Origin of the sequence: uncultured Veillonella sp. (assembly GCF_934190855.1) — a bacterium.
Classification (GTDB): domain Bacteria; phylum Bacillota; class Negativicutes; order Veillonellales; family Veillonellaceae; genus Veillonella.
The window spans coordinates 1-42,112 of sequence record NZ_CAKPTN010000002.1 but is presented as its reverse complement, the minus strand read 5'-3'; the positions used below and the strand labels follow the sequence as shown (position 1 = coordinate 42,112).

The following is a 42,112-nucleotide window of genomic DNA, read 5'->3' as shown; positions in this document are numbered from 1 at the left end:
ATACAAAGTAAATGAAAGGATTCACCGTGAATAAAAGTAGTTCCAAAGGCGTTATTATCGCCCTCATCATCGCTGTTGTAGGTGCATTAGCTGCTGCATGGTATTTCTTATGGTATGTACCACATAGCCCAGCCTATACATTAAAAATCATTCATCAAGCTGTTCAAGAGAAAAATGCAGATGAAGTTTTGCGTCATGTAGATGTAAAATCCATCGTAAAAAACATTGTAGACCGTGAAGGCAATAAATATATTGATACGTCTAATCCATTTGGCAAGGCCGCCGTAGCTGCTACAAAAACATTTGGCCCTGCCCTCATCGAAGATGTAATGAGAAAATATATTGAAGATCCAGATAGTTTTAAATCTGAACCTTCTGCCGACAATAACCAAACAGCAAACCAAAACGATGATAATAAATCTATGGTAGACCGCCTCGTAGAAGGCCGCCTCTTTAAAGAGCACGATGTAGAGATTAAAAATCTCAAAACAGATGACAACGGCGAAACTGCAACGGTTACAGCAACCATCCAAAACAATAAAAAGAATATGACGAAAGATATAAAGATTTTGATGCGTCATTTAGGTGACGGCACATGGGTTATTTACGATATTCCAGATATCGAAGACTTATATACAATCACTCGTAAGTAGGTAACTAAATAACTAAATAACTAAGCAACCAACTCATAAGTTAGTAGCTAACTAGTTAAGAAAGCTATCATCTATGTATTTAAACTAAACCACAAAAGGACAGCATATACAACTGTATACGCTGTCCTTTGTATTTAGAATATGAAACACATTTTCCCAATAACGCACATTAACGATCAAAATCTACTATCGCTAAGGTAACTGTTACTTGTGAGATGAGTCGCTCCGCATCGTCCATCATATCAAAGCGCCACACATGGGATGTTTTGCCTTTTACAAGTAAGGTACCGTTAGCTGTTAAGGCCCCTTCACATCGTACAGGGCGCAAGTGGTTAGCTGTAACGGATTGACCTACCCCAAATTTCTTCGGTCCGATGAGTTCGTTACTCATCATGCCTGAAATAATTTCAGCAAAGGCTAAGGTTGCACCACCGTTTAGATAGCCTTGAGGCTGTTTGTGGAATTCTCCTAAGTTCATTTTTGCAATGCATGTAGTATCGCTCGTCATACGAGGTTGTTCAATTTGTAAGGATTCTATTAAATTCATAGTGTTCGTTTCTCCACACAATACGCTTCTAATCTATCATCAAAGACGGTTACACCTAGGCCATCTCCATCAGGAACGTGCATAACACCATCCTTAAAGGTTAAATCTGGATAGATGAGATCGCGTTCAAAATATCTATTAGAATCAGATAGGTCCCCTGCCATATAGGAATCACCTAGTGCAGCTAGTTGAGCGTGCAACATTTTAGAAATGCCCGACTCTACCATACTGCCAATCCAATAGGGAATATGACATTCTCTACAAAGATTAATAGCTGCCTTAGTAGGTACGAGACCACCCATACGCCCTACCTTTATGTTGAGTACATCGATTAAGCCGTGCTCGATAGCATAGGATAAGTCGTCATAGCCTAAGATAGACTCATCTAAACAGATAGGCGTTTCAATATGCCAATCATCGTTATTAAGGCGTTCCCACTTCCACTCCTTATAGGATTGGAGCGTCGTTATAGCAAAAGGCTCTTCAATACAAGCCAGCTTCAAATCGTTAAACTGACGGACCTTATGGATATCATCATAAGAATAGCTTTGATTTGCATCGGCCGCCAAGACTAAATCGGGGTAATACTTACGTATTAAGGATACTCGTTCATAGCCGTCTGTAGGATTCACCTTTAACTTGATGCGCTTACAACCATTCGCCACATGAGTTTCTACGGCATCCAACAATTGTTCCATCGGTACATCCCCGATAACAACGCCGCTTTCAATGGTATCTTGTAAAGTCTGCCCTATAATATAGGAAACGGAATTTACACCTAATCGCTCGCAATGAAGGTTAATCAATGCATTTTCTAAGGCGGCAATGGTCATAGGCATATGATCTCGATTGAGCCAAAACTGTAACTGACGCACATAGGTCATGAGCGCTTTAGGCCGCATCAAGCGGAGATTGAAAATATAGTCATCTACTAATTTTTGCCAACATGTATCTACAGTTTCTGCTGTATAAAAGGGCTCCGTGAAAGCCACGCATTCCCCATAACCTACATAACCTTGTTGGTCTTCGATGCGAATGACGATAGTTTCTCGTTCTTTTACTTCACCTTTAGCGGTTTTAAAATTGAACTTTAATGGCAATTGTAGGCGATATGTAGTTATACTTTTAAAGTTTAAAATATCATTCATAGGCGCCTCAATCTTCTAAACGCAGTTCATTACGCACGATTTTACCTGTGCCATTACGAGGCAATTCAGGCAGTATCTTCAGGTATTTAGGAACTTTATATTTTGCCAAGGATTTGGTCATAAACGACAGAATATCATCTGCAGTCATACTTTCACCATCGTGAAAGGCCACAAAGAGAGCCGGCACTTGTCCCCATTTATCATCAGGCACAGGTACAACGGCACATTCCTTAACAGATGGCAATGTATAGACTAGATCCTCTAATTCCTTAGGATAAATATTTTCACCACCGGAAATGATAAGGTCCTTGCGACGGTTCAAAATATATACAAATCCCTCTTCATCGACGTAACCGATATCGTCTGTATTAAGATCGCCATCGATAGGTTTCTTGTTAATGTAACCAGTCATAACCATAGGACCTGTTAAGTGAATCTCACCTACCCCATCTGTATCAGGATTATCAATGCGAACCTGCATATCAGGTAACGGTCTGCCTACGGAATCTCGTTTATGTGGATGCTCCAATACTGAGAAGGTCACGCTTTGACTAAAGGTTTCCGTCATGCCATAGGTCTTGTAAATAGGCAAGGATTTCTTTTCACAAGCATCGATGAGCGCCATGGGAATGAACTCACCACCGAGCAAGATAACACGCAATTTATGATGTGTAATAGTGGGCTCTAATTGAGTCAAAATAGTAGGTACTAAAGACATCATATTGATTTTCTCAGACTCTATGAGTTTGAGAACTTGAGCTTCATCATATTTAGGCAATATAGTAACAGCCGTACCGTTATAAAGCGAGCGCATCAAGATAGATAAACCACTAACATGGAATAGTGGCAATACCACGAGCCAATTATCCTCTTCAGTTTTACCCAACACCTTTTGTGATGCTTGTACATGGGCCCGAATCTGTCCCCACCGAAGAGGAACAGACTTAAACTGCCCCGTAGTGGCACTGGTATTCATAATGGCCGCAATGTCACTATCTTTGAAGGTCCAATCAAAAGTATCCTCTGGCGCTAAATCAGATAGAATACTTTCTAGCGAGTCAAAAACAATGGCATAAATGGAATTAGGTAATTGATCTCGTCGCTCAATGCTATGCAATACGGTAGTAACATCTAACTGAGCTAGTTGGTTTTCTATTTCGTTAGGCTTAAGATGTATGTTTAGTAGTAGTACCTCTTTATGCACGAGCATGGCTGCCAATACATAAATCGCCATCGTCACAGAATTATCCGATAAGATTGCTACACGAGAGACATCTGACCGCTCTAAATTACGAGCTACATGGACTACGCTACGGTATATATCGTTATAGGTATATTGATTTATGCATATGCGATTAGGATAGTGCTCTGCACCATAACGTAACCAGTCCATCATCTCACCTCGTATCTAAACCTAATAACTAATCACTAACTACTAATTACCAATAAATAACAACAAAAAATAATCGATATATCATAAATATAGAGATATTACAAGAAAGGCGCCTCCTATAGAGGCGCCCTTGTGATTTTAGATTAGTTAGTCCTCAACCTAGGACTAGTAACTCTCCCTATTAAGGGAATTTAGGGAATTGTTTGAAGTTCGGTTTACGTTTTTCTTTGAACGCATCACGACCTTCTTTTGCTTCATCGATTGTGTAGTACATCAATGTAGCGTCGCCTGCGAATTGTTGTAAGCCTGCAAGACCATCAGTGTCGGCGTTGAAGGCACCTTTCAACATGCGCAATGCCATTGGGGACAATTCAAGGATTTCGTTACACCATTGAACTGTTTCTTCTTCCAATTTGTCGAATGGTACAACCGTATTAACCATGCCCATTTCATACGCTTGAGCAGCAGTGTATTGACGGCACAAGAACCATACTTCACGAGCGCGTTTGTGACCGATCATGCGAGCCAAGTAACCTGCACCGTAACCAGCATCGAAAGAACCTACGCGAGGACCAGTTTGACCGAATTTAGCATTTTCAGAAGCGATAGTAAGGTCACATACTATGTGCAATACATGACCACCACCGATAGCATAACCATTAACCATAGCGATAACAGGTTTAGGAATAACACGGATCAAACGTTGTAAATCAAGAACGTTCAAACGAGGTACATTATCTTCGCCTACATAGCCACCATGGCCGCGTACGCTTTGGTCCCCACCAGAGCAGAATGCTTCTTTATCTTCACCTTGACCGTGGTTTGCACCAGTCAATACAATTACGCCTACTTCGTTATCTTCACGAGCTACTGTGAAAGCATCGATTAACTCCATAACTGTTTTAGGACGGAACGCGTTGCGCACCTCTGGACGGTTAATAGTAATTTTTGCAATGCCATTATATGTTTCGTAAATTACATCTTCATAATTACGATCCAATACTTTCCAATCAAATTTGCTCATGGACTTAACCTTTCTTCTGTAAAAAATCTAACACCGCTTGTTCAAATATTTGCGGTTTTTCTATATGCACATTATGCCCCGCCCCTTCGACGATGACATGCTTAAAGTTTGGCAACTTGCCAAATACATCTCTTCCTATTGTAGTATATTTTGTATCTAATGCGCCACTCACATATAAGCCTTCAACAGAGAATTTTTCTAATTTATCTCCTACATAAGGCATGACACCCTGTCCCGAGCCACGCAATGTACAGGCTAAGGCGTACGTACTATTATTGGAACGACGTAGATAGATTAATTCCTCTACGCCCTCTGAAAGTTGTTTTTGACTTTCAAAAATAGGAACCTCCGCCCAACGCGAGGCAAACCACGCACCATCATGATTTTCAATGCGAACTGCTAAGTCTTCATCGGCCTTACGACGTTCTGCCCTTTCATCATCAGAAGCGATCCCCACAGAGCCACTTTCAAGAATGAGACCTTTGATTTCACTTTCATATTCCAAAGCATAGGAAAGAGCAATACGAGCCCCCATGGAATAGCCCATGAGGTAGTAACTATCCCCCACCATATGATAAATAACCGTGTGCAAGTCCTCTATCATTTGAGGAATAGTGTAAGCCTGTTCTTCGTCAGGAATATCTGAATCACCATGACCAATCAAATCGATACGGACCACTCGATAGCCGGGAAGATTAATAGCATCCCAAGTATAGCTCGATTCAGAGAAACCGTGGAGACACACGATAGGTTCCCCATCGCCAACTACAGTCAAACCGTAGCGGTATTCACCCAAATCAAAGTACATGCGTTGAGCTGGATTACACAAAGCATTATCTACAATACTGCAAAAATACTGACTCATAGTAATGCCTCCATATCAACTGAAACTTTTGTATATTTTTTATGTAGCTGTCGGCTATATTCCCGATTTGTAGGGATTTCAATAATATGAACACCTGCTTCTAAGCTAACTTTAGCTAGTACCGAACTCAATTCATTAGGACTCGAGATTTTAGTGTAACCACAGCCATAAAGTTTGGCAGCCCCACTATAATCTAAGCCTTGCGATGTAGAGAACAAGTAATCAAAATGCTTCGTTCCCTTTTGCGGCAAGTATTCAAAAATACCACCTCCATCGTTATTATGCAAAATAATCGTCAAATTGAGCTTATGCGTTTTGGCTACTGCCAACCCATTTAAATCATGGAACAACGACAAGTCACCAGTTACAAGATAGGTAGGCAGACCATTTGTAGCAAGACCTAAAGCGGTAGAAATAGTACCATCAATACCGTTTACACCGCGGTTGCCATACAGTACGGCCGCAGATTCACCACTAAACCAGAAGTAATCAAAGTCTCGAATACTCATACTATTAGCAACAAGTACTTGTGCATTATCGGGCATATGCTGCTGTAACTCGCGTATCGTACGACCTTCAAAACAACTCGGTTCCTCTAATGCTGTACCTAGTTGAGCTTTTCCAGCTTCTTCTAAACTTTGCCATTTTTTTAGATATGCATTTGAGTCGTTTACTGTGCTGTACAGATTTACAAATTCATCAATACTTGTTTGCATATGTACTGTGGTCTTACCCGTTGGATTCAAGGAATCCATCGTAGGGTTAACCTCAATGTATTCTACATTATCCCAACTCGCCACCATTTGTTGCACTCGTTTAGACACTACGATTCGGCCGAACTGAATGATACAATCTGGTTTTAACACAGGCCATAACTCTTTATCAGCTAAAAATGCATCATATGTAGAAATAACAACTTTACTAGTATCGATGCAGTCCTTATCACTACGATTACCAGCTGCGTTATAACCTCGTCTTACATTAGATAATGGATCTGCCAAGATAGGTGCTTGTAGTGCAGCAGCAAAAGAAAGAATACTGTTAACTTCTGCAATATCTACCTGTGGTCCAGCTAGTATAAGAATATTCTTATACTGCGCAAGGAAGCTATCATTATTCCTATTTCGAGTGTCGCTTACAAGACTTGTACTACTTGCAGTATCACCATTGCAGCCACGACTATAATTGAGCTTAACCACGTTAAAGGGACTACGTCCCGCTTCAAAGTGTTTACTGTCCAGTTCAGGTACCAATGGCTCAAAGAGAGGCACATTGATATGTACTGGTCCTTTTTTAGTATCCATCGCTTTCATATACGCCTTACGCGCTACTTGGCGTGGATATGTATAGTAATGAGCCTCTTGAGGCACTGCTAATTCTTCATAATAATTTACAGCAGTACCAAAGATTTTCTGTTGGTCCACTGTTTGCGGAGCCCCTACGTGTAACAGTGTATGCGGTCTATCAGCAGATAGTACAATGAGAGGCACACCGCTATATTGAGCCTCTAAAATAGCGGGCAAATAATGAGCCACTGCTGAACCAGAGGTACAAACGAGTACGGTTGGTTCCTTATGAGCCTTTGCAATACCAAGAGCCATAAAGCTAGCAGAGCGCTCATCTATATTCATATATGTTTCAAATCCTTCATGCTCCGTGAAAAGCATGGCCATCGTCGTAGAACGAGAGCCAGGGCTAAACACGGCATGACGGATGCCGAGTTGGTAGAACTCGTCTACCAAGGCAGCAATATATTCGTTCATTATATTCCCTTTCAACAACCCCTAAGGGTTTGGAAATGTATTAGAGCGCCTCCAAAATGGTGCGCATTTTATTATTAGTTTCTGCGTATTCTTCATCCGCATCAGAGTCGGCCACAACGCCACACCCTGCATAGGCATAGAGTACATTATCCATGATGAGGGCTGATCGAATGGCTACGACAACGATGCCGTCCCCCATATCTTTCATAAAGCCAAATGGAGCCGCATACATGCCGCGCTCATGGGCTTCGTACTGTTGCAACAGTGCCAATGCCTTTTCTCGCGGTTCCCCACCGAGAGCAGGTGTAGGATGTAACAATTTTGCCCACTCTACGAGGGACTTTGTGCTATCCTTTGCGGTAATGATGGTCCGCAAATGATAGAGATGAGCGAGCTCCATAATACCCGTTTCACCTATGGTCACATCTGGAGTAATCGCTTTCATAGTATTTACAATGCGATTGCGGACGATGTTATGTTCAAAAAGATTTTTCTTATCTGTTAACAGTTGCTCCTTAGTCCACGCGTTAGGCCCATGTTTAGGCGCCGTGCCTGCTAAGGCATAACTGAGGATTTCACTGCCACGATGACGTACTAGAATTTCTGGAGAGGCACCCACGAAGGTACGTCCATCCTTTTCGTAACCAAAGATAAAACAATTAGGATTGTTATCTACTAAATTGGCTAAAATACTAGCCACATTATACGGGGTATCGCTGGTAAACTGGACTTCACGAGAGGAAACGACCTTAGTCATTTCACCACTGCTAATCCCCTCAGCAATAGCATTCATCAAGCTATCCCAAGCCGCCTTATCATCACTAGTTTCCTTGAAGTTATGGCGTACGCGAGGCACCTCAAAATCCTCGATAGGCACGCTTTCACCAGCATAAAGGTAGAAAGATTCCCCATTTTCTACGATGTAATAATGGGTGAAAGCAATCATTTCATGGCCCATACCAGCCCATTTAGGATCCTTGGAGGTCTCAAAAAAAGTATCCCCATAAAATACGTAAGCGTAATTATGACGGTCCTCATCATCTTTGACCGTCGCTAGACGTTTAGCGCCTACAACGATTCGGTCACTCTGACGATCCACCCAAAACACGCGTTCTTCATTGGGGAAGTTCAGCCAAAAGGCCACAGGACTATTCAGTTCTAACGGTTCTTTGTTATATTTCATAGTTGTACGTCGCTATACGAAAAATAGACTATAGTAAAAACACCTAACGTGTAGAAGGTTTCTTCTACACGTCAGGCGTCATCCATAAGCTTCCAAATTTTGAGATGAGCCTAACGCCATCACACGTCGATGGGCCCTCTTTATATCTAATTTATTATATCATAGGTAACCATTAAAAGGTAGAAAATAAAAACCTCTACACCACATGCGCTATGCATAAATGTAGAGGTTTTTATATTTTGAAATGCTATTGTACTATTTAAATACATGTTTACATGATTTAAAAGATCTTTAGTTTATTTGAAAGCTTTCGCCCCAATATCTGTACGATATTGCATGCCCTCAAAATCGATGTGTTCTATACGTCCATAAGCTCTATCAAGTGCGGTTCTAAGGTCTTTACCAAGGCCTACAACGCCAAGCACGCGACCGCCATTGGTCACATACTCTTCACCCACTAGTTTAGTGCCTGAGTGGAATACGATGGTTGTATCATGTTGTTTAATATCACCATGAATCACATCACCCTTGGAAGATGTTTCAGGATATCCTTTAGAAGCAAGAATGACACAAGCTGCAGAGGAGTCTTTCCATTTCACCATATCAGGTGTCAAATTGCCTGTGGCAGAAGCCATCATGATTTGACCTAAATCACTATCAAGTAATGGCAATACAACTTGTGTTTCTGGATCGCCAAAGCGTGCATTAAATTCTACAACCTTAGGACCTTGAGGCGTAATCATAAGGCCTGCATAGAGGCAACCTACATAAGGCATGCCCTCTTTTTGCATGGCTGCCACCATAGGTTCTAAAATTGTTTTCATTGCTTCATCACGCAATGCATCTGTAAGCACTGGCGCCGGTGCATAGGTACCCATACCGCCTGTATTAGGGCCTTTATCGCCGTCAAAGATGCGTTTATGATCTTGAGATGCAATCATAGGTACCACAGTCTTGCCATCTACAAAGGCAAGTAAGCTCGCTTCTTCACCTTCCATGAATTCTTCGATAACAACGGTGCTACCTGCATCGCCAAAACGATTACCGCTAAGCATATCTTCTACAGCTGCATTCGCTTCTTCCACGGTCATTGCTACTACAACGCCCTTACCGGCTGCCAAGCCGTCAGCTTTCACCACGATAGGAGCACCCGTTTGAGCGATAAATTCTTTTGCTTCATCGACCTTGCGAAATACACCATACGCAGCGGTCGGTATATTGTATTTTTTCATAAGATCCTTGGCAAACACCTTTGAGCCTTCTAGTTGAGCAGCGGCTTTGGATGGTCCAAAGACAGGAATTCCTGCCTTGTTCAGTACATCTGCTAATCCTGCTACAAGAGGTGCTTCTGGACCGACAACGACTAAATCGACTTGGTTGTCCTTCAAAAAGCTAATCAAATGATCGCTTTGTTGCCAGTCAATGCCAACTAGCTCAGCACAATCTGACATAGCCGCGCTACCAGGAATGGCGTATACCTTTGTTACGCTAGGGCTGATGGACAAGCGCCATGCCAATGCATGTTCGCGGCCGCCGTTACCGATTACACATACTTTCATAAGTCCTCCATCGACGCCTAAACGCCATCAATACATCATTTTATGTAAGCACTTATATCCTCTACAATCATTATTACGCATCAATGATTAAATACGAACTAGTGCTCAACTGTAAACCTCAATTATGCTAAATGAATTAATGTTTGAAATGACGAATACTTGTAAACACCATGGCAATGCCTGCTTCGTCAGCAGCCTTAATGGATTCTTCGTCGCGAATGGATCCACCTGGTTGGATAATGGCTGCAATACCATGTTTTGCCGCCGTTTCTACAGTATCACCGAATGGGAAGAATGCATCAGAAGCTAATACGGCCCCTTTTGCGGCTTCACCAGCTTGTTCAAGAGCGATTTTTGCAGAACCAACACGGTTCATTTGACCAGCCCCCACACCGAGTGTGCGCTTTTCGTTAGAAATCAAGATTGCATTGGATTTTACGTGTTTTACAAGCTTCCACGCAAATTCAAGGGCTTTCCATTGTTCCTCTGTTGGTTGTACCTTTGTAACCACTTTATAGTGGGCACGGTCTTCTAGGATATCATCCTCCGTTTGCACCAATAGACCACCAGAAACCTTTTTCACCGTCACTTGGCCAGACTCAGGTTTAGACAACTCGATGAGGCGAATATTTTTCTTTGCTTCTAGGATGTCTAATGCTTCTTTTGTGAAAGCAGGTGCCATAATGACTTCTAAGAAAATTTTGCTCATTTCTCCTGCAGTAGCAGCATCCACTTCGCGGTTTAACGCAACGATGCCGCCAAAAGCAGATACGGAGTCTGCTTCGTAAGTATTGACATAGGCATCATGCAATGTAGCCGCTGTGGCTGCACCGCAAGGGTTGGTATGCTTAATAATACATGCTGCAGGATCTGTAAACTCCCACACCATATTCCAAGCTGCTTCCATATCTACGATATTGTTATAAGAAAGCTCTTTACCATGAAGTTGTTTCAAGGCCCCCATGCCATGAGCTGTACCGATTTCTTTGTAGAATGCCGCTTTTTGATGCGGATTTTCCCCATAGCGAAGGTCTGTTACCTTTTCATAAGCACTTAAATATTCTGGAGGTGTAGGACCTTCGTTTAAGACGCCGCTCATGTAATTAGCAATAGCTACGTCATACGCAGCTGTATGAGCAAAGGCTTCTTTCGCTAGACCAAAGCGATAGTCTTTAGTCAATTCGCCACGTTCTTTAAGCATTGCTAAGATTTCATCGTAATGGTTTGGGTTTACTACAATGCCTACATACGCATGGTTCTTCGCAGCAGAACGCACCATGGTAGGCCCACCGATATCGATATTTTCAATGGCTTCCTCTAAGGATACATTTGGTTTAGCAATGGTTTCACGGAATGGATAGAGATTGACAACTACTAAATCAATTGGTTCAATACCATGATCCGCCATAGCTTGTTGATGCTCTGCATTATCACGGATTGCCAAAATACCGCCATGAACCTTTGGATGCAATGTCTTTACACGGCCGTCCATCATTTCAGGAAAACCAGTCAAAGATTCAACCGCTTTTGCGGCAACTCCCGCATCAGTTATGGCTTTAAGGGTTCCTCCTGTGGAATAAATGGTTACACCTAAATCAACTAAACCTTTTGCAAAGTCTACAATACCTGTTTTATCTGAAACACTAAGAAGTGCATTTTTAATCATGTAACGTCTTCCTTTGTTTACACATCAATCTTCAATATATACAACGCGACCTTTTATAGTGAGCTTATCCTCACAAAATAGTCGCAACGCCTCTTTATACGTTTTATGCTCGATAGGTAATAATCTATCACTCAAAGTATCCTCTGTATCATCAGGTAGTACAGGCACCGTATTCTGCATAATAATAGGCCCGGTATCCATTCCCGCATCAACAAAGTGCACTGTACAGCCCGTAATTTTTACGCCTCCGTCAATGGCTTGTTGATGACCATGAAGGCCTGGAAATGATGGTAACAGAGCAGGATGAATATTTAAAATCTTATGCTCATAACGTTCAATGAGCTTAGCCCCAACGATACGCATATAGCCCGCCAATACGATTCCATCTACCTTATAAGGCTCTAAGGCATCTAACTGAGCTTGTTCAAAGCTAGCTTTAGAATCATAGTCGCTACGGTCGATAACAATAAGTGGAATATTCCAAGATTTAGAGCGTTCTACAATACCGGCATCGCCGTGATCTGTAATGATGACAACAAATTCACCATTAATATAGCCGTCTTGCATGGCCTTATATAGTGCTTCCCCATTGGAACCACGACCACTAGCAAAGAGGGCTAATCGCTTTTTAGAATTACGCATCAAATTCAGCCCCTTTGAGGACAACAGGACCATCGCCACTTACGATATGGCCAATTTCATAAACCGCTTCACCACGGTTACCAAGATTTTCTTTAACCTTTTCTACATCGTTTTGGTCAACAATGAGGATCATACCAATGCCCATGTTGAAAGTACGATACATTTCAGGCCATGCTACATTGCCCCATTCTTGTAGTTTCGTAAATACAGGAAGTCTTGGCCATGTAGTAACATCTACCTCTGCAGTCACACCCTTTGGCAATACGCGCGGAATGTTTTCATAGAACCCACCGCCTGTAATATGAACCATGCCTTTTATAAGCTCTTGTTCAATTAGTGGTAAGATCGCTTTTGGATATAAACGTGTAGGCGTCAATAATTCTTCGCCTAAAGTTTTACCAAACTCTGGGATGTCTGTATCGATAGACAATTGTTTATGGTCGAATACGATTTTACGAACCAAGGAAAAACCATTGGAATGAACGCCAGAAGATGGCAAGCCTAAAATGACATCGCCCGCTTTAATACTTTCACCAGTAATCAATTTAGGACGATCTACGATACCAACGGCAAAACCAGCTACATCGTAGTCATCATTATCGTAAAAGCCTGCCATTTCAGCAGTTTCGCCGCCTAGTAAAGCGCAGCCAGATTCTTCACAAGCCTCAGCTACACCGCGCACGATATCGGCTACTTTCACTGGATTCAGCTTACCTACTGCAATGTAGTCGAGGAAGAATAGAGGTGTAGCACCTTGTACGAGAATATCGTTAACGCTCATAGCTACGCAGTCTTGACCGATTGTATCATGTTTATTCATCATGATAGCGAGGCGCAATTTGGTGCCTACCCCATCCGTACCAGATACGAGCATAGGGTCAGACATAGAGTGACCAGCTAAGGAATAGAGGCCGCCAAAACCACCTAAATCACCTACAACACCGGGAGTATAAGTGCGTTTTACAGATTCTTTCATCAATTCGACGGCACGATTGCCTGCATCAATGTCAACACCTGCATCGCGATAGGTTAAACTAGTTTTATTCGAGCACATATTTGACCCCTTCCTCTTGGTCCGCAGGAACCGCTACGCTATAATCCCCGTTGAAGCAAGCAAAACATAAATCATTTGGTTCTACATCAGATATAGCGCGGCATAAACCTTCGCGAGACAAGTAATGCAATTTATCAGCGTGGATGTAATCTTTTATTTCATCTATTGTATGTGTAGCTGCAATGAGTTCTTTTCGTACGGATGTATCAATACCATAGTGACAAGAATACTCAATCGTTGGAGAACTTACACACATGTAAACCTCTTTGGCGCCTGCTTCTTTTAGCATTTTAACGATAATACCACTCGTAGTACCGCGTACGATAGAATCATCGATGAGGACAATCCGTTTACCACCTACAATATGAGGCAATGCATTAAGCTTCATGCGAACAGCCAATTCCCGTTCCTCTTGATTTGGCTTGATAAAGGTACGACCACTATAACGATTTTTAACAAGACCTTCTGCAAATGGTATGCCCGATGCACGAGCATAGCCTAATGCAGCTGTAGTGCCAGAGTCTGGAATAGACATGACAATATCTGCATCATATTTTGTTTCGATATATAATTCACGCCCCATATTAAGACGAGATTGATATACCGATTGACCGTCAATATGACTATCACCACGAGCAAAATAGATATATTCAAAGACACAAAGCTTTTTGTCGATTTTTTCTGGTTCTGCATAGATGGTACTGCGCACACCAGAGTCATCGATGATAACCATTTCGCCTGGATCTATGTGGCGAATAAACTCAGCCTTAATGGCGTCAAAAGCACAGCTTTCACTAGAGAGAACATAGCCATTTTCAGTTTTACCTAAACACAGAGGTCTAAAACCTTGAGGGTCGCGCACCCCTACCAAGGAGTCGTTCGTAGTAATAACGAGAGAAAAGGCCCCTTCAATTTGACGGGCTGCATCAGCAATGCGTTCCGCCTGAGTTTTGGCTTTAGAACGAGCAATGAGGTTTACGATAACCTCCGAATCCATAGTCGTTTGGAAAATAGAACCATCTGCTTCAAGGCGTTTACGAATGGCTAAAGCATTCGTTAAATTACCGTTATGAGCCACTGCAATTTGGCCACCTTGATAATGAATAACTAACGGTTGAATATTACGTGGATTATTGGACCCTGTTGTAGAGTACCGCACATGGCCTGTACCCATATGGCTAGACAAAGATGGTAATTCTTTGATAGCTTCAGTCAACAAGCCCATGCCTTTTTTTAGTTCTACATCATGACCATCTGTAACGGCAATACCCGCACTTTCTTGGCCACGGTGTTGGAGCGCAAAAAGGCCCCAATATACATAGCGTGCTACATCAACGGTTCTATCATAGACACCGAATACACCACACTCTTCATGCCATTTATCAAAAACAGGATCGTAGTTCATTGTGCCCCCTTAGGCGCGTTCGCCAGTAAGACGGAATAACATTTCTTTGTACGCTTCTTCGATATTGCCAAGGTCTCGACGGAAACGGTCTTTGTCGAGTTTTTCACCTGTTGTAGCATCCCAGAAACGGCATGTATCAGGAGAGATTTCATCGCCTAATAGTACTTCACCATTGTGTGTACCAAATTCTAATTTAAAGTCTACAAGGGTTACATTTTTTGTAGCCAAGAATTTTTTCAAAATATCATTTACTTTTAATGTAATAGTAGAGATTACATCTAATTGTTCTTGAGTCGCCCAGCCAAGTGCTGTGATTTGGGATTCATTGGCAAATGGATCGCCTAATTCATCATTTTTGTAGCAGAATTCAAGGATTGGATGTTTAAGAGGTGTACCTTCTTCAATGCCAAAGCGTTTAGCCATAGAGCCTGCCGCAATGTTACGAACGATAACTTCTAGAGGAATGATATCCAATGTAAGTACTGTTTGATTGCGATCATCTTCGCGACGAACAAAGTGAGTTTGTACACCTTCTTTTTTCAACAATTCAAAGAAGAAAGAAGAAATTTTATTGTTCAATACGCCTTTACCAAGGATAGTATCATGTTTTTCGCCGTTGAATGCAGTAGCATCATCTTTGTAATGAACGATGTACTCATCTTTGTTATCTGTTTGATATACTTGTTTTGCTTTACCTTCGTATAATAATGTTAATTTTTCCAAGTCGATGTTAGCCATGATATTTCTCCTTTTACTCTTTTCTATTCGAGGCATATAAATGATGATGTAAACGTTTCAAACGATTATAGTTTAATGGCACCTTGTAGCTCTGCATTATCTGCTAAGACTTTTTCAGCCATATCTTTACGATATTGTACATATTGTTCTTTCAATTCTTTGTTGAAAGCTGCTCCAATTTGGACAGCAAAGAGTGCTCCGTTTTTAGCACCGTCTACAGCCATAGTTGCTACAGGCATGCCAGATGGCATTTGAACGATAGCAAGCAAGGAATCAATGCCCTTCAATGCCGTTGCATTAAGAGGAATACCGATTACAGGTAATGTGGTGAAACTCGCCACTACACCTGGTAAGTGGGCCGCTGCACCAGCACCAGCGATAAAAGCAATAGCCCCTTCATCTTCAAGTCGTGTAACAAAATCCTTTACAGCCTCTGGCGTACGATGTGCAGAAGCGATAACCATTTCATAAGGAATGTTAAATTCATCAAGTACAGCAGATGCCTTTTTCATTGTGTCTAGGTCAGACTTGCTGCCCATAATAATACCGACCTTCATAGATCCTCCTAATAAAAAAGCCCAGCCTAAATAGACTGGGAAAAATGCGCACAAATAGCCTCCGTAGACTTGCGTTGAGTTTGTTGATTTGCATAGTTCACGGTGCTACCTCCTTCTTGTACACAAATTGTAACACCTAACCTTTTCAAAAGCAATATGATTTTCGAATAATTTCACATTAAATATTTTTATTATTCGTTATATTCCGAACTTTACAAAGAATTCTTATTTTGTTATATAGATATATATCAAAATACTTTTGTTAAATAAAGAAACAAATCAAATTTACTAAAACTAACTTAGATTTATTATATTAATTAGTATTAATATAATTTTTTAAGAATACAAAAAAGAGGATAACCCGTTTTAAAACAGGTTATCCTCTTATATATATTTCCGAACATTAGATCACTTAATTTGTAATCGCTATTAATTAGTGAGTACCGCTTTCAAAGGCAGCTTTCAACTCACCTACAGATTCAGGGATGTAATCTACGATAGAAGACATCAACGCATACATCAATGCAGGCTCGAACGCATCGTCACCACACATGTATACGCAATCTAAATATAGACTGGAGTCTTGTTCATCAATATAAAGTTTATAGTTTTTGTAAGTCGCATTGTCACGGTTGATTAACGCATTTAAGGCAGCCATGTTTTGTGCAGTAACCTTTTCAGGTCCCAATACTAAACGAATAACGCTATAAATACTATTATCAAGAATAACAAATAAAGGCATATCCCATAATGGAGATTTGATGTAAGAACGATATACGACAGTGCCGTCCTCATCGTCAAAATCCTTACGTTCAAAGGATGTGATTTCTTCTTCTTTCAAAAACTTATCAAATAATAATGATTTAGGATTCATAACAACCTCTATTAAGCTAAACCAGCTACTTTTAGAATGCCTTTATGTACAGCATCTAAATGTGGTTGGACTACTTCAAGCAAAAGATTTACTACTACAGTAGGATCGAATTGTTCTGTCAAAGCAGGAACAGATACGTCCATGTAGATATTGTTATCTTCAGTGCTTACATAATATTTGGACACTTTGTAATCTTGGTTTAATGTGTTGAGTTCTTTTAATACATCAGGAATTACTTTCTCATCAATAGATGTTGTTGTGATAGCTATACGTGCATAGGAGAATGCAGAATCATCCACAACGATGAATACAGGCAAACTATGATTATGAACATCCAAACGGCCGTGGTACACAACAGTATGAAGGTCGTCTGTCATTTCTTCCTTTGTAAACCAAGAGTTGCCACCTTTATTCAGATCAGCAACAAGTAAGTCGAATTTTTCTGCTTTTTGATTCATAATTCCCTCTACAAATAATCAGACTATTAGTCTTCGATAAATACACAGCCATTGTCTTTAAATTCTTTAATGCGAACTAAAGACTCTACACGGTAACCTGCATTTTCAAGACGTTCACGACCAGGTTGGAAGGATTTTTCAATAGCAATGGCCATACCTACTACTGTATCACCAGCATCTTGAACTAATTTAGCAAGGCCCATCGCTGCTTCACCAGATGCCAAGAAGTCATCGATGATCAATACTTTTTCGCCAGCTGGCAAGAATTTTTTGGAAATAGTAATATCGTAGTTTTCTTCTTTTGTATAAGAGTACACAACACTATGATATACGTCATCTACCATAAGGATAGATTTCTTCTTACGCGCAAATACCAATGGCACGTCGAGCTCAAGAGCAGCCATCAATGCCAACGCAATACCAGATGCTTCAATGGTAACAATACGTTGTACACCTGCATCACGGTAACGATCCGCGATTTCTTTACCGATTGCTTTAAACAATTGTGGATCGATTTGATGGTTCAAGAAGCCATCTACTTTTAGCACGCGATTATTGAGGACAATACCCTCTTCACGAATGCGCTTTTTTAATAATTCCATGTGCTTATACCTCCGCATAACTATCTTTAAATTTTAACGTAAATAACCCCTCAGGGTCAACCTATATGTAGTAAAAGTCTTATAATACGACTAGTAAAAATCGCATGAGATGGCTTATAAAAAATTATTACATACAAGACTCAAAAAACTATCTCTTCTAAACCGTAGGATTTAACAGGTTTATAACAATATAATATAGCATAGAAAGACCTAGCCTAAAATATAAAAAGACACACTTTATGAAAATTCATAAAGTGTGTTATCTTTTTATAAAATTTTATCGCGGTTACTTTCACGATTAACGAGCAAGGATGTAAATCTAGCAGCCCCTTCAGATTGAGGTACCAATCGAGAGCGTACAAGCACAATATCGCGAGTCGGCACAGGAATATCTGTGTCGATACGAACAATAGTCCCTTCTTGCATCTTTTGTTGTACCACATGGTTAGGCAACATGGAAATACCCATATTAATTTCCACAAGGTCTAGCAATACATCGACACTACCAAGTTCAAAACGAGGTTTACGACATGCGCCATGAGTAACTTCATCGAAGAAGGTACGGCTCGCAGAACCTTTATGCAAGAGCAAAATAGGCTCGTTAAGTAAACGACCTTGATCGAAGAACCCTGCCCCTTTATAGTCAGGTCCTCCAACGAAGACATCTTGAATCGTAGCAAGCGTAGTCACTTCTAATTGAGGATTATCTCGCAAACCTTCATAATCGTTAACCACTGCTAATTGCGCTTCTTTGTTAAGTACTAACTCTACACAATCAGGTGATGGACGGTTGATGATATGTAGTCCGATTTCACTTTCTTGCAATTGCCATTTATGGAAATAAGGCAATAAGAAATGGCGACATAATGTATCTGTAGCAGCTAAATTCAAGCTTTCATACGCTTGACTAACACGTTCTTGTAATTGGGTAACACCATTATCAAGAATAGAAAATGCTTTAGCTACTGTATCGAACAATTCTTTACCTTCTGGCGTGAATCCTACAGATTTAGTAGTGCGCACGAAAAGAGGCATATTGAGTTCCCCTTCTAATTGTTTGATACTTTGGCTGATGGCGGATTGGGACACGCCTAATTCTTTTGCGGCACGAGAAAAGGATAAATATAAGCCTACCCCTAAAAAGGTTCTATATAAATCTGCAGATACTGCCATTTTAGTCACCTCTGTTATATACTAATAGTAACGTCTTACTTTTAACTATACATATCATTTACTATATTATAACTATGAACTCTCAATATATAATGAATATGTAGAAATTTTCATGAACATTAGGTCTTATGACCTTCATGAATTTTTCATATTTATTAGTATTTCTAATCTTTTCATTAGTAAGATTATCTTTACTTATAAGTCTAGACCGACTATACTTAATTTGTCAATATCCCATAGGGAATTATATACATTACAGGAGGCTACAATGGCTATACAACGATTATTCGTAACAAAACGAGAATCTTTCAACCAAGAAGCACAACGCATGTTAAACACCTTGCAACAGGAATTATCCATGCCTGTTACAGGTGTTACCATTTATGAACGATATGATATTGAAAATTTAGATGCAAAAGATTTAGAAGCTGCAAAAAATCTAATTTTCTCCGAACCTCCTGTGGACACAGTATTAGAAGAAATCCCAACAGTACAAGGTTTTGTATTTGCTGTTGAATATGTGCCAGGTCAATATGATCAACGTGCCGACAGCGCAGAACAATGTATTTCTATGCTCACTCTCACCTCTGGTCACATCGTGAGATGTGCTCGCGTATTCGCCATCGAAGGCACTTTTACAAAAGAACAAGAAAATGCCATCAAAGCGTACTACATTAACCCTGTGGATTCCCGTGAAGCAAGCTTGGAAGTGCCTAACACTTTGGCACTCGATTTAGAGGAACCAAAACCAGTAGCAATTATCAATGGCTTTACGACAATGAGCGATGCTGAGCTAGAAGAACTCATCAAATATTATGGCCTCGCTATGACATTGGCGGACCTTCAAATGATTCGACAACAATATGCAGAGGTAGAACACCGCGATCCTACGATTACAGAAATTCGCCTCTTCGATACATATTGGTCGGACCACTGCCGTCACACTACATTTATGACGGAGTTAACAGATATCTCCATCGAAGCTAGTCGCTTCACAAGCCCTATTGAAGAAGCTCTTGAAGAATACATGGAAGGCCGTGCTGAGCTCTATACAACTAAGAAAAAAGCTCGTTCCCTCATGGACATGGCTACATTAGCAGTAAAAGAATTACGCCATGCTGGTGGTTTAACAAATCTTGATGAATCCGATGAAATCAATGCATGTACTATCATCGTTCCTGTCGATGTAGACGGCAAAACGGAAGAATGGTTGTTATTATTCAAAAACGAAACTCATAACCACCCTACCGAAATCGAACCATTCGGCGGCGCTGCAACTTGTTTAGGTGGCTGTATCCGCGATCCATTAAGCGGTCGCGCCTATGTATACCAAGCTATGCGCGTCACTGGCTCTGGCGATCCACATACTAGCCTCGAAGATACATTAGAAGGTAAATTGCCACAAAAGAAAATCACTCAGGAAGCAGCTCGTGGCTATTCCTCTTACGGCAACCAAATCGGTCTTGCTACAGGTGAGGTAAAAGAATATTACCATCCTGGCTACGTAGCAAAACGCATGGAAATTGGCGCCGTTATCGGCGCTGCTCCACGCAATCAAGTACGCCGTGAAACGCCTGTTGCCGGTGATGTTGTGGTATTGCTGGGCGGTAAAACTGGTCGCGATGGCTGTGGCGGTGCTACTGGTTCCTCTAAAGAACACACAGTAGAATCCCTTTCCACATGTGGTGCAGAGGTTCAAAAAGGCAATGCCCTTACAGAACGTAAAATTCAACGTCTCTTCCGTCGCGGTGAAGTAACTACCCTTATTAAACGTTGTAATGACTTTGGCGCAGGTGGCGTATCCGTTGCTATCGGTGAATTAACAGATGGCGTAACAATCAACCTTGACTTAGTTCCTAAAAAATATGCTGGCCTTGATGGTACGGAACTAGCCATCTCTGAATCTCAAGAGCGCATGGCTTGTGTTATCGCCGCTTCTGATGTAGATGCATTCAAAGCCTACTGCGACGAAGAAAACTTAGAATGTACAGTTGTAGCCGATGTAACCGATACAAATCGCCTCATCATGAACTGGAACGGCGAAACAATCGTCGACATTAGTCGAGATTTCTTAAATACAAACGGTGCTAGCCAACAACAAGAAGCTATCGTAAAAGCTCCAGCGGATCGTTCTTACTTCTTACGCGGTTCTGCTAGCGCAGATAACTTCAAAGAAAAATGGCTTGCTGCTGTATCTGATTTAAACGCTGCGTCCCAACAGGGCTTAGCAGAACGTTTTGACAGCACAGTTGGTGCCAACACAGTGCTCATGCCATTTGGCGGTAAATTCCAAAAAACACCGACGCAAGGCATGGTTGCCAAATTACCTGTTCTAAATGGTGAAACTACAACAGCTAGCATCATGACTCACGGTTTCGTACCTGAGCTATCCGACTGGAGCCCATACCATGGCGCACAATACGCAGTACTTTTATCTGTCGCAAAATTAGTAGCTCTTGGCGGTCGCCGTGAAGATGCGTACTTAACATTACAAGAGTACTTCGAACGTTTAAACTCTAAAGAATCTTGGGGTAAACCTGTGGCGGCCCTTCTCGGCGCTTATAAAGCTCAAAAAGAACTTGAAATCGGTGCTATCGGTGGCAAAGACTCTATGAGCGGCACATTTATGGACCTTACCGTTCCTCCTACCCTTGTATCCTTCGCGGTTGGTACAGCTCATGTAAATAACATCATAAGCCAAGACCTTAAAGGCGTAGACCACCGTCTCGTATTCTTTGATGTACCGCGTACATATAATGACACTCCTGATTGGGATCGTTTCAAAGAAATTTGCGATACATTACAAGAACAAATTGAAAAAGGTCGTGTTTATTCCGCCTATGTAGTGGAGCAAGGTGGTATCCCTGAAGCAGTTACAAAAATGGCGCTCGGCAATAACATCGGTGTTAAATTCGATAAATATGCTGAACGTGGTATCTTCCAGCCTGCTCTTGGTTCCTTCATCGTAGAGGTAGATATTACAGCTGTTAACTATCTCTTGGAGTTACCTGATGTGAAAGTTATCGGTGTAACCCAAGCAAATCCTGTTTTCGAATGGGAAGGCCAATCTGTATCCCTTAAAGAGGTACAAGCGGCTTACGAAGCACCATTAAACGACATTTTCCCTATGCACGCACCAAATGGTGTTGGCGAAGCAGTGGCGTACATTCACGATCAACATGCTAAACCGCGCAGTGCATCCTTAGGTGCTAAACCAAAGGTTCTCATTCCTGTATTCCCTGGTACAAACTGTGAATTTGATTCTGCTCGTGCCTTTGAACGGGCTGGTGCAGAAACAGACATCGTAGTCATCCGCAACCAAACACCAGAACAATTAAAAGAGTCCATTGACGTAATCAAAGCTAAGTTAGCTGAATCTCAAATTCTCATGTTCCCTGGTGGCTTCAGTGCTGGTGACGAACCAGATGGTTCTGGTAAATTCATGGCTACCCTCTTCCGCAACCCATACCTTGCAGAAGGCTTAGAAAACCTCTTGTACAAGCAAGATGGTCTAGTTCTTGGTATCTGTAATGGTTTCCAAGCCCTTATTAAATTAGGCTTGTTGCCTGGTGGTCATATCGAAACGTTGACTGCAGATCATCCTACATTGACATACAACACAATTGGTCGTCACTTATCTCGCATGGTTAATACTAAGGTAATTTCCACAAAATCCCCATGGATGAGTGATGCTAAAGCTGGAGAAATCTATACTGTACCTATTTCTCATGGCGAAGGTCGTTTTATTGCATCCCCTCAACAAGTGTTAGAGTTCAATAAAACTGGTCAAATCGCTACACAATACGTTGACTTTGACGGCATTGCCTCCATGGATAGCCGCTTCAATCCAAACCAATCCGTCGCTGCTATCGAAGGTATTTATAGCCCAGATGGTCGTGTATTCGGTAAAATGGCTCACTCCGAACGCTGTGGCACAGGCATCAGTAAAAATATTCCTGGCCAATTAGAAATGCCAATCTTTACATCCGGTGTAAAATACTTTAAGTAATTAATTACTAATCTTTCATGTGAAAGCCTACCCCTAGGAGTAGGCTTTTTCATATTGATTTTTTTCGTAAATATTAGTATTATAAGTTGATGACATATTTACAAAAATAATTTCATGTAAGTCTATACATATATACATAAGTGAGTTAAGAAAGGATTTTATTATGCATTGTGCTCAGAAAATGACCCATAATATCTACTGGATTGGTAGTAATGACTGGACTACTGAACGTTTCGAAAACTTATTCCCTATTCCAAATGGTGTTAGCTATAATAGCTATTTCATCGATGATGAAAAAACTTGCGTTGTTGACTCTGTAGATGCTGAAATTCGTGAAGAATACTTTGACAACTTGACTCATCTTTTAAATGGTCGTGAACTTGATTACATCGTCGTAAACCATATGGAGCCAGATCACTGTCAAACATTGTTGGAAACATTGGAACGCTATCCAAACTGTAAAATGGTTGGTAACGCTACAACATTCCGCATGTTCGAGCAATTCTACAATTCTCCAAAACCAGACCAATATTACACTGTAAAAGAAGGCGACGAAATTTGTCTTGGTAAACATACACTCGTTTCCTACACTATGCCAATGGTTCACTGGCCAGAAGTAACTTGTACTTACGAAAAATCTACAGGCACATTGTTCTCTGCAGATGCTTTTGGTACATTCGGTACAGTTAACGGCAACATCTTTGCTGACCAAACTGATTACGTTGCTACATACGAAGAGGAAGCTCGTCGTTACTACACAAACATCGTTGGTAAATACGGCCCTCAAGTACAAAATGCAATTCGCAAAGTTTCCGGTCTTGATATTAAACGCATTGCTCCACTTCATGGTCCAATCTGGCGTACACCAGAATCTATCCAATATATCTTACACAAATATTTGCACTGGTCTAGCTACACAGCTGAACAAAAAGGCGTTGTTATCGCCTTCGGTTCTATGTACGGCAACACTCGTGCTATCGCACAACAATTAGCTAAACAATTGTCTAAACGCGGTGTTACAGATATCAAAATTTACGATGTTTCCAAAACTAATGCTTCCTACATCATCTCCGATGCTTGGAAATACACTAACTTGGTAACAATCGCACCTACATACAACTTGAACCTATACCTTACAATGGAAAACTTCATCCACGAATTGAAAGCTCTTAACTTCCAAAACCATAAGGTATCCATCATCGGTAACCACTCTTGGGCTTCCGCTGCAATGAAAATCATGGTTTCTCACTTCGAAAACGACTTCAAAGATCTTGAAATCGTATCTGAACCACTTGATATCAAATCCTCTTTGAAAGAAGAAGATATTCCAAAAATCGAAAAAATGGCAGACGATATCAAAGCATCCATCGATGCAACAGAAATCCAAGACGTATTATAATACGAATACAAAAGCCGCCTCTTAGGCGGCTTTTTCTTGTATTTTAAAAGTCTTATGAAAGTACAAGATTTCCCCTATTTTTTGCTTGACATAAATCTAACTTTTTCATATACTATACAAGTACCTGTTACACAACAGAATACATGGAGAGGTGTCCGAGCGGCTGAAGGAGCATGATTGGAAATCATGTGTGCGGTTATCCCGTACCCAGGGTTCAAATCCCTGTCTCTCCGCCATAGTAAAAGCAGTGCTTAAGCACTGCTTTTTTATTTGCCAAATTAGAGGCTATTTATCACCTATTTTATATTCAGTATTCTGAATCATATATGTATATAAAAAGGCTATTTGAGCTTATTCGAATAGCCTTTTGTATTATATGTATTTCACCATATTAATTATGGATTTTCTTAGCAATATCACCGATGATTTCAGGCGTCGTTCTGCAGCAGCCACCAATGATTTCAGCCCCTGCCTTACGCCATACATCTACGTAGTCTACAAAGGATGCTGAATCACCGTACCAAGTCTTAGTTTCACTATCATAGCTTTCACCAAGATTTGGATATACAGCAATGGGCTTATCCGTAACGGTACGAATGTCCTTAATCAAGGACTCTACATGTTCTGGTTTGCTACAATTAATGCCAATCCCCGTAATAGATCGAACCTTATCAATCATTTCAGCGCATTTGATAATTGTTTCACCACTAGAAACATGATGTTCATCTTTACACGAAAAGGCAATCCACGCAGGAATACCTTTTGATGTAAACGGATCGGACATAGCGCGAGCAATAGCAATGGCCTCATCATAAGATGGTATCGTCTCAAAAGATAGTATATCTGGATTCTCTTCCGCGAACAATGCTAACCGAGGAATATGGAACACCTCAAGGTATTCTGTTTGTACATCAGGATAGCCACGGTATTCAGATCCATCAGCCAAGAAAGCCCCATAAGGACCTACAGAGGCCGCTACTAACGGTTTAGGCAATGCACCTTCGGAAAAATACTTAACCCCATCTGGAGTCTCTTCACCTAGGGTAATGCCCCGTAACGTAAGTGCTCCGCTAGCCTTAGCCTCTAGAAACTCATTACGAGCTTGCACGGCTAAGCGAACAGATAATTTAACGAGCTCTATTGCCTCTTCTGTACCATAGCCTAAGCCTTTAAAGCCCGCTACAGTAGCTTGATAACCAGAGCTTTGAATGATGTCTGCTCCAACAGCTAAGTACGCAATGTGTATTTTTTTGATAACATCAGGCTGTTCCATGAGAACTTTTGCAGACCACAGCTTATGCTGAATATTGCAGCCATAACGCTCTAATTCTGTCCCTAAAGCCCCATCTAAGACGAGGGCACCCTTATCCTTAATAATATCTAAAAATACACTTCGTTTAGCCATCATATCACCCATTCTATACTTGCCTCTACAACTTGAGGCTTACCAAGCGTATTATATCAAATAATACATTTTGGTACTATCTACAAACTATTTTAACACCTCTGCCGGTGGTTCTTTACCAAACCATTTTTTATAAATCTCAGCATATTTGCCATTCGCTTTAATCTTAGCTAGGCCATCGTTAATTTTATTAAGGACCTCTGCATTACCCTTTTTCACAGCAATGCCAAGTGGTGCCGCATCATAGTCTTCTCCAGTGACTTTTGCGATACCTTTCCCCTTTCCATTAACATAATATTCATTTACCGGTGTATCGTTAATAACAACATCGACGCCTTTATTTTGTAGTTCTAAGAACGCGTCAACGATAATATTGAACTGCCGTACATCCGCATTTGGAACCTTGCTAGCAATTTCAGCACCCGTAGAGCCGATAGATACGCCAATACGTTTACCTTCTAGATCCTTAAAGCTATTAATATTTGTATTATCGATATTAACAACAAGGCCATTGCCTGCTATATAATACGGTTTACTAAAATCGACGGATTTTGCACGCTCTTCAGAAATAGTCATATCTGAAATAGCAATGTCGATAGTATTACTTTGTAATGCTGGTAACAATGCATCAAAGTTCAAGTTTTGAATGTCCGCTTCAATGCCTTCTTCTTTTGCAATAGCAGTAATAATGTCGATATCAAAACCGGCCAATTTGCCACTATCTTTATCTTTAAAACCAAATGGTGCATAGGTCGCATCAGTACCGACGCGCCATGTCTTTTGACTCGTAACTGTATTGCCACAGCCAGCGATAAACAAGCTGCTAGCAACGGTGAAAGCTCCTAAAAGAGCTGCTATCTTTTTAAATTTCATAATTCCCCTTACTGACTCCATTCTACCTAGAAAAAAGAGTTCTTTTTAATTACTAATATATCTATACTTACACTTCGAGCATAAATTTTGAACATAATAAAAATAATACCTCTAGAGGTATTATAGTATTATGATAACATTCGATATAGTTGCGGTCAATTAATCCAACCATACAAATAGGTTTTAAATACACATAGCTTTTAGCTATATCAAAAAGTTCATTCTAGCTATATAAAAAGACCGCCTTCACCAAGCACAGATAAAACTTGGTAAAGGCGGTAATTATTACGCTTTTTTAGCTTTTATGTACATAGCAACTTTGTACAAGAATGCACAGAGTAACAAGTACATTACGATGCTGAGGTATGTTGCTTCTGGAGTTTCAACCCAAGCTTCTGCAAATACATCAATACCTACAATGCGAAGTACCGCACTGAATAAGGAGCCAATAGCACCGCCGGCTACGAGACCGGAAGCAATTGTACTACCTTGAGCAAAGCGAAGATCTGCCAACGCTTTGTCTTTTGTACTATTTTGTACGAAGTACGCAATCAAGCCACCGATAAGTAATGGTGTGTTGATTTCCATTGGCAAGTAAGTACCCAAAGCAAATGCCAAAGGTGGAACTTTTATCATCCACAAGATAACTGCGAATAATGCACCAGCCATGTATAGAGGCCATTGAGCACTACCACCAGTCATCAAAGGTTCAATAATAGCAGCCATAGCGTTCGCTTGCGGTGCATTTAATGCATGGTCCCCTACGAAGCCATATGCATCGTTTAAGAGGATCATAACACCTACGGAAAGTACCGCACAAAGAATAGTACCAACGATTTGCCATTGTTCCATTTTCTTAGGTGTAGCACCTGTCATATGCGCTACCTTAAGTTCGGACATGAAGTTACCAGCCATACCGATGGTTGTACCGATAAAGGATGCCATCATTAGAACTGCAATCATGCCTACTTTACCAGTCATACCTGCTGCTGTTAAGCATACAGCGGAGATGATAATCATGAAGATTGTCATACCGGATACTGGTTCTGTACCTGTATAAGCGATGGAGCTAATACCTACTACAGATAATAGGAAGGACATAATAAGAACGATTAAGAATGCTACCACTGTTTGAGCGAAGCTTTCAGCATACATAAAGTGGAAGTATGCAGCAAATAAAACGGTACATAACAAGATACCCGCACCAATCCAAGACGTAGGAATATCGCGTTGTGTACGAAGTAAATTAACTTCTGCAGATTTAGAGCTGAAGATATCAAGCACTGCATTTTTTACAACGCTTGCCACTACTTTAGACATATTGAGTAGACCAATGATACCTGCCATCGCAAGCATACCGATACCAATATGACGAACATAATCAAGGAACACTTTACGGATTGGAGCCTCTGCCAAAGGAACAGCTTGACCGCCAATTTGCATGATATGTTCAGGAGCTAAATAGTACACGATTGGAATACATACAAACCAAGAGAAGAAGGAGCCCGCTGCGATAATCGCTGCATAGCGAAGACCTGTAAAATAACCAAGACCAAGCAATGCTGCGTCAGTATCTACGGCTGCAGTCAATTTAGTTTGATCTGCAAGAGCACTTCCCCATTTAAAAGTACTAGTACGAATAACCTCTTCCCACCAACCTAAGCTGTTAAGAATGAAGTCATACACGAGAGCAATGAGACCAGAGCCAAGCATGAGCTTCGCTTTACTACCTTCATTACTCATCAATACTTCAGCAGCAGCACGACCGCTTGGGAATGGATACACATAGTGCATTTCCTCAACGAAGTAGCGACGGAACATAACGCATAATAAAACACCTAAAACGCCGCCAAGGATAATAGGAATTGCCATTTGCACAAAGGATACATCTGTAACATTCCAGATGTAAAGCGCTGGCAAGAAGAACATAGCGCCCGCTAATGTGTTCGTACTAGAGCTAGCAATAGCCTGAATGTGAACCGTTTCAGCAAAAGCATTTTTACGTTTCAAAATAACTGCTGTACCCATAGCCAGTACAGATACTGGTGCAAAGGCATCTACAGTTTGACCAATCTTCAAACATAGATAACCTACGGCCAGTGTAAAGATTGCCGCATAGAATAGACCCCAGAATACTACATACGAGTTAATCTCTACGTAATCCTTCTTAGGATCTAACACCGGTTCTACGGGCGGAATTGAACGAGTTTCGTCCGACATAGTAAAACCTCCTAACATAAAAAAGTACAAACGTATAACTATTCACCTTTATACTAACACGGTACTATGCTTGGTTCAATGGTTTTCTATACGTTATGCGAATAAAATATCGATTCATCTATAAATAATTATTTTGCAATTTTAGCTCCCCTGTTCTACAATGAAAGTAAATTAAGAATCTCTATATGTAACAGTATTGAATACTGCCATGTATAACAGGTATGTTTACTTACGAGGAGGCTTTATTATGGAATCAATGGTTGAACGTTTTGTACGCTACACAAGTATAAACACACGGTCTAATGAGGAAAGCACTACTATTCCTAGTACGCAATCACAAGTAGATTTTGCAACAAACGTACTCGTTCCCGATTTAAAAGCAATCGGCTTAGACGAAGTTATTTATAATAGAGAAAATGGCTTTGTTATCGGCACACTCAACGCTAATACAGACGAAAAAGCCCCTGCTATCGGCTTTATCGCTCATATGGATACAGCTGATTACAATGCAGAAAACATCAAGCCTCGCATCGTAGAGAACTATGATGGTGGCGATATTTGCCTCAACGAAGAACATCAAATCTTTACCCGCCGCGAAGACTTCCCTAATCTAAAAAATTACATTGGTAAATCTTTAGTCGTAACAGATGGTCTTACTTTACTCGGCGGTGACGACAAAGCTGGTATCTGTGAAATTATGGAAGCCCTTGCCTACCTCGTTGCTCATCCAGAAATCAAGCACGGTAAAATCATGTGCGCCTTTGGTCCAGACGAAGAAATCGGCACTGGCGCCGATCACTTTGATGTAAAACAATTCCCTGTTGATTTTGCTTATACTATCGATGGTGAAAGCCTCGGCCAGCTTGAATACGAAACATTTAATGCCGCAGGTGGTACAGTTACGCTTAAAGGTGTATCTGTTCATACAGGTACAGCAAAAGGAATCATGATTAACTGTGCTAAACTTGCAATGCAATTTGATGCTTTACTCCCTGGTGCTGCTGTTCCTGAGCACACTTGTGGTCGTCAAGGTTTCTTCATGCTTATGAGCATGGAAACACAAGTAGATACTGGCAAAATGAACTACATCATTCGCGACCATGACAAAGAATTATTTGAAGCGAAAAAAGCCTTCTTCTTACAAGCAGGTCAAACATTAAACGAAATTTACGGTCGTGAAGTATGTGAAGTAACTGTTAAAGACCAATACTACAACATGTACGATGTGATCAAAGATAATATGGAATGCGTTAACGTAGCTAAAGCGGCGATGGAAAAAGCAGGTATCACGCCTCTTTGCGATCCTATTCGCGGCGGTACAGATGGATCTAAAATTTCCTTCATGGGCATTCCTACACCAAATATCTTTACAGGCGTAGAAAATCTACACGGTCGTCACGAATTTGCATGTATCGATGACATGAAAAAAGCGGTTGAAGTTATCGTTAACATCGTAAATATCGAAAAATAATATATTTAGATAATTAAACTAGCTTACATCAACACAATGAAACTAGTAATTACAATACCATCAAACTTTAAAATTCATTAACCGTCAAAAAGGGCTATACGAGTTATCGTATAGCCCTTTTAATTTAGTCATAATAATTATCGAATTACATGCTACGCAAGCTGTCCATTGCCTTTACGATTAATTCGTTCTTCTTCAGCGCGAGCTTTCAAAGAAAGATCTTTTTCAGTACCTACATAACGACCGTAGAATAAGTAGTAAGCAACAAGTGCCAAAAGCGCTACAACAACAGTTACATGGAACATGCTTGTATAGCCCACAACCTCTTTAATAGCCCCCAAAATATAGGGACCAAAGCCTAGACCCATATCTAAGGCGATAAAGTACGTAGATGTGGCGACACCGATGCGGTGAACAGGTACAATTTTAACAGTTACTGCTTGTCCGTTAGACATAAATGTACCATAGCCTAGGCCCACAAATACAGCAGATAAAAGAACAAGCCATGTAGAATGAGCGATGGATAATAAGAAGATACCAAGTGCTAAGGATACGAAACAAGGATAGAGAACAAAATTTTCCCCTTTCATATCAAAGAGAATCCCCAGTAATGGTCTTGTTATAGTAATGACTACGGCATAGACAACAAAGAAGAATGTCCCTGCCATAATAAGATCAAGATCTTTTGTGTAGGCCGCCATAAAGCCGATAACACCAGAGTAGGCAAAGCCTACAAGCATAGATACAAGGCTAATAGAATTCATACGGGGTTCAATGTAATCGGAAATTCTAATTCCCTTATGTGCTTCTGAATCAATATCGAGCTTAGGTTCATTAAACTTCATAATAACGGAACCGATGCCACAAAGAATAATAAGACCAACACAGAAGGCAATAATAAAATCATAGCCAAGGTTATGGAGCATTAAAATGCCCAAGAACGGCCCTACAGCGGCGGCAAGAGATGTAGACAAGCCATAATAGTTAATCCCTTCCCCACGGCGCGACGTAGGAATTATAGCGGCTACGATAGTGCTAGTAGCAGTCGATGTAATACCATAAGCAAAGCCATTTAAGAACCGAACACTATCAAGGATTAACAAGCTAGGTGTGTAGAAATACATGGCTGTGGAAATCAAATATATCAATAAACCTAAATAAAGCATTTTACGACAGCCTAAGACACTAATAAATCGCCCTGCCAACAAACGAGCCACAACGGTACCGATAATATAAATACCAACCGCTAAACCAGCTTGGCTCGCCGTAGCATGGAGATTATCCTTTGCTACAACAGCAATAATAACGATTAATAAATAATAAATTAAAAATACTAAGAAATTAATCAAAGTGTCGAGGACAAAGGATTTTGTCCATAAGGCATCTTTAGCCTTATCCATAATATCAACTCCATTTTCCAAAATGATTGTCAACCAATTTGTGACAACGGTTAATTATAGACCTCTCATTTCAAAAAGCAAGAATTAAAATGTTATACACCTCATAAATATTTTTTATAATAAATAGGTTTCATTGATATATCCTCTGATTATATCCATTTTAAAAACTCATATATATTTACGATAACAAAACACCTTTAACAGTTAGTAGCGAGTTCAAAAGACTCAACTTCAACCATTAAAGGTGTTAATTTTAGATCTATTTAATTTTAATCTATTTAGTTTTAATCTATTTAGTTTTTAAGCCACAAGCCTTAAAGAAATTCTTATAGGCTTCAGCCTTTTTCGCCAAACTCAAAGGATACGCCCGCGATGTAGATGGTAATCGCGTCAATGTTAGTTCACGACCATTATACACATACGGTATCGTTTCGCCCGTTTTAGGTAGTTTTACCTTTTCCGGTAAAAGGCTCAATAACACTTCTGTAGCCTTACCACCGGTGGTCCCAATATGTTTACAATGCGGCACTTGTTCCAATACTTCAGCGAGCGGTACAGGTTCAACTACCTTCAAGAACGCATCCGATGCATTTCCCTTTTCTCGAATAGCTTTCAAAACGGTAGGACAAGAAGCAATGCCGATTTCAGATAAGAATGCTTTGATTTTATCCGCATCAAAGGCCTTTTCCTCACCTTTTCTAAAGTAATCCTTATCATCAAAGAATACTAAACCATATACGCGCCACATATCGTTTTGAAAGTTAGGATAGTGAAATTCCATAGATCGTTTTTCAGAAGCTGGCGGGAATGTTCCCATCGTCATAACCGTTGCATTCTTAGGCAAGAATGGCGGAAATGGTCTCGTTTCAATTACATCTGCCATTGATCATCAACTCCTTTCACAATCTATTATGGACTTTACTTTCACCACAACAAATGAACTATGTCACAGTTTATAACAAATAAACAGGATACTGTTGGTAAATATAGTCACCCTATAAACAATTAAAACTCAAATGCCTACTATTATTGACCGATTGGTTGAGATACTAAGGTGTTGATATGGTCAAAGCCAACAGGTGTTGGAGATACGAGGTACAAGCATACTACTGCAGCCACAGCAAAGCCAATCGCTAGGTAAGAGAAGCTGCCATTACGAGGGAATTCATACAAACCAAAGAGGCGAATACCTACAGCAGCACCGATAGCTGTAATCAAAGATGGTATAGAGAAGATATTATAAAAACCAAATACCACCATAAGACCTGCATAACCACCTACTACAGTAATCATAGGCAACATGCGATCCATAGGATTTGGAATGGAACGGGTAAGCGCTGCTGGATAATAAGAAGCCTCTACACCGAACATACCTAAAAATAGATTAAAGTCAGCCCAAATAGTTTCCCAAGGACCTTTAAAGGCATCTCTATGATTGCCTGCGTACCAAGCAAAACCAGTAATGATTAAAATCGCCAAGCCTGCACAGATGAAATAGTATTCACTAGGAATTTTAGGGCCTGCATAGGCACCTACCGCTGTTACTACAGCACTCAAGATAGATGTTACTACGACACGGTGTAAACGAGGTCGTTTATTTTCAGGAATGCGTTTATATACAGTAGCTAGCAATTCTAATACAAAGCAAGCCATAAAGATGGCAATACCTGCAGCAGGTACGAAGAAGGCCGCCACCAAGCTTAAAATGAACGGAATGCACAAGCGCCATTTAGGGAATAGCACAAGATCTTTATAGTCTAAACGAACATCTTGTGTTTCCATAGTAAAGTTGTTGTACACCACAAAGAGCAACATAAAGGCGATTACATCTACAGCAGTAGCACCCCAAATCAATAGAGTTGGCACTATAACCATAGATAAAGCCACCCCAGAGACGCGAGATAGGCCAGCTGCCGCTAAGCCCAATAATAAAAACGGTATTAAAGCAGAGATAATTTCAAACATAATAATCCTCCCATCATTGTATAAATTTAAGTATATAGTATCTACTACACTACATCAAGGAGAGATATATTTTTTCATAGCTAGCCGCTTTCGTACCGCTGTGGCAGAACAGCCCATTACCTGTGCAATCTTGGCAACGCCATACCCTTGAGCACGAAGTTTTTTAATCTTATTTTCGTCTAAATCGAGGGTATTGGTCCGTATTTCTATACCTCGGTCGCGTAAATACATCGCTACCGTAGAGCCACGAACTCCATAGGCCAGACCAATATCATCGGTACTCATATGGTGCTGTATATATAAATAGGCCATCTCCTCTACTCGTTGAGGTTTACGGCCTTTAGGCGTCATACAAATCCCCATATGTCGCAACACATGATGCACCTTCCAACGAGATACGCCATACATTCGAGCAATAGCATCTGTACTATTCCCACTTTTATAGGCTCTACAAATGCGTACTACATCTACAGATACATTCTTGCTCGATCGCTGACAGACCAAACCATATTCTCTCATTCGGCTGGCCATAGTCGTGATGGACACATCATATCGCTTTGCTAAAGAATGGAGCGACCACTTCCCCGTCTCATACAAGGCTTGTACATGAACCATATTAATTTCCTTCTTAAGCGGCCGCCGCTCTATATCATACGCTTTCATACGTCGCATAATAGTATCGACACTACATTGAAAATACTCTGCCACATCGCGAACACTCCACTGCTTTTCTACATATAATTGTTCTAATAACTGTTTTGGTATAACGCGCACATTACGATACATAACATCACCTTTCCTTCTGGACGAACTCCCTTCCCTATTATTGTGAAAGTTCCATCAAGAAAAGACAACAAAAAAGAGGTTCCTAATAGTCACATAGGTGACCAATAGGAACCTCTTTCAATATGTAATTATATGCACCGCATACGATAGGTGTAATTCTAGATGCTATCACAATATGTATGCATAAACTATCAATCTATCTATTTACTTACCAATTACCAGTAAGATCATTAGCTGATAGTTTGGTTAGCGATATCTTCGCTCAAGGGCTTTAGGCTTGCCTAAAATAATAGACCACTTCATCCCCTCTTTTAGAGCATGATTAGATTTATGCCGACGAGTCGAAGTCACGGAAGGAGCAGTTGGAGCTGTTGTAACACCTACACTCTCAACAAGAACACGCCCCTCTTTAGATGCTTTATCTCTCTTAAACTCGGCTAATCGTTCATTCAAGGAAGGACCTGTAGTAGCTTCACGACTAGATCGAGTCGTACTCGTCGAATAACTTGATGAGCTGCTAGTGCGTTTCTTAGGTAAAACCTCAGTATCTTGTTGAGTTGCTGTAGCCGGTGTAACTGCATCATTATTTGAGCGATTTTTGAATGTTCTCTCATCTACTTCAGGAATAGAATCGTAGCGTCCCTCTAGCTCCTCTTTCGTTAGTAAGGGAGCCTCTCGATGCTGATTCTCAATCGGTCTATTTTTAAAAATATCTCGATAGAAATCATCATCATACAACAAATCCTCAGGCGAAGGTTCTGCAGGCTTTTTCTCTATGGAGATACCGTATTCCCGCTCCATATCCTCCCAAGTCATTCCGGAACTTGAACTTTCATAGCTTTCATACTCATCAGATTCTTCGTTATTCTTGCCTCTTATAATAGAAAAGGCAACGTAAGCGATGATACCTAACACAATGATAGGATTATGCGAAAAGATAGATAGCACTGTAGACAAAATAGAGTCCATAGCTACTCCTATTCACTATCTGCTAAGTTTTCACGCATTTTAGTGTCTGCAATAATATTGTTCATATTGTAGTAATCCATAACACCGAGATTACCATTTCTGAAAGCTTCTGCCAATGCTTTAGGAACTTCAGCTTGTGCTTCCACAACCTTAGCTTGCATGTCTTGTGTTTTAGCACGCATTTCTTGTTCTGTCGCAACAGCCATAGCACGGCGTTCTTCAGCACGGGCTTGAGCGATTTTCTTATCCGCTTCGGCTTGGTCAGTTTGCAATTGAGCACCGATATTACGTCCAACGTCTACGTCAGCGATATCAATGGATAAGATTTCAAATGCAGTACCCGCATCAAGGCCTTTACCCAATACAGTACGGGAGATGTGATCTGGATTTTCCAATACATCTGTATGCTCTTCAGAGGAACCTACAGTCGTTACGATACCTTCACCAACACGGGCGATAATCGTAGCTTCACCAGCACCACCAACAAGGCGGTCGATATTAGCACGTACAGTTACACGAGCACGAACCTTGAGTTCGATACCATTTTTTGCTACTGCAGAGATGATTGGTGTTTCAATCACTTTAGGATTAACGGACATTTGTACCGCTTCCAATACATCACGACCTGCAAGGTCGATAGCTGCAGAACGTTCGAATGTCAAAGGAATAGATGCGCGTTCAGCGGCGATCAAAGCATCTACAACGCGGTCAACGTCACCACCTGCAAGGTAATGCGCTTCAAGCTGATTTACATTAACATCAAGACCTGCTTTATTAGCTTTAATCAAAGGCATTACGATTTGGGATGGATTTACACGACGTAAGCGCATACCTACGAGTGTAAAGATACCAACATTAACGCCTGCTGCAAGAGCAGATACCCAAAGGCCTAATGGCACAACATACAAGAACACCATAATCCCAATCAGTAGAATGGGAATCAAAACTAAAATACCTACATCCATAATAACCTCCATTATATACGACGATGTGGTGAAAGCTTAATCACGCTTTCTAACAATATTGCGGCCCCCTACAACACGAAGCACCACAATCGGTGAACCGGCATCGATGAAGTCCCCTTCGGTTACAACATCTACCAAATTACCATCGATTTTAGCAATACCAGCAGGGCGCAGAGTAGTATGAGCTACGCCTTCTTTGCCAGCTAAGTCCTCTAATACATCATTAGATACATAGCCCTCGTTAGTCGTAGATCGTTGCCCTAAGGTAAACAATTTGCCTATCCAAGTCTTTTCAAAGTGATTAAAGAACACGATGATAAGGACAATTAGCAAGGCCGTTAATCCCAGTACTGCATACAAAGCTACCGTTCCTTCCCCAAGAGCTACAAAAACACCCCAAAGGAATACGGAATAACCGATAAGTCCTAAAATACCACCCGGTACAACGAGTTCTACTGCCATCAGAGCAATCCCTATGGCCATCCAGATTAAAAACTCCATAGGCCCTCCTCTCTATAATTAATTTTATACAACTTATATACTCATTATACAATATTAAAAATAATTTATAAAGATAATTAATAAAAACGACTACTTTCACAGATACAAATCTGATCTAGTAGTCGTTTATTATAGGAAGTAAAAACAAGTTGGGCTTATAAACACAAAGGTTTATATTGCAGCCTCACTAGCAACTTGAATTATACTTCAGTTTTTTTCAATTGGTCATTACCAACGCCTGTTTTTTGAAGGATCAACAAGCTAATGCTCATCGCCATACCTACTACAGTGGCAAGGCCCATACCTTTTAATACTACAGGACCTACAGCAAGTTCTGCACCGCTAAGACCTACAACGAGAATAACGGATGTAAGAATCATATTAACAGGATTTGTGTAATCTACTTTACGTTCTACTAACATGCGTAAGCCAGATGCAGCGATGATACCGAACAATAGAATGGATACGCCACCCATAACAGGTACTGGAATTGCATGGATAAGAGCGGCTACCTTACCTACGAAGGAAACGATCATAGCAAGAACTGCAGCACCACCGATTACCCATACGCTAAAGCAACGAGTGATTGCAAGTACACCGATATTTTCACCGTATGTCGTATTTGGCGTAGCACCGAAGAAACCAGAAAGGATATTGGCAAGACCATCCCCAAGCAAGGAACGTTGTAAACCTGGCTCTTTCATCAAGTCTTTAGCAACGATATTACTAGTTACAACCAAGTGACCAACGTGCTCCGCAAATACTACGAAGAGAGCCGGCATAATCATGATGATTGCATTAATATCAAACACAGGCATGCCGTAGAATTGCGGCAAGGAGAACCATGGAGCAGCCTCTACACCAGAGAAGTCAACAACACCCATAATAGCGGATAATACATAACCGGAAACAACCCCGATTAGAACTGGAATAACGGCTAAGAAACCACGGAACACAACAGTACCAAGCAAGGTAACAACTAAGGAAAACATTGAAATAAAAATAGCTTGGCTGTGGCTCATACCTAAATCTTGATTACCAATAAGGCCAGACATACTCATCGCAACTGGAGCTAATTCCAAACCGATAATAGCTACGATAGCACCCATCGCCGCTGGCGGGAATAACTTATCGACCCAACGAGTACCAATATAACGAACGAGAACAGATAAGATTACAAAGGAAAGACCAAATACAACGAAGGCACCCTTTGCCGCTTCATAACCAAGACCTGCAGATAACACACCTGCTACAGGAGCGATAAAGGCGAAGCTAGAACCGAGGTAAGCTGGAATTTTACCTTTACACACGAATAAGTATAGTAATGTACCAATACCATTCATAAATAATGCCGTTGCAGGATCTACTTTCAGTAAATAAGGTACCAATACAGTAGAACCAAACATAGCGAATAAATGTTGGAAACTAAGTGGCAACATTTGACCCCAGGATGGGCGTTCTTGGATATCAATATAATCCTTCATCTTTTCTCCTCACACACAATACAAGTACGTTGCATTTATACAGCACCTCTTGAGAGATGCTATATAAATCCACACTAAATATATTCACCTTATACTATATAAGTTAAATATCAACGTTCAGACCTAGGTCGTCTACGGGTTGGCGTTTTAGCCGTTCTCGGTCTAAAAGGACCCGGCATTTCCGTCTTTTTAGGACTTTTCGGAACAGTCGGTTTGAATCGGCTTTGTGTTTCCTCACGTAAGGAGGGTAAATCCTCAACTGTACCGACTTGCTTTACGCCTTCCACATTACGACGGCCAATGCTAGCTAATAAACCAATGGCCATAAAGTTCATCAACAAAGAAGAACCACCATAACTAACAAATGGCAATGGTACACCAGTTACAGGCATAATGCCACACACCATGGCGATGTTAAATAAGGCTTGTCCACTAATGAGCAAGGTAATGCCCATGGCTAACCATTTGCCAAATTCATCACGAGCCTTATTAGCAATACGGAATCCATAGTAGGTGAAAGCCGCTACTAAGATGACAACAAATACAGCCCCAAGGAAGCCCATTTCTTGAGCCCACACAGCAAAAGCGAAGTCTGTATGTGCCTCTGGCAAGTAAAAGTACTTGGACGTACCTTGCATAAAGCCTTCCCCTAGGAAGCCACCAGAGCCAACAGCTAACAAACCTTGTACAGTTTGGTAACCCATATCTTGTGCATGAGGCCATGGATCAAACCAAGACTGAATACGTTCCCATCTGTACGGCGACGTACGAGCTGCAATAAAGCCAAGGAACCCGGCTACGGCAAAGGCACCACCAAAGAATTTTCCATCAAATCCGGCTAAATAAATCAGGATAAAGGAAAACCCAAAGATTAGTATCGTTGTCCCCAAGTCTGGTTGGAAGAAGGTTAACCCTGCAAATACTGCGGGCCAACTTAACATAGGAAACATATAACTGATGCGCTCACCAAAATAGCCTTTCATATTGATCAGCGGATTCGTATGACGAGGCTTGCCCCATTTTCTTAAGCTACTCAACTTAGCTGATGTCCATATAAGGGCAGCCAATTTAGCAAACTCAGAAGGCTGTACAGATATGGGCCCGATTAAGATCCATCGGCGAGCACCATTGATAACAGCGCCCATAATGAGTACTAACACTAACCCAACAAGCGTAGCAACCATAATGCGGTGCAACATATGATCCTTCTGTAATTGTCGATAGTCATAGCGGTATAAAATAATCCCTGCCGCTAACGAGATTAATAAAAAGACAATATGTTTCCAGAAATAGCCTAAAAGCCCTGTATTTTCATAAATAGAGCTGATATAGGTGGCACTAAAGATATTCACACTACCTATAATAGTAATGAGTACTATAGGTAAGAGCATACCTTGTAAATCATTTCTAAAGAGTGAGCCCCACCGACTATCCCCCTTATTCGGTGTTTCCATATTAAGCCTCCTTTTGTACTTTTGGCTTAACTGCTTCTAAGCGGAAAATAGGTTGCCCTTTTTTACTAAATTTCTCTTCGTATTCAGTTTTAACGTTTGGAAGATCGGTACTATGTAAATCGTACGTTACATTTTTAAGTTCCCAACCGCATTCTTTAAACTCTTCAAGAGAGAACATAAATAAACCTTCATTATCTGTCTTGAAGTGCACTTCGCCACCATCTTTTAAAAGGCGAGCATAGCGGTCTAGGAAGGTATGATATGTAAGGCGGCGTTTAGCATGTTTTGCTTTAGGCCATGGATCACAGAAGTTAATGTAGAAACGATCTACTTCACCTTGCTCAACGATCTCTTCGATACCTGCAATATCAAAGAGACATACCTTAGCATTATCGCGTTCCCCTTCAAAGATTTTTTGTGCTGCGTAGTAAATAACGCCAAGCTGTACTTCAAAACCTACAAAGTTAGCATCTGGATATGCTTCAGACATGCCCGCAATAAAGCGGCCTTTCCCAGTACCAAGCTCCATATATAATGGACGCTCTGGATGAGCAAATAACTCACGCCATTTGCCTTTATGTTCTTCATGTCCAGACAAAATGATATGAGAGTCATATTCGTGGATAGCTTCATCAATCCACGGTTTTCTACGAAGGCGCATACTTTCTCCTTACATCTATTTCAATAATGTATTGTTTATATTTATTGTTACAGGTTATATACCTATCTTATTAATTATAGAAAAGGGGGACTTAAACGTCAATTACATTTCCCTCGGCTAACACATAAAAAAGACCTACTTCCGAAGAAGTAGGTCTACATTTTATTCAAAAATCATAGCTTCTAGATTTTCAATTTGATATTTGCTGAGGCCAAGCTCAGATAAACTCTTTTCAGATGCACTGAATAGATTATTTTTACCAACTCGAGTACCTAACGCTGCTGCCGCTACCAATTCACGATCTAATTTACCTAGACGAGAACGATTACGATTTTGAGGTTTCGGTTTTTTCATACGGAACGTATTATATTGAACCCCTTCCTTTGCTTCCTCAGTCTTCTGCTTTGTTAAAGCAGCCCCATTAGTGCCATTCCCCAATAAAGCACTAAGACCTGTTTGCTTAGGAACCATTTTTTCGTAATCAGCACCAAACTCAGGGCGCTCATCACGCAATTGATCGAATGTAGCTAAGGCTGCATTCATTTGCTTCAAACCAGCAGCAGAGTAAAGTTGACGAATCGCAATACTCACCTCTTGCGGCGTCAACGTACCTCGCTCGATAGCAGAAGCAATTGTACTCTTTAATGCACCTTGATCTCCAGACGCTGTATAGCGACCAATTTCAACCAAGTCTTTTTGACGTGCATTGAGTTCTTTAGGCGTATATATGTTTATCTCAGATATAGACGGTGCCTGCTTAGAAGGCTGCTCTCCCGCCCCATTAGCCTCGAACATATAGCCACCGGCGACGATGGCCAAGGCTAATGTTAAGGTTAATACTCTTTTCAACGTCTTATAATCTCCCTTTTTATTAATACTAAATTGTATAATACCGCATTAAACGCATACATTAACAACAATTTTATTCTACTGTAATACATACTGTAGATATTATTATATAATACTTCATCTAATTTTTATAGTCCTATTCGAAAAAAATCTATATTTTTTTAACAAGTTTTATATATTTATAAAATCTATAACAATATAAAATGCAGTAGATATCTTTTGAAGATAGATATCTACTGCATTTATGAGGGAGATTAATTAATTAATATTTTAGCAAACTAAAGAGACAGAATTTGTTTTGCATCAGCTACAATTTGTTCTAGCGAAACACCATTTTCTCGTAAAAGTTCAGTTGCATCATAACGATCATGGAATTCTTTAGCAATACCATAGTTTT

At 40.6% G+C, this 42,112-nt stretch carries 36 protein-coding genes and 1 tRNA gene; 5 read left to right on the top strand and 32 right to left on the bottom strand.

The window, feature by feature from the left end; all coding sequences use genetic code 11:
• Positions 1 to 11: 11 nt before the first annotated feature.
• On the top strand, positions 12 to 653 hold the full coding sequence (locus tag Q0F90_RS00480; RefSeq protein WP_296002029.1) for a DUF2939 domain-containing protein: 642 nt from the start codon (positions 12 to 14) through the stop codon (positions 651 to 653).
• Positions 654 to 822: 169 nt separating this feature from the next.
• Here the strand turns inward: Q0F90_RS00480 and Q0F90_RS00475 are convergent, their stop codons facing one another.
• From Q0F90_RS00475 to Q0F90_RS00390, 18 genes are all read right to left on the bottom strand, one after another.
• On the bottom strand, positions 823 to 1,200 hold the full coding sequence (locus tag Q0F90_RS00475; RefSeq protein WP_296002027.1) for a PaaI family thioesterase: 378 nt from the start codon (positions 1,198 to 1,200) through the stop codon (positions 823 to 825).
• The gene (menC, locus tag Q0F90_RS00470) at positions 1,197 to 2,348 is read right to left on the bottom strand and encodes an o-succinylbenzoate synthase (RefSeq protein WP_296002025.1); all 1,152 of its coding nucleotides are present in this window, start codon (positions 2,346 to 2,348) and stop codon (positions 1,197 to 1,199) included. Before menC ends, Q0F90_RS00475 begins: the two co-directional genes overlap by 4 nt.
• Before the next feature lie 7 nt (positions 2,349 to 2,355).
• Positions 2,356 to 3,744, bottom strand: coding sequence for an o-succinylbenzoate--CoA ligase (gene menE, locus Q0F90_RS00465; RefSeq protein WP_296002021.1), 1,389 nt, complete (start codon positions 3,742 to 3,744; stop codon positions 2,356 to 2,358).
• A 178-nt stretch (positions 3,745 to 3,922) separates the two neighbouring features.
• Positions 3,923 to 4,765 carry a 1,4-dihydroxy-2-naphthoyl-CoA synthase gene (gene menB, locus Q0F90_RS00460; protein ID WP_296002017.1) on the bottom strand — a complete coding sequence of 281 codons (843 nt, stop codon included), beginning with the start codon at positions 4,763 to 4,765 and terminating at the stop codon, positions 3,923 to 3,925.
• A 4-nt stretch (positions 4,766 to 4,769) separates the two neighbouring features.
• Positions 4,770 to 5,630 (bottom strand): 2-succinyl-6-hydroxy-2,4-cyclohexadiene-1-carboxylate synthase, encoded by an 861-nt coding sequence (gene menH, locus Q0F90_RS00455; protein WP_296002014.1) that lies wholly within the window; start codon positions 5,628 to 5,630, stop codon positions 4,770 to 4,772.
• Positions 5,627 to 7,393: a 2-succinyl-5-enolpyruvyl-6-hydroxy-3-cyclohexene-1-carboxylic-acid synthase gene (menD, locus tag Q0F90_RS00450; protein WP_296001993.1), complete on the bottom strand. Its 1,767-nt coding sequence runs from the start codon at positions 7,391 to 7,393 to the stop codon at positions 5,627 to 5,629. Before menD ends, menH begins: the two co-directional genes overlap by 4 nt.
• A 40-nt stretch (positions 7,394 to 7,433) precedes the next feature.
• The gene (locus tag Q0F90_RS00445; RefSeq protein ID WP_296001991.1) at positions 7,434 to 8,576 is read right to left on the bottom strand and encodes an isochorismate synthase; all 1,143 of its coding nucleotides are present in this window, start codon (positions 8,574 to 8,576) and stop codon (positions 7,434 to 7,436) included.
• Between the two features lie 296 nt (positions 8,577 to 8,872).
• A complete protein-coding gene (gene purD / locus Q0F90_RS00440) occupies positions 8,873 to 10,135 on the bottom strand; it encodes a phosphoribosylamine--glycine ligase (RefSeq protein ID WP_296001988.1) in 1,263 nt (420 codons plus the stop codon).
• Between the two features lie 136 nt (positions 10,136 to 10,271).
• The gene (gene purH / locus Q0F90_RS00435; RefSeq protein ID WP_296001985.1) at positions 10,272 to 11,801 is read right to left on the bottom strand and encodes a bifunctional phosphoribosylaminoimidazolecarboxamide formyltransferase/IMP cyclohydrolase; all 1,530 of its coding nucleotides are present in this window, start codon (positions 11,799 to 11,801) and stop codon (positions 10,272 to 10,274) included.
• Between the two features lie 24 nt (positions 11,802 to 11,825).
• Positions 11,826 to 12,443, bottom strand: coding sequence for a phosphoribosylglycinamide formyltransferase (gene purN, locus Q0F90_RS00430; RefSeq protein ID WP_296001983.1), 618 nt, complete (start codon positions 12,441 to 12,443; stop codon positions 11,826 to 11,828).
• Entirely contained in the window at positions 12,436 to 13,497 is a 1,062-nt protein-coding gene (gene purM / locus Q0F90_RS00425) for a phosphoribosylformylglycinamidine cyclo-ligase (protein ID WP_296001980.1), read from the bottom strand. The genes purN and purM overlap by 8 nt, the downstream gene beginning before the upstream one ends.
• Positions 13,484 to 14,902: an amidophosphoribosyltransferase gene (purF, locus tag Q0F90_RS00420; RefSeq protein WP_296001977.1), complete on the bottom strand. Its 1,419-nt coding sequence runs from the start codon at positions 14,900 to 14,902 to the stop codon at positions 13,484 to 13,486. The genes purM and purF overlap by 14 nt, the downstream gene beginning before the upstream one ends.
• Before the next feature lie 9 nt (positions 14,903 to 14,911).
• Positions 14,912 to 15,640: a phosphoribosylaminoimidazolesuccinocarboxamide synthase gene (purC, locus tag Q0F90_RS00415; protein WP_296001973.1), complete on the bottom strand. Its 729-nt coding sequence runs from the start codon at positions 15,638 to 15,640 to the stop codon at positions 14,912 to 14,914.
• A gap of 65 nt (positions 15,641 to 15,705) precedes the next feature.
• Positions 15,706 to 16,197, bottom strand: coding sequence for a 5-(carboxyamino)imidazole ribonucleotide mutase (purE, locus tag Q0F90_RS00410; RefSeq protein ID WP_296001971.1), 492 nt, complete (start codon positions 16,195 to 16,197; stop codon positions 15,706 to 15,708).
• Positions 16,198 to 16,630: 433 nt separating this feature from the next.
• On the bottom strand, positions 16,631 to 17,071 hold the full coding sequence (locus Q0F90_RS00405) for a hypothetical protein (protein WP_296001968.1): 441 nt from the start codon (positions 17,069 to 17,071) through the stop codon (positions 16,631 to 16,633).
• A gap of 11 nt (positions 17,072 to 17,082) precedes the next feature.
• Positions 17,083 to 17,529 carry a hypothetical protein gene (locus tag Q0F90_RS00400; protein ID WP_296001964.1) on the bottom strand — a complete coding sequence of 149 codons (447 nt, stop codon included), beginning with the start codon at positions 17,527 to 17,529 and terminating at the stop codon, positions 17,083 to 17,085.
• Positions 17,530 to 17,555: 26 nt separating this feature from the next.
• Positions 17,556 to 18,131 (bottom strand): xanthine phosphoribosyltransferase, encoded by a 576-nt coding sequence (locus Q0F90_RS00395; protein WP_009352017.1) that lies wholly within the window; start codon positions 18,129 to 18,131, stop codon positions 17,556 to 17,558.
• Positions 18,132 to 18,398: 267 nt separating this feature from the next.
• Positions 18,399 to 19,304: a LysR family transcriptional regulator gene (locus Q0F90_RS00390; RefSeq protein WP_105081467.1), complete on the bottom strand. Its 906-nt coding sequence runs from the start codon at positions 19,302 to 19,304 to the stop codon at positions 18,399 to 18,401.
• A 268-nt stretch (positions 19,305 to 19,572) separates the two neighbouring features.
• Here Q0F90_RS00390 and Q0F90_RS00385 point away from each other — a divergent pair, with 268 nt between their 5' ends.
• The 3 genes from Q0F90_RS00385 (at position 19,573) to Q0F90_RS00375 (ending at position 24,948) form a co-directional block, all read left to right on the top strand.
• Positions 19,573 to 23,313 (top strand): phosphoribosylformylglycinamidine synthase, encoded by a 3,741-nt coding sequence (locus Q0F90_RS00385; protein WP_296001957.1) that lies wholly within the window; start codon positions 19,573 to 19,575, stop codon positions 23,311 to 23,313.
• Between the two features lie 163 nt (positions 23,314 to 23,476).
• On the top strand, positions 23,477 to 24,712 hold the full coding sequence (locus tag Q0F90_RS00380; protein WP_296001954.1) for an FprA family A-type flavoprotein: 1,236 nt from the start codon (positions 23,477 to 23,479) through the stop codon (positions 24,710 to 24,712).
• 145 nt (positions 24,713 to 24,857) lie between these two features.
• Positions 24,858 to 24,948: transfer RNA gene (locus Q0F90_RS00375), tRNA-Ser, on the top strand.
• A 155-nt stretch (positions 24,949 to 25,103) separates the two neighbouring features.
• On the opposite strand, the gene mmuM is transcribed toward Q0F90_RS00375, so the two are convergent.
• The 3 genes from mmuM to Q0F90_RS00360 form a co-directional block, all read right to left on the bottom strand.
• Positions 25,104 to 26,117 (bottom strand): homocysteine S-methyltransferase, encoded by a 1,014-nt coding sequence (gene mmuM / locus Q0F90_RS00370; RefSeq protein ID WP_367113384.1) that lies wholly within the window; start codon positions 26,115 to 26,117, stop codon positions 25,104 to 25,106.
• 87 nt (positions 26,118 to 26,204) lie between these two features.
• Positions 26,205 to 26,990 (bottom strand): basic amino acid ABC transporter substrate-binding protein, encoded by a 786-nt coding sequence (locus Q0F90_RS00365; RefSeq protein ID WP_296001949.1) that lies wholly within the window; start codon positions 26,988 to 26,990, stop codon positions 26,205 to 26,207.
• A gap of 285 nt (positions 26,991 to 27,275) precedes the next feature.
• Positions 27,276 to 29,210: an OPT family oligopeptide transporter gene (locus tag Q0F90_RS00360; protein WP_296001946.1), complete on the bottom strand. Its 1,935-nt coding sequence runs from the start codon at positions 29,208 to 29,210 to the stop codon at positions 27,276 to 27,278.
• Between the two features lie 247 nt (positions 29,211 to 29,457).
• On the opposite strand from Q0F90_RS00360, the gene pepT reads away from it, so the two are divergent.
• The gene (pepT, locus tag Q0F90_RS00355) at positions 29,458 to 30,681 is read left to right on the top strand and encodes a peptidase T (RefSeq protein ID WP_287290972.1); all 1,224 of its coding nucleotides are present in this window, start codon (positions 29,458 to 29,460) and stop codon (positions 30,679 to 30,681) included.
• Between the two features lie 152 nt (positions 30,682 to 30,833).
• On the opposite strand, the gene Q0F90_RS00350 is transcribed toward pepT, so the two are convergent.
• The 11 genes from Q0F90_RS00350 to Q0F90_RS00300 form a co-directional block, all read right to left on the bottom strand.
• Entirely contained in the window at positions 30,834 to 32,081 is a 1,248-nt protein-coding gene (locus Q0F90_RS00350) for an MFS transporter (RefSeq protein WP_296001937.1), read from the bottom strand.
• A 289-nt stretch (positions 32,082 to 32,370) separates the two neighbouring features.
• Entirely contained in the window at positions 32,371 to 32,964 is a 594-nt protein-coding gene (locus Q0F90_RS00345; protein WP_296001936.1) for a DNA glycosylase, read from the bottom strand.
• A 143-nt stretch (positions 32,965 to 33,107) separates the two neighbouring features.
• On the bottom strand, positions 33,108 to 34,046 hold the full coding sequence (locus Q0F90_RS00340; protein WP_296001933.1) for a hypothetical protein: 939 nt from the start codon (positions 34,044 to 34,046) through the stop codon (positions 33,108 to 33,110).
• A gap of 54 nt (positions 34,047 to 34,100) precedes the next feature.
• On the bottom strand, positions 34,101 to 34,832 hold the full coding sequence (locus tag Q0F90_RS00335) for a sortase (RefSeq protein WP_296001929.1): 732 nt from the start codon (positions 34,830 to 34,832) through the stop codon (positions 34,101 to 34,103).
• A 246-nt stretch (positions 34,833 to 35,078) separates the two neighbouring features.
• A complete protein-coding gene (locus Q0F90_RS00330) occupies positions 35,079 to 35,801 on the bottom strand; it encodes a hypothetical protein (protein WP_296001927.1) in 723 nt (240 codons plus the stop codon).
• Between the two features lie 8 nt (positions 35,802 to 35,809).
• The gene (floA, locus tag Q0F90_RS00325) at positions 35,810 to 36,766 is read right to left on the bottom strand and encodes a flotillin-like protein FloA (RefSeq protein ID WP_129823811.1); all 957 of its coding nucleotides are present in this window, start codon (positions 36,764 to 36,766) and stop codon (positions 35,810 to 35,812) included.
• A gap of 36 nt (positions 36,767 to 36,802) precedes the next feature.
• Positions 36,803 to 37,267: an NfeD family protein gene (locus tag Q0F90_RS00320; protein ID WP_296001925.1), complete on the bottom strand. Its 465-nt coding sequence runs from the start codon at positions 37,265 to 37,267 to the stop codon at positions 36,803 to 36,805.
• Positions 37,268 to 37,467: 200 nt separating this feature from the next.
• A complete protein-coding gene (gene uraA / locus Q0F90_RS00315) occupies positions 37,468 to 38,751 on the bottom strand; it encodes a uracil permease (protein WP_296001923.1) in 1,284 nt (427 codons plus the stop codon).
• Between the two features lie 110 nt (positions 38,752 to 38,861).
• Positions 38,862 to 40,205 carry an FtsW/RodA/SpoVE family cell cycle protein gene (locus tag Q0F90_RS00310; RefSeq protein WP_296001919.1) on the bottom strand — a complete coding sequence of 448 codons (1,344 nt, stop codon included), beginning with the start codon at positions 40,203 to 40,205 and terminating at the stop codon, positions 38,862 to 38,864.
• 1 nt (position 40,206) lies between these two features.
• Positions 40,207 to 40,866 (bottom strand): tRNA (guanosine(46)-N7)-methyltransferase TrmB, encoded by a 660-nt coding sequence (trmB, locus tag Q0F90_RS00305; RefSeq protein WP_296001916.1) that lies wholly within the window; start codon positions 40,864 to 40,866, stop codon positions 40,207 to 40,209.
• Positions 40,867 to 41,028: 162 nt separating this feature from the next.
• Complete coding sequence (locus Q0F90_RS00300) at positions 41,029 to 41,715, bottom strand: carboxymuconolactone decarboxylase family protein (protein WP_296001913.1); 687 nt, start codon at positions 41,713 to 41,715, stop codon at positions 41,029 to 41,031.
• Positions 41,716 to 42,112 lie beyond the last annotated feature (397 nt).

Bases quoted from the DNA above. Each gene is read 5' to 3' on its own strand.
- Q0F90_RS00480 (WP_296002029.1), top strand. From the start codon at position 12: ATGAAAGGATTCACCGTGAATAAAAGTAGTTCCAAAGGCGTTATTATC.
- Q0F90_RS00475 (WP_296002027.1), bottom strand. From the start codon at position 1,200: ATGAATTTAATAGAATCCTTACAAATTGAACAACCTCGTATGACGAGC.
- menC (WP_296002025.1), bottom strand. From the start codon at position 2,348: ATGAATGATATTTTAAACTTTAAAAGTATAACTACATATCGCCTACAA.
- menE (WP_296002021.1), bottom strand. From the start codon at position 3,744: ATGATGGACTGGTTACGTTATGGTGCAGAGCACTATCCTAATCGCATA.
- menB (WP_296002017.1), bottom strand. From the start codon at position 4,765: ATGAGCAAATTTGATTGGAAAGTATTGGATCGTAATTATGAAGATGTA.
- menH (WP_296002014.1), bottom strand. From the start codon at position 5,630: ATGAGTCAGTATTTTTGCAGTATTGTAGATAATGCTTTGTGTAATCCA.
- menD (WP_296001993.1), bottom strand. From the start codon at position 7,393: ATGAACGAATATATTGCTGCCTTGGTAGACGAGTTCTACCAACTCGGC.
- Q0F90_RS00445 (WP_296001991.1), bottom strand. From the start codon at position 8,576: ATGAAATATAACAAAGAACCGTTAGAACTGAATAGTCCTGTGGCCTTT.
- purD (WP_296001988.1), bottom strand. From the start codon at position 10,135: ATGAAAGTATGTGTAATCGGTAACGGCGGCCGCGAACATGCATTGGCA.
- purH (WP_296001985.1), bottom strand. From the start codon at position 11,801: ATGATTAAAAATGCACTTCTTAGTGTTTCAGATAAAACAGGTATTGTA.
- purN (WP_296001983.1), bottom strand. From the start codon at position 12,443: ATGCGTAATTCTAAAAAGCGATTAGCCCTCTTTGCTAGTGGTCGTGGT.
- purM (WP_296001980.1), bottom strand. From the start codon at position 13,497: ATGTGCTCGAATAAAACTAGTTTAACCTATCGCGATGCAGGTGTTGAC.
- purF (WP_296001977.1), bottom strand. From the start codon at position 14,902: ATGAACTACGATCCTGTTTTTGATAAATGGCATGAAGAGTGTGGTGTA.
- purC (WP_296001973.1), bottom strand. From the start codon at position 15,640: ATGGCTAACATCGACTTGGAAAAATTAACATTATTATACGAAGGTAAA.
- purE (WP_296001971.1), bottom strand. From the start codon at position 16,197: ATGAAGGTCGGTATTATTATGGGCAGCAAGTCTGACCTAGACACAATG.
- Q0F90_RS00405 (WP_296001968.1), bottom strand. From the start codon at position 17,071: ATGAATCCTAAATCATTATTATTTGATAAGTTTTTGAAAGAAGAAGAA.
- Q0F90_RS00400 (WP_296001964.1), bottom strand. From the start codon at position 17,529: ATGAATCAAAAAGCAGAAAAATTCGACTTACTTGTTGCTGATCTGAAT.
- Q0F90_RS00395 (WP_009352017.1), bottom strand. From the start codon at position 18,131: ATGGAATTATTAAAAAAGCGCATTCGTGAAGAGGGTATTGTCCTCAAT.
- Q0F90_RS00390 (WP_105081467.1), bottom strand. From the start codon at position 19,304: ATGGCAGTATCTGCAGATTTATATAGAACCTTTTTAGGGGTAGGCTTA.
- Q0F90_RS00385 (WP_296001957.1), top strand. From the start codon at position 19,573: ATGGCTATACAACGATTATTCGTAACAAAACGAGAATCTTTCAACCAA.
- Q0F90_RS00380 (WP_296001954.1), top strand. From the start codon at position 23,477: ATGCATTGTGCTCAGAAAATGACCCATAATATCTACTGGATTGGTAGT.
- mmuM (WP_367113384.1), bottom strand. From the start codon at position 26,117: ATGGCTAAACGAAGTGTATTTTTAGATATTATTAAGGATAAGGGTGCC.
- Q0F90_RS00365 (WP_296001949.1), bottom strand. From the start codon at position 26,990: ATGAAATTTAAAAAGATAGCAGCTCTTTTAGGAGCTTTCACCGTTGCT.
- Q0F90_RS00360 (WP_296001946.1), bottom strand. From the start codon at position 29,210: ATGTCGGACGAAACTCGTTCAATTCCGCCCGTAGAACCGGTGTTAGAT.
- pepT (WP_287290972.1), top strand. From the start codon at position 29,458: ATGGAATCAATGGTTGAACGTTTTGTACGCTACACAAGTATAAACACA.
- Q0F90_RS00350 (WP_296001937.1), bottom strand. From the start codon at position 32,081: ATGGATAAGGCTAAAGATGCCTTATGGACAAAATCCTTTGTCCTCGAC.
- Q0F90_RS00345 (WP_296001936.1), bottom strand. From the start codon at position 32,964: ATGGCAGATGTAATTGAAACGAGACCATTTCCGCCATTCTTGCCTAAG.
- Q0F90_RS00340 (WP_296001933.1), bottom strand. From the start codon at position 34,046: ATGTTTGAAATTATCTCTGCTTTAATACCGTTTTTATTATTGGGCTTA.
- Q0F90_RS00335 (WP_296001929.1), bottom strand. From the start codon at position 34,832: ATGTATCGTAATGTGCGCGTTATACCAAAACAGTTATTAGAACAATTA.
- Q0F90_RS00330 (WP_296001927.1), bottom strand. From the start codon at position 35,801: ATGGACTCTATTTTGTCTACAGTGCTATCTATCTTTTCGCATAATCCT.
- floA (WP_129823811.1), bottom strand. From the start codon at position 36,766: ATGGATGTAGGTATTTTAGTTTTGATTCCCATTCTACTGATTGGGATT.
- Q0F90_RS00320 (WP_296001925.1), bottom strand. From the start codon at position 37,267: ATGGAGTTTTTAATCTGGATGGCCATAGGGATTGCTCTGATGGCAGTA.
- uraA (WP_296001923.1), bottom strand. From the start codon at position 38,751: ATGAAGGATTATATTGATATCCAAGAACGCCCATCCTGGGGTCAAATG.
- Q0F90_RS00310 (WP_296001919.1), bottom strand. From the start codon at position 40,205: ATGGAAACACCGAATAAGGGGGATAGTCGGTGGGGCTCACTCTTTAGA.
- trmB (WP_296001916.1), bottom strand. From the start codon at position 40,866: ATGCGCCTTCGTAGAAAACCGTGGATTGATGAAGCTATCCACGAATAT.